The organism is Brevibacillus sp. GCM10020057 (assembly GCF_042683565.1).
Lineage (GTDB): Bacteria > Bacillota > Bacilli > Brevibacillales > Brevibacillaceae > Brevibacillus.
In genome coordinates this window covers 57,672-115,342 of the sequence record NZ_JBHUJW010000006.1, presented here as the reverse complement: position 1 = coordinate 115,342, position 57,671 = coordinate 57,672, and the positions used below count along the sequence as shown (strand labels likewise).

General features: G+C 55.1%; 41 protein-coding genes and 1 riboswitch (2 of these 42 cut by a window edge). Of the genes, 25 read left to right on the top strand and 16 right to left on the bottom strand.

Features of this window, described 5'->3' with window-relative positions; genetic code table 11:
• The 3 genes from ACFSO0_RS02290 to ACFSO0_RS02280 all read left to right on the top strand — a co-directional run.
• On the top strand, positions 1-539 hold the 3' portion of the coding sequence (locus tag ACFSO0_RS02290) for an LLM class flavin-dependent oxidoreductase (RefSeq protein ID WP_376875751.1). It extends 511 nt beyond the left edge of the window; the window shows 539 of its 1,050 coding nt (coding positions 512-1,050); the start codon falls outside the window, past its left edge; the stop codon is at positions 537-539.
• 299 nt (positions 540-838) lie between these two features.
• Positions 839-1,180: a zinc ribbon domain-containing protein YjdM gene (locus tag ACFSO0_RS02285; protein ID WP_376875748.1), complete on the top strand. Its 342-nt coding sequence runs from the start codon at positions 839-841 to the stop codon at positions 1,178-1,180.
• A gap of 1,126 nt (positions 1,181-2,306) precedes the next feature.
• Complete coding sequence (locus tag ACFSO0_RS02280; protein WP_376875745.1) at positions 2,307-4,505, top strand: DNA topoisomerase III; 2,199 nt, start codon at positions 2,307-2,309, stop codon at positions 4,503-4,505.
• Positions 4,506-4,530: 25 nt separating this feature from the next.
• Here ACFSO0_RS02280 and ACFSO0_RS02275 read toward each other — a convergent pair whose 3' ends face one another.
• The gene (locus ACFSO0_RS02275) at positions 4,531-6,255 is read right to left on the bottom strand and encodes a hypothetical protein (protein ID WP_376875742.1); all 1,725 of its coding nucleotides are present in this window, start codon (positions 6,253-6,255) and stop codon (positions 4,531-4,533) included.
• 335 nt (positions 6,256-6,590) lie between these two features.
• Between ACFSO0_RS02275 and ACFSO0_RS02270 the strand changes: the two genes are divergently transcribed.
• On the top strand, positions 6,591-7,244 hold the full coding sequence (locus ACFSO0_RS02270; protein ID WP_376875739.1) for a glycosyltransferase: 654 nt from the start codon (positions 6,591-6,593) through the stop codon (positions 7,242-7,244).
• Between the two features lie 126 nt (positions 7,245-7,370).
• Here the strand turns inward: ACFSO0_RS02270 and ACFSO0_RS02265 are convergent, their stop codons facing one another.
• From ACFSO0_RS02265 to efeO, 3 genes are read right to left on the bottom strand one after another with little or no spacing between them, the layout of a single operon-like run.
• Entirely contained in the window at positions 7,371-9,164 is a 1,794-nt protein-coding gene (locus ACFSO0_RS02265; RefSeq protein WP_376875736.1) for an FTR1 family iron permease, read from the bottom strand.
• 18 nt (positions 9,165-9,182) lie between these two features.
• Entirely contained in the window at positions 9,183-10,463 is a 1,281-nt protein-coding gene (gene efeB / locus ACFSO0_RS02260) for an iron uptake transporter deferrochelatase/peroxidase subunit (protein ID WP_376875733.1), read from the bottom strand.
• Between the two features lie 4 nt (positions 10,464-10,467).
• Entirely contained in the window at positions 10,468-11,376 is a 909-nt protein-coding gene (gene efeO / locus ACFSO0_RS02255; RefSeq protein WP_376875730.1) for an iron uptake system protein EfeO, read from the bottom strand.
• A 741-nt stretch (positions 11,377-12,117) separates the two neighbouring features.
• Here efeO and ACFSO0_RS02250 point away from each other — a divergent pair.
• The 3 genes from ACFSO0_RS02250 to ACFSO0_RS02240 all read left to right on the top strand — a co-directional run bounded on the left by ACFSO0_RS02250 (position 12,118) and on the right by ACFSO0_RS02240 (position 14,645).
• The gene (locus ACFSO0_RS02250) at positions 12,118-13,149 is read left to right on the top strand and encodes an MFS transporter (RefSeq protein WP_376875727.1); all 1,032 of its coding nucleotides are present in this window, start codon (positions 12,118-12,120) and stop codon (positions 13,147-13,149) included.
• Positions 13,142-13,369: a hypothetical protein gene (locus tag ACFSO0_RS02245; RefSeq protein ID WP_376875724.1), complete on the top strand. Its 228-nt coding sequence runs from the start codon at positions 13,142-13,144 to the stop codon at positions 13,367-13,369. The genes ACFSO0_RS02250 and ACFSO0_RS02245 overlap by 8 nt, the downstream gene beginning before the upstream one ends.
• A 169-nt stretch (positions 13,370-13,538) precedes the next feature.
• The gene (locus tag ACFSO0_RS02240; RefSeq protein WP_376875721.1) at positions 13,539-14,645 is read left to right on the top strand and encodes a nitric oxide synthase oxygenase; all 1,107 of its coding nucleotides are present in this window, start codon (positions 13,539-13,541) and stop codon (positions 14,643-14,645) included.
• 99 nt (positions 14,646-14,744) lie between these two features.
• Here ACFSO0_RS02240 and ACFSO0_RS02235 read toward each other — a convergent pair whose 3' ends face one another.
• Complete coding sequence (locus ACFSO0_RS02235) at positions 14,745-16,376, bottom strand: family 10 glycosylhydrolase (RefSeq protein WP_376875718.1); 1,632 nt, start codon at positions 16,374-16,376, stop codon at positions 14,745-14,747.
• 223 nt (positions 16,377-16,599) lie between these two features.
• On the opposite strand from ACFSO0_RS02235, the gene ACFSO0_RS02230 reads away from it, so the two are divergent.
• On the top strand, positions 16,600-17,547 hold the full coding sequence (locus tag ACFSO0_RS02230) for an esterase/lipase family protein (RefSeq protein ID WP_376875715.1): 948 nt from the start codon (positions 16,600-16,602) through the stop codon (positions 17,545-17,547).
• A 48-nt stretch (positions 17,548-17,595) separates the two neighbouring features.
• On the opposite strand, the gene ACFSO0_RS02225 is transcribed toward ACFSO0_RS02230, so the two are convergent.
• The 3 genes from ACFSO0_RS02225 to ACFSO0_RS02215 are packed head-to-tail and all read right to left on the bottom strand — an operon-like array spanning position 17,596 to position 20,426.
• Positions 17,596-19,329: an SH3 domain-containing protein gene (locus tag ACFSO0_RS02225; protein ID WP_376875712.1), complete on the bottom strand. Its 1,734-nt coding sequence runs from the start codon at positions 19,327-19,329 to the stop codon at positions 17,596-17,598.
• A 15-nt stretch (positions 19,330-19,344) separates the two neighbouring features.
• The gene (locus tag ACFSO0_RS02220; protein ID WP_376875709.1) at positions 19,345-20,280 is read right to left on the bottom strand and encodes a hypothetical protein; all 936 of its coding nucleotides are present in this window, start codon (positions 20,278-20,280) and stop codon (positions 19,345-19,347) included.
• Positions 20,277-20,426 carry a hypothetical protein gene (locus ACFSO0_RS02215; protein WP_376875706.1) on the bottom strand — a complete coding sequence of 50 codons (150 nt, stop codon included), beginning with the start codon at positions 20,424-20,426 and terminating at the stop codon, positions 20,277-20,279. The genes ACFSO0_RS02220 and ACFSO0_RS02215 overlap by 4 nt, the downstream gene beginning before the upstream one ends.
• A 189-nt stretch (positions 20,427-20,615) precedes the next feature.
• Between ACFSO0_RS02215 and ACFSO0_RS02210 the strand changes: the two genes are divergently transcribed.
• From ACFSO0_RS02210 to ACFSO0_RS02180, 7 genes are read left to right on the top strand one after another with little or no spacing between them, the layout of a single operon-like run.
• Positions 20,616-22,394, top strand: coding sequence for a vWA domain-containing protein (locus ACFSO0_RS02210; RefSeq protein WP_376875703.1), 1,779 nt, complete (start codon positions 20,616-20,618; stop codon positions 22,392-22,394).
• Positions 22,395-22,407: 13 nt separating this feature from the next.
• On the top strand, positions 22,408-25,797 hold the full coding sequence (locus ACFSO0_RS02205) for a tubulin-like doman-containing protein (protein ID WP_376875700.1): 3,390 nt from the start codon (positions 22,408-22,410) through the stop codon (positions 25,795-25,797).
• A 23-nt stretch (positions 25,798-25,820) separates the two neighbouring features.
• Positions 25,821-28,169: a hypothetical protein gene (locus ACFSO0_RS02200; protein WP_376875697.1), complete on the top strand. Its 2,349-nt coding sequence runs from the start codon at positions 25,821-25,823 to the stop codon at positions 28,167-28,169.
• A complete protein-coding gene (locus ACFSO0_RS02195) occupies positions 28,166-29,452 on the top strand; it encodes a vWA domain-containing protein (protein ID WP_376875694.1) in 1,287 nt (428 codons plus the stop codon). Before ACFSO0_RS02200 ends, ACFSO0_RS02195 begins: the two co-directional genes overlap by 4 nt.
• 19 nt (positions 29,453-29,471) lie before the next feature.
• Positions 29,472-30,107 carry a beta-mannanase gene (locus ACFSO0_RS02190; protein WP_376875691.1) on the top strand — a complete coding sequence of 212 codons (636 nt, stop codon included), beginning with the start codon at positions 29,472-29,474 and terminating at the stop codon, positions 30,105-30,107.
• A 12-nt stretch (positions 30,108-30,119) separates the two neighbouring features.
• Positions 30,120-31,385 carry a TRAFAC clade GTPase domain-containing protein gene (locus tag ACFSO0_RS02185; protein ID WP_376875688.1) on the top strand — a complete coding sequence of 422 codons (1,266 nt, stop codon included), beginning with the start codon at positions 30,120-30,122 and terminating at the stop codon, positions 31,383-31,385.
• Positions 31,385-33,838, top strand: a complete 2,454-nt coding sequence (locus tag ACFSO0_RS02180) for a GAP1-N2 domain-containing protein (protein WP_376875685.1) — start codon at positions 31,385-31,387, stop codon at positions 33,836-33,838. Before ACFSO0_RS02185 ends, ACFSO0_RS02180 begins: the two co-directional genes overlap by 1 nt.
• A gap of 329 nt (positions 33,839-34,167) precedes the next feature.
• Here the strand turns inward: ACFSO0_RS02180 and ACFSO0_RS02175 are convergent, their stop codons facing one another.
• Positions 34,168-34,758, bottom strand: a complete 591-nt coding sequence (locus ACFSO0_RS02175; RefSeq protein WP_376875682.1) for a cupin domain-containing protein — start codon at positions 34,756-34,758, stop codon at positions 34,168-34,170.
• Positions 34,759-34,889: 131 nt separating this feature from the next.
• Here ACFSO0_RS02175 and ACFSO0_RS02170 point away from each other — a divergent pair, with 131 nt between their 5' ends.
• Positions 34,890-40,877 carry an AAA family ATPase gene (locus tag ACFSO0_RS02170; RefSeq protein ID WP_376875679.1) on the top strand — a complete coding sequence of 1,996 codons (5,988 nt, stop codon included), beginning with the start codon at positions 34,890-34,892 and terminating at the stop codon, positions 40,875-40,877.
• Between the two features lie 8 nt (positions 40,878-40,885).
• On the opposite strand, the gene ACFSO0_RS02165 is transcribed toward ACFSO0_RS02170, so the two are convergent.
• Entirely contained in the window at positions 40,886-41,245 is a 360-nt protein-coding gene (locus ACFSO0_RS02165; protein WP_376875676.1) for a response regulator, read from the bottom strand.
• Positions 41,246-41,597: 352 nt separating this feature from the next.
• Between ACFSO0_RS02165 and ACFSO0_RS02160 the strand changes: the two genes are divergently transcribed.
• From ACFSO0_RS02160 to ACFSO0_RS02135, 6 genes are all read left to right on the top strand, one after another.
• Positions 41,598-43,094 carry a sigma-54 interaction domain-containing protein gene (locus tag ACFSO0_RS02160; protein ID WP_376875673.1) on the top strand — a complete coding sequence of 499 codons (1,497 nt, stop codon included), beginning with the start codon at positions 41,598-41,600 and terminating at the stop codon, positions 43,092-43,094.
• Between the two features lie 220 nt (positions 43,095-43,314).
• The gene (locus tag ACFSO0_RS02155; RefSeq protein ID WP_376875670.1) at positions 43,315-44,193 is read left to right on the top strand and encodes an ABC transporter substrate-binding protein; all 879 of its coding nucleotides are present in this window, start codon (positions 43,315-43,317) and stop codon (positions 44,191-44,193) included.
• An 87-nt stretch (positions 44,194-44,280) separates the two neighbouring features.
• Positions 44,281-44,979: an amino acid ABC transporter permease gene (locus ACFSO0_RS02150; protein ID WP_376875667.1), complete on the top strand. Its 699-nt coding sequence runs from the start codon at positions 44,281-44,283 to the stop codon at positions 44,977-44,979.
• A 4-nt stretch (positions 44,980-44,983) separates the two neighbouring features.
• A complete protein-coding gene (locus tag ACFSO0_RS02145; protein WP_376876080.1) occupies positions 44,984-45,724 on the top strand; it encodes an amino acid ABC transporter ATP-binding protein in 741 nt (246 codons plus the stop codon).
• A gap of 94 nt (positions 45,725-45,818) precedes the next feature.
• Positions 45,819-47,174: a 4-aminobutyrate--2-oxoglutarate transaminase gene (gene gabT / locus ACFSO0_RS02140; RefSeq protein ID WP_376875664.1), complete on the top strand. Its 1,356-nt coding sequence runs from the start codon at positions 45,819-45,821 to the stop codon at positions 47,172-47,174.
• Between the two features lie 14 nt (positions 47,175-47,188).
• Complete coding sequence (locus ACFSO0_RS02135) at positions 47,189-48,625, top strand: aldehyde dehydrogenase family protein (protein WP_376875661.1); 1,437 nt, start codon at positions 47,189-47,191, stop codon at positions 48,623-48,625.
• A 52-nt stretch (positions 48,626-48,677) separates the two neighbouring features.
• Here the strand turns inward: ACFSO0_RS02135 and ACFSO0_RS02130 are convergent, their stop codons facing one another.
• The 6 genes from ACFSO0_RS02130 to ACFSO0_RS02105 form a co-directional block, all read right to left on the bottom strand.
• Positions 48,678-48,977, bottom strand: coding sequence for a YxcD family protein (locus ACFSO0_RS02130; protein WP_376875658.1), 300 nt, complete (start codon positions 48,975-48,977; stop codon positions 48,678-48,680).
• Complete coding sequence (locus tag ACFSO0_RS02125; protein ID WP_376875655.1) at positions 48,965-49,408, bottom strand: hypothetical protein; 444 nt, start codon at positions 49,406-49,408, stop codon at positions 48,965-48,967. Before ACFSO0_RS02125 ends, ACFSO0_RS02130 begins: the two co-directional genes overlap by 13 nt.
• Positions 49,409-49,526: 118 nt before the next feature.
• Positions 49,527-50,903: an FAD-binding oxidoreductase gene (locus tag ACFSO0_RS02120; protein ID WP_376875652.1), complete on the bottom strand. Its 1,377-nt coding sequence runs from the start codon at positions 50,901-50,903 to the stop codon at positions 49,527-49,529.
• An 84-nt stretch (positions 50,904-50,987) separates the two neighbouring features.
• Positions 50,988-51,650, bottom strand: a complete 663-nt coding sequence (locus ACFSO0_RS02115) for a methionine ABC transporter permease (RefSeq protein ID WP_376875649.1) — start codon at positions 51,648-51,650, stop codon at positions 50,988-50,990.
• The gene (locus ACFSO0_RS02110; protein WP_376875646.1) at positions 51,650-52,687 is read right to left on the bottom strand and encodes a methionine ABC transporter ATP-binding protein; all 1,038 of its coding nucleotides are present in this window, start codon (positions 52,685-52,687) and stop codon (positions 51,650-51,652) included. The genes ACFSO0_RS02115 and ACFSO0_RS02110 overlap by 1 nt, the downstream gene beginning before the upstream one ends.
• A gap of 37 nt (positions 52,688-52,724) precedes the next feature.
• Positions 52,725-53,558 (bottom strand): MetQ/NlpA family ABC transporter substrate-binding protein, encoded by an 834-nt coding sequence (locus ACFSO0_RS02105; protein ID WP_376875643.1) that lies wholly within the window; start codon positions 53,556-53,558, stop codon positions 52,725-52,727.
• Between the two features lie 130 nt (positions 53,559-53,688).
• A riboswitch (SAM riboswitch) is annotated at positions 53,689-53,792 on the bottom strand.
• Between the two features lie 338 nt (positions 53,793-54,130).
• On the opposite strand from ACFSO0_RS02105, the gene ACFSO0_RS02100 reads away from it, so the two are divergent.
• From ACFSO0_RS02100 to fumC, 3 genes are all read left to right on the top strand, one after another.
• Complete coding sequence (locus ACFSO0_RS02100) at positions 54,131-55,492, top strand: MATE family efflux transporter (protein WP_376875640.1); 1,362 nt, start codon at positions 54,131-54,133, stop codon at positions 55,490-55,492.
• Positions 55,493-55,697: 205 nt separating this feature from the next.
• A complete protein-coding gene (locus tag ACFSO0_RS02095) occupies positions 55,698-56,375 on the top strand; it encodes an MgtC/SapB family protein (protein WP_376875637.1) in 678 nt (225 codons plus the stop codon).
• Between the two features lie 122 nt (positions 56,376-56,497).
• On the top strand, positions 56,498-57,671 hold the 5' portion of the coding sequence (gene fumC, locus ACFSO0_RS02090; RefSeq protein WP_376875634.1) for a class II fumarate hydratase. The gene runs 215 nt beyond the window's last position; 1,174 of the gene's 1,389 nt are visible here — the first part of the coding sequence; its start codon is at positions 56,498-56,500; the stop codon falls past the right edge of the window.

Genomic DNA, 57,671 nt, shown 5'->3' with positions numbered 1-57,671 from the left:
ACCCTTTGCCAGTGTGGATCGGCAGCGGCGGCAACCCGCAATCGGCCATTCGCGCCGGGCTGCTGGGACTGCCGCTCGTGCTCGCCATTATCGGGGGACGGCCCGTTCAGTTTGCGCCGATCGTAGAATTGTATAAGCGGGCGGCAGCGCAGGCCGGCCATGATCCGGCGAAGCTGACGGTCGCGTCTCATTCGCACGGCTTCATCGCAGAGGATACGCAGACCGCCGCCGACAAGTTTTTCCCGTCTACGCAATATGTCATGAATGTCCTGGGACGGGAGCGCGGCTGGGGGCATTACGACCGATCCACCTTCGATGCGGCGCGCAGCTTCGAGGGGGCCCTGTACGTAGGTGATCCGGAAACGGTCGCCCAAAAGATCATTCACCTGCGCAAACAGGTCGGGATCACGCGGTTCATGCTGCACGTACCGGTGGGAACCATGCCGCATGAGGACGTCATGAATGCGATTCGCTTGCTGGGGACGGAAGTGGCGCCGCGTGTGCGGGAGGAAGTCGCTGCCTGGGAGGCGAGCCAGTAGGCGGCCCGGCAGATGGCTCGGCAGTTCAGGCAGCAAGGGGTATTCCCCGGATGGGAGCAAGGTACTTAGGAGCATGTTGTTGACCATCCGTTCTTAAATGAATATACTCTTGTTCGAGGAGGCGACTCGCGATGCCGAGGGGCGCGTTTGTCCCGATTCTTTGAACAGGTGATCGACAGCGCGTTCGAGGACGGCACGGGGCAGCGCAATGGCTGCTTTATCGCCAATACGGTCATGGAGCCGGGAGTGAGCCGGGCATTCTGTGAGCTAAATAGAAAAGCAAAGGGGAGCATGAAGAAATGGCGAATCTGCCAAACTGCCCGAAATGTCATTCGGCATACACGTATGAAGACGGAAGCCTGCTTATTTGCCCGGAGTGCAGCTACGAATGGAGCTTGGATGCGGGGACGGACAGCGGCGAGGAGAAGAAGATCGTCAAAGACGCGAACGGCAATATTTTGAACGACGGTGATACCGTGACGATCATCAAAGACCTGAAAGTAAAAGGCAGCTCCTCGGTTTTGAAAATCGGCACACGGGTGAAAAATATCCGTCTGGTGGACGGCGATCACGACATCGATTGCAAGATTGACGGATTCGGCGCGATGAAGCTGAAGTCGGAGTTTGTGAAAAAAGTGTAAGCGAATGGGGATGTCCAATACGTCTCTAAAATAAAAAATGGGCGGAAAACCGATTAGGTTTCCGTCCATTTTTTGGCTCCCAAGTTTCTTTAAGTTGAAGGCAGTCTGGCGGATGCTCTCCACCTTCAGTAGATTGTGGGCCAAAGCCACAATCCCAAACGAAGCATGAACCTTATCCAGCCCACGCAATGAGAATAAAATAAGGTATTTTATATATTTTGGTTAGTTTCTTTTTTGAATTTCATTAATATAAATTTAAGGAAAATAGAAATGTGATAAAACAAAAGTGATGAACCAATGAAAAATACGAGAGTATATACGGTTCCGCTTTTTGTCATAAGAAACGGCGCTGCTACTATTATACCTGCAAGACTGTAAAAGATAATATTCAGAATATAAATCTGAACTTTTGCGTACTTAGATAATTTTTTAGTAACAAACTCTATTAAAAAAGATAGGGGAAGCCCTATTAAAAGTGATATTGGTATTGCATAAATGAAGTATATATTCATTAACTCAAAATACGAGAAATAGTACGTACCTTCTCTGTGCTCACTTATCGGCGTATACTCCATATATGCGATCAGCATACATAAAAATATTGGCGTTAACAGAGCAGACAAGAGTTTATTCAATATTCCTCATCTCCCAATACTTTATAATATATGGTATTAATATACATACAATAAAACAACTGGGATCAAAACCAACCCTCAATTTTTTAGCTCTTCACCGTAAAACGCGCTTGTTCTTCCTCTATCGCAGATTTTCGTGGTTATGTAGCCGGTTTGCACCCCGGTCTAATGCGAATCTTGAATCTCTCTAGTAGATTACGGATGCCGGGAAATGATAGCTCATCTTTGGTTACTGGATATTAAAATAAGCTGGGACCGTTAAGGATACTGTACAGAACTGGATGCGATGTATAAAAACCGAGTCTATATCTCGGTTTTTATACATTCATAGGAGGTGTACATTCGTGCTACAAAAAAGAATATAGCAGGAATAGCGGGTAGTGGGGCACATTGTAAAAACGCAACAATCACACTGAGTATGCCCTGAGCGCCTGTTTTTTGTTTAGAATAGAACTATTGGTTTCGTCAGATGGGTGGAAAGGGTGTCTTACATGAGCAAAACATTGGTGCTGGCGGAGAAACCGTCGGTAGGGCGGGACATTGCGCGCGTCCTGCACTGTCAGAAAAAAGGAAACGGATATTTGGAAGGCGATACCTATATCGTGACGTGGGCGCTGGGGCATCTCGTCACGCTGGCCGACCCCGAGGTATACGGGCAGCAATACAGCACGTGGAAAATCGAGGATTTGCCGATCATGCCGTCTCCCTTGAAGCTGGTCGTCATCCGGGAGAGCAACAGGCAGTTTCAGGCGGTGAAGCAGCAAATGCGGCGAAGCGATGTCAAGGAGATCGTGATTGCGACGGACGCCGGGCGCGAAGGAGAGCTGGTGGCGCGCTGGATCATCGAGATGGCGCAGGTGAACAAGCCGATCAAGCGGCTGTGGATCTCCTCGGTGACGGACAAGGCGATCCGGGAAGGCTTCCGCAACCTGAAGGACGGCAAAGCCTATGAAAGCCTGTACGCCTCCGCAGCGGCGCGGGCAGAAGCGGACTGGCTGGTCGGGATCAACGCTACCCGTGCGCTGACCTGCAAATACAATGCCCAGCTCTCTTGCGGGCGTGTCCAGACGCCGACGCTGGCGATCGTGGCGAAGCGGGAGGAAGAAATCCGCCAGTTTACGCCGAAGCCGTACTACGGATTGACGGCGACGGCAGAAGGAAACATCCGGCTGCAGTGGCAGGACCAGCAGACGAAGGACATCCGGACGTTCTCCCAGGAAAAAGCGGACCGGCTGCTGGCTGCGCTGAAGGCGGAGACGAGCGCCGAAGTGACCGATGTGGCCAAGACGCTGAAAAAGAGCTTTGCCCCGCAGCTGTACGACCTGACCGAGCTGCAGCGGGACGCCAACAGACTGTTCGGCTATTCGGCCAAGGAGACGCTCTCCATTATGCAAAGCCTCTACGAGCATCACAAGGCCGTGACCTATCCGCGGACCGACTCGCGCTACCTCTCGTCCGACATCGTGGAGACATTGCCGGATCGGGTCAAGGCAGTGCAGATGAAGCCATATGCGCCGTTTGCGGCAAAAATCTTGCGTGCGCCGATCAAAGCCAGCAAGTCGTTCGTCGATGACAGCAAGGTGTCCGACCACCACGCCATCATCCCGACGGAGCAGTCGATTCTGCTGTCGGATTTAAGCGACAAGGAACGGAAAATTTTCGATCTCATCGTGAAGCGTTTCCTCGCCGTCCTGTTCCCGGCCTTTGAATACGAGCAAATGACAGTCTACGCGAAGCTGGGCACCGAGACGTTCATCGCCAGAGGAAAAACGGTGCTCGCCAAAGGCTGGAAGGAAGTGTACGATCACGAGGCAGAGGACGAGGACGAGCGGGACGGCGTGGCGGAGCAGTTGCTGCCTGCTCTCGCCAAAGGAGATCGGCTGCGCATCAGCGCCGTCGCCCAGACCAGGGGAGAGACGAAGCCGCCGGAGCCGTTTACGGAAGCTACTCTCTTGAGCGCCATGGAAAACCCGGCGAAGTACATGGCAGGCGAAAACAAGGAGCTGATCAAAACAATCGGCGAGACGGGCGGGCTGGGCACGGTAGCGACTCGGGCGGACATCATCGAGAAGCTGTTCAACAGCTTTCTGTTCGAGAAGCGCGGCAAGCATATTTTCGTGACGGCCAAAGGCAAGCAACTGCTGGAGCTGGTTCCGGACGAAATGAAGTCGCCGACGCTGACCGCCCAGTGGGAGCAGAAGCTGGGGGCGATCGCCAAAGGAGCCCTTGGCAAGCAGGCGTTTATTCGCGAGATGAAAAACTACGCGAAAACGGTGGTCCAGCAGATCAAAAACAGCGAGCAGACCTTCCGCCACGACAACCTGACGCGCACCCGTTGTCCGGAATGCAACAAGTTTTTGCTGGAGGTAAACGGCAAGCGGGGCAAAATGCTGGTCTGCCAGGATCGCGCATGCGGCTATCGCAAAAGTCTCTTTAGGCAGACGAATGCCCGCTGCCCGCAATGCCACAAGCGCATGGAGCTGCACGGGCAGGGCGAGAAGCAGACCTTCGTGTGCGCCTGCGGACACCGGGAGAAGCTGTCGACTTTCCAGGAGAGACGGGAAAAGGAGAAGGGCAGCAAAATTTCCAAAAAGGAAGTAGCCAAGTATTTGAAAGGGCAGGAGAAGGAAGCGTCCGAGGGCCTGAACTCGGCACTCCGGGACGCGCTCGCCAAGCTCAAGCTCGACTGACGGCAGACAGACCCGATTGCGCTCATCACGCAGTCGGGTCTGTTTGTGTGCACGCATGGGCCAAATAGTATTGCCGGATTTCTTCCAGCGTTTTCTGTGAGGGCTGAATGAACTCCCGGTCCCAATCCTCCGGAGGCGAGTCGATGGAGATTCCCTTTTCCTGAAGCAGGCCAAACAGTTGCTGATCTGCCTGACTTGGAATCCACCACGTGTAAAGGGGGTTGGTCCTGTTGTGCAGCAGCGTATCGATGAAAAATTTCAGGTAGGATGCCACCGACAGTGTGCCGCAGTTCACCTTGTGTTCCGGCGCGGGGATCGGGTACTGCCTGGGATAGCGCAGCGGACCGTGGTTGATGGTGATACCGATGAAGCCGACGGGCGGGATGTTGTTTCCGTAGCCCGGGATCGTGAAGGGCAAGTCAGCGGCGAAATGGACGCGGATGATGACGGAATTGATAAATTGCTGCTCCAGCTCGTCTTCCTTATCCCAAAGGCCGATCTCACGGGCGACCTTGTCCCAGTAGATGATCGACGTATTGTGCCCCAGCCAGAAGGCGGAGGCCATCTGCTCGAACGTTTTTTCAAATGCCTCTCCTTCCCGGTTGAACGGGTTCAGCAGGTCGTACCACTTGAAGTAGCCGTGCGCTTGGCGCCAGTTTTGACCGATGGACAGAAAATCGATCAGGCGCTGAATCCGGGGCTCGGGACTGCTCTGTTTGCCCGCAAACAGATCGGCGGCTTCCAGAAGGTCGCTGGCGAAATTGCCGTTGACGAAATCCCAGTAGTTCATCTGGCCGACCTCGAACCGTTTGGCGCTGATGCGGTCGCTGTCCATCTCCCAGTCGACGAACGTAGTGACATCATTGCCAAAGTACAGCTCAAAAGGCAGGAGCTCTTCGAGGAAGCTGAAGTGATAAGGGCTGGCCTGTTGGAACCATCTTTTGATGTATTCCAGCCGCGATGCGGGCGGGATGATGCTTGCCCGCTGGCACAGCGCAGCCTCGTCGATGCGCGCTGCGGATTCGGGGACCCAAGCGGCAGATGCCGATACGTACGGTGCGGACGAGGAGAGGAATTCTGCGCCGTTCTCGTCGTTGTCGTACTGGATGATGAGATGTGACATGACGGTCTGTGCCTGCGAGGACGTGTGCAGCTGGTTCCACTGGTGGCTGGCGGGATCGCCTGTAGCTCCGATCACCGTGATGGGGCGGGTCGCTTCGCCGCAGAGATAGAGGACTCCCCCATCTTCTACGACGAGGCTGCTTGTTCCCCGAACATTGATGGTTGCCCCCGCTTCTACGGTCAGGCAGCTGCCTGCCGGAATCACGACGTCTTGCGGTCCGAGCAGATACGGGCTGTTGCTGGCGGACAGCGACAGGGAGCCGGCGATCGTTCCGGACAGGCGGGTGTACTTGTCGACGAACAGGTGGTAGGTGTGATCGGGGTCCGCATCAGGTCCGACGGTCAGCTTGATGAGATAGCGTCCGTCCTCGGCGGGAAAGAACGGCAAAATGAGCGGGGCATCGGGGACCCAAGCGGCGGCGGCGAGCCGTACTCCTCCCGAGTCATACACCTCGAGGCTGGATTCGTGGTGTGTCAGATTGTTGATGTGGATTTCGATCGCGTCCGATTTGGCGAGCGCGATCTCGTACCATTCTTGCTGCAAAGTTTCGTTGGGCGATGCTTTGACAATGCGCGTTTCCGTTGGCAGCGGGGCGGCAATCGAGGGGATATTCGCTGTGATCTTCATGGAAATCACCTATCAGGCCAATATTTTCGGGAAGTATGTATATTCAAAATATAGACGATAAAGGGAAAGATGTACAAGACTGGAAATTATCCCGAGACTGATTGCGGACATGTCTGGCTTTCGCCTTTGTCGGGAATGGGGTATGACGGGAGAATGGGAGAGAGACGTTCTGTTGAAGGAGATCGTATTTGAGCCAAAAAGGGACGCGTTGGCGTGATCCATTCCGAAATGAGATTAATGGGAAATTTGCCCGAACCAGGAATGGGAGTGTAAAAGACAGCAGACACTAACAGAGTCACCCAGCTGGATACCCATACCATCAAGGAGGAGCAAGTATGAGCGCAAATGTCAAAAAAATGTTGCTGCTGCTGATGTGTCTCGCTCTGTTCAGTTCTCCCATCGTACTGAAGGCGAAGGAAGGCAGCGGAGTGGTTCAGCAAACGGATTGTATCAGTCCTGCCGGGGTAAAGCTCAAGTTCGATATGCGGAGGCTGTGGTCGGATCACGTCACCTGGACCCGGAATTTCATCGTCAGCGCGGTCGGTGGGCAGCCTGACCAGAGCAAGGTGCTGGCGCGGCTGCTGCAAAACCAGACGGACATCGGCAACGCGATCAAGCCCTACTATGGAGAAGAAGCCGGCAATCAGCTGGCGAAGCTGCTGAAGGATCACATCCTCATTGCGGGGAAAATTTTGGAGGCTGCCAAAAGCGGGAACCAGACGGAACTTAAAAAGCAAAATACGGTTTGGTATCAAAATGCGGACAATATGGCCAACCTTCTCAGCGGCCTGAATACGAACTGGTCGCTGAACGAACTGCGCGATTTGTTACATAGGCACCTGCAGCTCGTTTCCGATGCGGTTACGACCCGAATCCAGAAAGACTGGGACGCAGACATTGCCGCTTATGACAAAGGAATCGATCATATCATGAAGCTGGCCGATGTACTCGCGGACGGCATCATCAAGCAGTTCCCCGACCGCTTCTGATACAGTGCGGTCACGAGAAAGGCATGGACGCGCTCCATGCCTGATGCGCCTGTTTACGGGGTTTTTGCATGAAAAAGCCGCCTTGCCCTTTAGTGAAATCAGGCAAGGCGGCTGTATTTCGTGCGATCAGGTAGTTTTCGGCAAAGGTCTGGGCGGCTGTTTGCCCGTGTGGCGCAAAAAGTTGACGAGGACGATGGCCAGAACGACCAGTTGCGGTACGGTCGTCTCCCAGTTTGCGTAAATGCCGAGATTCGGGATGTCCAGCAAGTAGTCCGAACTGTGCGCAGCCAGGCTGCCGGTGACCTGAAAAGCGTGAATGCTCGCACCGATGAACTTGAAAGCCATGTAGTAGAGCAAGAGGCTCGCGATCAGGAAGAATGGACGGATCGGGATGCGTGTGCTCAGCTTGATGATGGCAAAAGCGATGATCGCCAGTACGACGAGTGCGCCGGTGATGCCGAGAATCAGGTCGGTCATGCGGATGGAAGCGGCCATCCCCATGTAGAAAATGATCGTCTCCGCCCCTTCGCGGATGACAGCGAGAAAAGCGGTAAAGCCGAGCGACCACAAGGTGCCTTTGGCCAGCGAATCGCCGATCGCCCTTTCCACGAAGCGGTTCCAGGCTTGCAGATTGGATTGCTTGTGCAGCCAGGCGCCGATCGTCAACATGAACAGTACAGCGACGAGGCCGGTGACCCCTTCGATCGTCTCGCGGGAGCTGCCGGTCGACAGGTTGGAGAAGACGATGCCAAGCAGGATAGCGAGCAGGGCAGAGCCGACGATCCCGACTACGGCGCCGGACCAGATCCACTTGCGCTTGTCGGCGTTGCCCGAACGGTTCAGGAACGTCAGCAGGGAGACCATGATCAGAATGGCTTCGAGACCTTCGCGAAACAGCACCAGTCCGGCATCCCAGGCCGTGTAGGAGGACGAGGCGGCAAATGGCTGCAGTTCGGACTTCATCTCCGCAATGAAGGCGGCTGCCTTCTCCCAATCGGGCGGTGAGGACAAAATCAAGGTCGGCACAGACACCATCTTCGTCTCGATGCTGCTGTACGTCGCGGGCGATTTCGTCATGACCACGCCTTCTACCGATGGCCAGGTGGCGATGAAGGTATCCATTTTGTCGGCGGCGCTGTCAGCCTGTTTGTTTTGGATGTCGGCTGTCACCGAGTCCAGCAGGTCCAGCAGAGAAGCAATCGACGGCTGGTCTCCGGAGTCGGTGGAGAGAGCAGCATTGGCGGCTGCCTTCCCCGAGAGATAATCTTCTACAGCGTCAGTCAAATCCTGCAGCTTGGCTTTGCTTTTGACAGGCTCAGGCGGTTCGGTGTTCAGCGCGATCCGCGCCCCGCTGATTTTGACCTCCATTTTTCCGTACACCTGGACATTTTCTGCCCGAACGAGGCTCTCGGCTTTATACCAGCCGGCGACGAAGCTGTTGTACGCTTTTTTCGCTGCAGCGACGTCGCCTGCGTCTATTGCTTTCATGCTCTCTTTCAGGTGAGGCAGCAGCGCAGCCATTTGCTTGTGCGCTTTTTCCCCTGGCTGATTCGAGGCTTCCTTGGAAGAGACGTAACGGTCCGCCGCCTTGGCGAGCTGGGAAATGGCTGCCCGCGCCGCTTGCGGATCGGCATCGACAGAAGCGATGGCCTGCTGGGCCGAAGACAGGGCAGCGGTCAACGCCTGGGCTTCAGCCGAGGTGTCATCCTGGCCGTCCCAGATCGCTTTCATGCCGCTGATCGCCTTTTTCACTTCTTCCCAGTTTTGGTCTCCGCTGCTAATCAAGGCATCGCTGGAAAAGGCGATGATCTGCTTGAGCTGGTCTGCTTGCAGCGGAGCCGCGTTGACAGTTCCCAGATTCGCAGGGAGCAGCAGCAAGGCCAGACAGATGACGAGCAAGTAGCGATTCAAGATGTTCACTCCATCCCTCATTGGAAATTAAAATAGCGTGTCTCCGATATATCCGCCTTCGCTCGCTCCGGGGAGACAGGCGAAAATACCGCTTCCGACGTGGGTGATGTATTCGTTGAGCGCATCTGCGGCCGCCAGCTTTTGCTGCATCGGAATGAATTGCTTGCGCGGGTCGCGGTTAAAGCAGACAAACAGCAGCCCGGCATCCAGCTGTCCCGTTTTCAAATCCATGCCGCTGGAGTAGGAGTAGCCGCGACGCAAAATTTTCACTTTTCCTTCCATATGCGCCAGCGCCACATGGGAGTTGGCCGGGACGACCGGATTGCCGCTGCTGTCCTTGCGATCCAGCTCCAGATCATCGAACTCTCCGGATTTGCCGAGCGGAGCGCCTGTCTGACGGTGTCTGCCGAATGTGGCCTCCTGATCCTTCAGGTTCGAGCGGTCCCATACCTCAATGCGCATGCGGATTCTTCTCATAATCATATACGTACCGCCCGCCATCCAGGCCGGATTATCGGAGGCTTGCGCCCAGACGATCTCGTCCGGAGCAGAGCCGGTCATCGGGGGATTGTTCGTGCCGTCCTTGAAGCCCATCAGATTGCGCGGCGTCGAACCTGTCGGGTCGGCAGCACTCGTGCGCTGGAAGCCGTCTTGAAGCCAGCGCAGGACAGCCTTGCCGCGAGCGATTCGGGACAGGTTGCGGATCGCGTGGAACGCCACTTGCGGATCATTCGCGCAGACCTGGACGACAATATCGCCCCCAGACCATTCTTTGCGAATATCGTCGCCGTTGAAGTGGGGCAGGTCGACCAGCGGGGCAGGTCTCTTGCCTGCGAGGCCGAAGCGCTCATCAAAGAAGGAAGGACCGAGGCCAAACGTAATCGTCATTTTCATCGGAGCCAGCCCCATGCCCTCTCCCGTATCGACAGGGGGCATGAGCGGGTTGTCGCTCTCGTCATCGACATTTTTGCCTTCGGTCATCCGTGCAGCTGCAACGGTCCAGCTCTGAAAAAGTTTGCGCACGTCTGCGAGCGCCGTCGCTGTTACATCAAAAGCGCCCATGCAAATAAAGTCCTGCATAGGCGTAATGATCCCGGATTGGTGCTTTCCGTAAAAAGGGACGATCCCCTTGACAGCGTCTGAATCCACAGAAGCATCGACACTCGCGGCGGACGGTTGGGGCTGCATGAATGCACGCATGCCGCCCGCACCGACCAAAAGGCCAATACCGCCAACTCCCGCCAATTTCAGAGCGTCTCGACGTGTCAGTTTCTTGCTGGTAATATCTTCGAGACGTTTCGTATCCATCCGATTAACCCCCTACGATGGTTCCCATTTTGGAAAGTGGTTCTGCCAAGGCATCCAATGTCTGGCTCAGTTTTTTCACCTGGTCTTCCTTGATCTCTGTATAAAGGACGAAACCGTCGCCTTTGCGATAAGGAGCGAGTTCATCGTCCAGCGCTTTGAAGCGGCTTTCGATCTCGGCAGCCAGTGCAGCGTCTTTGGCTTCCACTGCCGATTTCAGCACTTTGAAGATTTCGTTCGCGCCTTCTACGTTGGCTGCGAAGTCGTACAGGTCGGTGTGGGAGTATCGTTCTTCCTCACCGGTCACTTTGCTGGTGGAGACTTCGTTCAACAGTTCGACTGCACCAGTGACGAGCATCGGAACGTCGATTTGCACGCTTTCGACTTTGACGCGCAGCTGTTTCACGTCTTGCAGCAGCTGATCGGCTACTTTATCCATGTCTTTCAGCGACTTGGTTTCCCACAGCGCTTTCTCGAGCTTGTGGTAGCCGCGCCATTCGTTGTCTGGAACATCGCCTTCGCGGGCGTCGATCCACGGGTCAAAATCTCCGAGCGATTCAGCGATTGGCTCGATTTTTTCAAAGTAAGCGCGAGCAGGAGCGTACAATTGCTTCGCTTTTTCCATGTCGCCTGCCTTGACCGCATTGGTGAAGGCCTCTGTCGCTTTGACAAACAGGTCGGTCTGCTCGATCACCCATTTTTGGTATTGTTCAATCGGAGCTTTCAGATCCGGTGTGGATGTACCTGCATCAGTAGAGGTCGAGGCGGCAGGTGCAGCTGTCTGGTTGTTAGCAGCAGGCTGTTCGGATTGAGCGGCTTCCGGCTTTTTCTCTGCGTCGCCGCTGCCGCATGCGGACAGCATCAGGGAAGAGCCCAGTACCACCGCGCTCAAAGGATAAACCCATTTCTTGTTCATACGAAAAACATCCCCTTATGATTTGTGATATAAGTGTTTGCTTATATGGCGAGAATAAAAATCATTATCAATTACTCAAAACTTACTCGTTTTTGCAACAGATTGCAATAGTTTTTCAAAAAAAGCGAACTGGTAGCAAATGGGAAATGCGCCGCCTATGTGATCGGGGTGGTCCTGAAAAAGAGGCCGCTTTTTCTATGCAAAACAGAGCATTTGAGCATGGCCACTCTAACTGTAATCCGGTAAAATTATAACCGATAACAATTATCATTTCCAACTAAATGTTAATTGATTGCGCGCTATTGAGTGAGGTGGCAGGGATTATCGGGTTGCTTTTTGGCTGGAAAAAGAAATAGATCGCATCCCAAAGATGATAGTCATCTTCGCCTCCCATTGACACCTCTTCCTCATACACGGTAAGATGGAGCTACATTTTGCACAGCCAAGGAGGTCTTTTCATGTTTATCGTACGCATGCGCTAAGCTGGCACGGATACATTTCCCACGATTTCGATGGGTTATTTGCCATGCTTACAAATTGCGCTTGCGTGATGAAACGTGAAAAGAGCACTGCATACCGGGTAGCCTTGGTGAGAACAAGGCTTGATTTTGGCGTGCTTCTATATGTGTGCAAGGACTAGGCATGGATGACCAACCCTCGGAAGGGACGTTATCCGTGCTTTTTTTGTGCTTTCCCAAGCAGATCAAAGTCACGAATGTCCACGAAGAGGAGCATGTATAGATGAAATCGCAAAGTCTTGATTGGAAACCAACCTTTTTTACGATCTTTGCAGGTCAGGCTTTTTCCTTGATTGGAAGTTCCGTTGTACAGTTTAGCATCGTGTGGTGGCTGACGCAGACGACAGGGTCCGCTGTCGTGTTGACGATGGCGTCGATGGCGGGGTTTTTGCCGCAATCGTTGATTGGGCCCTTCGCCGGTGCGTTGGTTGACCGCTGGAACCGGAAGCGGATCATGATCGCCTCCGATATGTTTGTTGCGGCGACGAGTCTGGGTCTTGCCGTATGGTTTTGGCTGGGAGAACCGCCGATCTGGGTGATTTATATGGTGCTCGGCCTGCGCTCCCTTGGTACGGCGTTTCACATGCCGTCGATGCAGGCGTCCATTCCTTTGATCGCCCCGCAGGATCAGCTGATGCGCGTGCAAGGATGGACGCAGCTGCTGTCTTCCGCGACGATCGTCGTCGGACCGATGCTGGGCGCGTTCATGCTGGCCGTGTTTGCGATGGAGCATGTGCTGCTGATCGATGTGATCGGAGCGATGGTTGCCAGCGCCGCTTTGCTGCTGGTGCACATTCCGCAGCCAGAGCGCCGGGCCGAGCAAGAGGAGGCAGCGAAGCCGGGAATGTGGAGCGAGCTGCGGGAGGGACTTCACGAGCTGGGCAAGTCAAAAGCCCTCGTCGTGATTACGGCGGCGATTGGATTGACGACCTTCGTGTATGTGCCCGTAGGAGCGTTATTTAATTTGCTGGTGCTGGATCATTTTCGCGGAGGCGCCTGGCATGCCGGAGTAGTCGAGTTTACGTTCGGCATCGGGATGATGATCGGCTCGGTTTTGTTCGGCAGCTGGGGGGGCGAAGCAAAGCCGCGTGCTGCTGATGGCAGGCGGCATCGCGGCGCTGGGTCTTGGTCTGGTGTTCTCGGGCCTCTTGCCGTCGTCAGGATTTGTCGTCTTTGTGCTGATAGCAGGCTTGATGGGTGTGACGGGTCCTCTGTTTGGCGGCCCCTTTGGCGTGATGCTCCAGACCATGATTGATCCGTCCGTCCTTGGCAGGGTCATGGCGATGGTCAACAGTCTCATGCTGATCGCGACCCCTGTCGGCCTGTTCGTAGCCGGTCCGATGGCAGAACTTTTGGGAGTGGCAAAGTGGTTTGTCATTTCCGGCGTGCTGATCGTGCTGGTAGGCATCGGCTTGTACTTCGTGCCAGCCGTGCGTCAGCTGCGGCGGGAGGAAGCGGCCGGGCAGAGCCGGTGATGATGCAAAGATTAGGAAGGTCAAAGCCGCCGAACTGGGGCTTTGGCCTTTTTCCCGCAGCTGGCGAAGCTTTCTGACAGAACTGTGACGTATGTGCTGCGCGATTGGTTTTTATGACAGCAAAAAATTATAATGAGGGCAACAACAATGAGTGTGAAAAGAGGGCGCTATGGAACGTCATGAATTGCTGGAAGCGGCTGAGCGCTTCATCCGCATGTGCTACGGCGAGCTGGAAAAAACACCGCAAGAGATGGAGCAGCGACTGTCGGAAGTGCGCGCGTCGATTGCTGAACAGGGAACCTATGAGCATACCACCGAGGAGCTGCGACACGGTGCCAAAATGGCGTGGCGGAACAGCAACCGTTGCATCGGGCGGTTTTTTTGGGAGACGCTGCATGTGTTTGACGCGCGCGAGGCAAAGACTGAGGAACAGATGGCCGAGGCGCTCCTTCGCCATATCGAGTACGCTTCCAATGGAGGGAGGATTCTTCCGACCATTACCGTGTTCGCCCCATACAAGGAGGGCGAGGAGACGCTGCGCATCTGGAACCACCAATTGATCCGTTACGCCGGGTACGAGACGGAAGACGGCATTTTGGGCGACCCGATTTCGGTGGAATTGACCAAGCTGTGCGAAAGCCTGGGCTGGAAGGGAGAAGGGACTCGCTTCGACGTCCTCCCCCTGGTCGTGCAGATCGGTGCGCGAAAGCCGCGGTTCTTTGAAATCCCCCGCGAGCTGGTGATCGAAGTGCCGATCGTGCATCCGGAAATCGCAGCCTTCGCCGACCTCCACTTGAAGTGGTACGGCGTCCCGATTGTCTCGAATATGCGACTGGAGATCGGCGGCATCGACTATTTGGCTGCTCCCTTCAACGGCTGGTACATGGGCACGGAAATCGGGGCGCGCAACTTCGCCGACCAGCAGCGCTACAACATGCTGCCGCGTGTGGCCCAGATCATGGGGCTGGACACGAGCCGGGAAGCGACGCTCTGGAAGGACAAGGCGCTGGTGGAGCTGAATGTGGCTGTGCTCCATTCGTTCAAGGAATGTGGCGTCACGATCGTCGACCACCATACGGCCAGCCAGCAGTTCCAGCTCTTTGAAGAACGGGAGAAGAAGCGGGGGCGTGCCGTAACCGGCGACTGGACGTGGCTGATTCCCCCGATTTCGCCTGCTGCTACGCACATTTTTCACAGCTCGTACGACAACAGGATGGAGTCGCCGAATTTCCACTACCAGGATAGTCCGGAATGGCCGAGCGTGACTGCCCTGTAGAACATCGAATGTAAAACGAAACGAAAAGGAAACCCCCGAGCCGGACAGCGATTGTTGCGCTGCTTCTGGCTCGGGGGTTATTTGGTGTGAGTCTGCAAGCTAACGGTTGTAGTAGCTGCTCAGTGCCTGAATCAGGCCCAGCGGGTTTTTGCGCAAATCTTTGGCGCTGAAGAAGACGCTGCCCTGCACCTCGGGATGCTGGGCGTTGTATTCGAGCTGGTTGATGATTTCCTGGGCGGATTGCCAGCCTGCCTCGGACGTCCCCAGCTTGTACGGGGAGTGGCCGATGTAGAGCTTGACGCCTGTTCCGCGGACTTCGTCGGACCACCATGTGACGAGCTTGTCGTACTGGGCGGGAGCGAACGAGAAGCTCCAGTAGATTTGCGGCATCACGTAGTCCATCCAGCCTTGTTTGATCCAGGTGCGCACGTCCGCGTACATGTTGTCGTAGGCAGTGACGCCTGCTTTCGTGTCCGAGCCGGTCGGGTCGACGGCCTTGTTGCGCCAGACGCCGAACGGGCTGATGCCGAATGCCACGCCAGGCTTGACGCTCTTGATCGATGCATTCAACTGCTGCACGAACTGGTTGATGTTGTCGCGCCGCCAGTCGGCTTTGCTTGCGATCTTTTTGCTGTTGTACGTCTTGTACGTCGCATCGTCGTTGAAGGTGCCGTTGGACGGATAGAAGTAATCATCGAGATGGACACCGTCGATGTCGTAGCGCTGGACGACCTCCATGATTTCCTTGATAATCTCCTGACGCGCCTGCGGGATGCCCGGATTGATGTACAGCTTGTCGCCGGAATTGACGATCCAGTCCGGATGGAGCTTGACGACGTGATTCGCCGCCAGTTGGTCGGTCTTGGCATCTGTATTGGCGCGGAACGGATTGAACCACGCGTGAAACTCCATGCCGCGTCTGTGCGTCTCGGCAATCATGAAGGCGAGCGGATCATACCCCGGGTTTTTGCCCTGGGTGCCGGTCAATACTTTGGACCACGGGACGAGATTGGACGGATACAGGGCGTCCGCAGATGGGCGGACCTGCACGAAGACGGTGTTCATGCCCATTCCTTGCAGCTCATCTAAAAGCTGCACGTATTCCTGCTGCTGCTTGGCGGCATTGCCGTAAGAGCCGGTGGACGGCCAGTCGAGATTGAATACGGTGGAAATCCATACGCCGCGCATCGAATGGTTGGTTGTAACAGGTACAGCCGGGACTGAAACGGGGTCAGGCTGCGGGCTGGTCAGGTCGCTCTCATTTTCAGCAGGCGAGTCGATGTCGATCGCTCCTGTCCGCAGCGTGATGGTGCGTGTCGCCTGTTCCCAGTCGACCTTGAGCCCGAGCTGTTCCGATACGAAGCGGAGCGGAACCATGACCCGCCCCTGCCTGTTTTCGGCCGAAGCATCGAGAGGGACGCTGCCCTCGTTGACCAATGCGTACGGCTGGTTGACCGTCATCGACAAAACGGTGTTTTCTTTCAGGATCGTGGCGGTCTGTTTGTCCTGATCCCAGTAGACTTCCGCGCCCAGACTTTCACTGATCACGCGCAGGGGAACCATGGTGACGTTTACTTGAGGCAGTATGTAGGGGGCGACATCGCTATTGATGCGTTGCCCGTCCAGATAGATGCTGATTTCAGGTGCCGCCTGCGCCTGTGCGGACAATCCCAGCGCGGGCATGCACAGCACGAGCATGAGCAAAAGCGTAAACCACTTGCGCAACTTCATTTTGCGAATCCTCCGACTAGGTTAGTTTTGCGTGCAAAGGTGAATTTTTCTAAACCGTTAGACGTTTATTATAGCGCTTTGTTTCGATAGAGGGAGAGGACGAATGGATCATTTTCATAGTTTTTCATGGTGCGGAGGGCGGCTGGGCGGAACCACCCAAGCCGCTCGGGAATAGGCAAGGAAGGAGGGTTTTTTCTGAAACCAGCAGAGAGAGGAAAGATTCATGGCGTACCTTCACATGCAAAAGACACCCGTCGTGTTTGTCCCTGGGCTGTTTGGATCGATGAGCGACCAGATCGTGCCGGGGACCGGAGACTGGAACTTCGGTCTGGCGAAAACCGCCTACGAGCCGCTGATCGCGATGCTGGAGGGCATGGGCTTTCGGATGGGAAAAGAGCTGTTCGTCGCGTTTTATGACTGGAGGCAGCCCGTTACCTATGCAGCGGAATCGCTCGTGCAGACGATCGCTTGGACGAAGCAGACGGCCGGGTCGGCTGGCGTGAACCTGATTTGCCACAGCATGGGGGGACTTGTGGCGCGGGCGTATGTGCAGGGCAGCTCCTATCAGGGAGACGTGGCGCAGATGATCATTTTGGCTACGCCTAATGCGGGATCGCCCGTCAGCTATTGCTACTGGGCAGGCGGCAAGCTGCCATCGTCCGTCTCGCCAACGAAAAACGTGGTGGAGCTGTACATGAACGTGTATTTGGCCTATCTGGAGCGCGGGCTTCCCCGCAACAAAATCGAGGCGATCCATCGGAACTTTCCCAGCCTGCTCGATCTTGTCCCGGCGCGCGCGTACGGCGATTACTTGCTGGAGCGCCGCGACGGGGTAGACATGTTCGTGCCGTACGAGTTCATGTTTGTGAAAAACCGCGTGCTGGATGAGCTGAACGGCCAGATGGGCGTGATTGCAGCGCGAGGGATTCCCGTCACACTGGTCGCAGGTATCGGCCAGAGCACGATTCGGTACTTGAAAACAGTCCCTTCCTCCTCCCCCGTGAAGTGGGTCGACGGGCGAGTGGTCGGAGCGATCCACAGCAAGATGGGGGACGGAAACGTGATGATGGAGAGCGTATTTGCGCTGGAAGGCGAAAAATACGTCGTCGAGGCCAACCACCTCGATATATTGACGAAAAGCGAGGCCATCTTGAAAGACAAGCTTCAGTAGCGAGGCAAAGGACGATCCCTTCGCCTGCCGCTGAAGCTTTTTATTTTCCTATGGTTCTGTTTGCGGAGCCTCGATCCAGCCTTCCTGGCCGTCGAACCGGATCTGGTACCAGCCGCTTAGCTCCGTGACGATCTGGGGCGAGCTGTCCAGCGAGATTTGTCCGATGATCGGATAGTCATGGCCAGGGCCTGTGTGTACGTCTGCCACAGGGGAATCAGACGCTGAGTCTCCCGGCCCGTCTGGGGAAGTGTCGGTGCCGCCGGGTTCTGGCGCAGTTTCTTTGTCTGGCAGCAGATCGGCGAGTTTTTCACTGTACACAAGTCCGTCTTCATCCAGCTGGAATACAGCCAGTTCTCTCTCGCCCTTGCCTGCGGCGTTCTTCACGATCGCTTGTGTCGCATTTTCGATAGAGAGGTCGTCTGCCTCCAGGGAGAATCGCATGTCCAGCGAGCGTTGCGCCAGCTGCGGAACCAGGCCCATGTACATATAGGCCCGTTCTTTGCCTGCTGTCTGGACGAGCAGGATGGGGTTATGCTCATCGTCCTGCAGTTCAGACAGCGTCAGCGTGAAATCCCCTGCCCCATCCAGAGCTTGCTCGAAAAAGACCGGGGTGTCGCTCTCCGGCAGCGCGGCGGCAAAGGAAATGCGCCGCTCTTTCTCATCCACCCCGATGGCATACACGTCGGCGCCCCAATGTCCGCTTCCCGTGAGCACGGTATCGAATCTTTTGTCGGGGTATTTTTGGCGGAGAAGACGGGCCGGATCGTCCTGCGTCCAACGCTTTTCCAGATCGGCCAAGAGGGTGGAGGTGTCCACCAGTCCGCCCAGCTCCTGGTACAAAGCGGCTGCTTGCGCAAAGCGATGCTTCCGGGTGTACTCGCTCGCCTGTTCGATCAGGCTTTCCAAATGGCGCTCGATCGTCGTCAGCACGGCTGAATCTGCTGGCAGCACGTCTTTGATTTCCCGGTACGCTTTCGCCAGGGCGGCAAAGCCGGACACGTCCTGCCGCTGGATGGCCTGGCGGATTTTCTTTTTCGCGTAGTCCTCGAGCTGCTGTTGCAGCCACTCGGCGGCGATCCCTTCGCTTTTGTATACAGCGATGCGCTGAGCGGTGCGGGAGATGACGTCTGGAAACGGGAGGGACGCAGCCTGTTTGCGCAGCTTCGCCGTTTCGTGCGGCTGAAAGAGCTCGTCCAGCTTTTGCTGCTTCTGTTTCTCGCCCCCGTAAAATTCGGCGGGAACGAGGACGAGCGTATGGATCAATGCCCGCTGCGCATCGTCCGGCGAGGTGGCAAACTGCTGCTTTGCCTGCCGAATCGCTTCTGCGTAGTAATCGCTCCAGCCCTTTTCCAGTTCGAGACGCGCCGAAATGCTTTGGAAAAAAATACCCGTTTGCGCGTCCCGGCGATTTTCGATCTCTTGCCGGAGCGATTGGTAGCGGCGATAGGTTTGCAGCACGCCATCCTCCTGCTTGCCGGCCATCGCGGATTTGGCCTGACGGGACAAGCTCTCCAGTTCTTGCCGGATGCCGGTCAGACCGGACATAAAGGTGTTCCATGCGTCATCCCCGTAGTCGATGCCTGCGTATTCGTTAGCGCGGGAAAAGGCCTCCTCTGCGGCGATCAGCTGATTTGCTTCGTAGTAGGCATGAGCCTGCTCATACAGCTCGATCTTTTGCAGGCTCCCCCCGATTTTCCAGGCAGCGGTGATCAGTGCAGCCGCGACTGCCATGAGCAAAAGATTGCGAAACCAGAGCGATTTTTGATAGGGAGAGATCGTCATGCTGCGCTCGCTCCTTTACAAGACACCGGCAAAGTCGGGGTCAAACCCATACTGCGTGTCTATCCGCTTTTTTGTCGCGGCGTACAATAGCTCCCAGCCTGCGCGGCGGTGGGTGCGGATCATTTTGGCGAGGCGCAGCAGCCGGTCTTTGGGAATGTAGTCGATGAACTCGACGAACAGATCCTGATACTGCTCGACGTACGGCTTCATGCGCAGAGCCGCGCCAAGGACCTGGCCGATGAGCTGCTCGCCGTTTTCCTGCAGCAGGATGTACGACTTGTACCGTCTGACGTATTCCAGCACCGACTTTTTCACGAGCGAAGGCTGGACCTTGACCACTTCGCGTAAATATGCGACGAAGTCTTTGTCGTACGTCGAGGGGACGAGCGTATCGAGCTCCAGCTCCATGTCTTTGCGCAAAATGAAGTGATTCAGAAACATAATCTTGCGAATCTTGATCGTGTCGGAGTCGATGAAATGCGCGATCTCGCGCGTCTTTTCATACGCCTCCTTGATGTTCCCGGCTTTGACTTCCAGGCCGACGTCCTCCAGATGGTGCACGAGGGCTTGCCTGATCGCGGCCTGCTCCTGCGTGAGATAGGACATAAATTGCGCGTCTCGTTCATAGGAGCCGTACTTTTTCTGGATCATGACAAACAGGCCGAGCAGCAGAAGGCCGACGCCGCAGGCCGCTGCCAGTTGCGCCGCTGTCTTCGCGCAGAGGACGGCGAGACAGACGAGCAGGGCCAGCAGCAAAAAGCGCGTCTGCACATACCGGCGCGTCACGGCTGCAGACAGCTTGCGGATCGGCTGGTACTCCCTGCCGCATTCCTCGCAATGCGTCTCCCACAGGACGTGATACGTATGGCAGTGCTTGCATGTCTGCAGGCGTTCAAAACGATAGGTGGTTTTGCGTGTCTTGCGGAACAGCACCCCGATTTTTTTCCTCATGGCCGTTCCCTCTTTTCATTCATCAAGGCGTGGAGATGCTGGTCGATGTCCTTTGCCGAAAGATTCCGCCGCTTCAACCGAAGCAGCCCGATGAACCGGATGCCGAGTAGGACAAAAGCACCAGTAAGCAGGAAGTAGGTTACCATCTTTTTCTCCTATGTTTAGATAGTGTCGAAATCTGTAACAAATAAACAAGTTGCATCGTATTACCTGATAGAGGCAATCATAACTGTCTTTCGGGAAGCTGTTGCCCCTGAATATAGTGGTAATAGTGTCATAGTCCCCCTTTTCTTGCAATAGTTCGCAAAAACTGTGCGTAGTGGAGGTTCCAAAGAATGATACGATTCAGCGTGCTGTGTCGATACGTGGCATGTACAGCGATGCTGCTGGTCGCCGTACTCGCGGGCACCCAACCAGGTTTTGCGCAAACCGGCGGAAGCAACATGGACGCCGTACTGGTTGTGGACGTCAGCAACTCCATGACCGAGAGCGACAAAAACAAAGTCAGCAACGAAGCGATGAAAATGTTCGTGGACATGACATCGATCCAGGGCAACAAGATCGGGGTCATCTCCTACACCGACAAGATCGAGCGGGAAAAGGCCCTGCTCGAAGTAAAGACAGAGCAGGACAAGAGCGACATCAAATCGTTCATCGACAGCCTGCAAAAAGGGGCGTACACGGATATTTCCGTCGGCGTCACCGAAGCCGTGAAAGTTCTCGATGCAGGTCATGACCCGGCCAACGCGCCGATCATCGTGCTTTTGGCAGATGGCAACAACTACCTGAGCGCGGGGGCTTCTGAGGCCCAGTCGGACAAACGGCTGCAGGAAGCAGTGCAGGCCGCGAAGAGCAAAGGCTATCCGATCTATACTATCGGCCTGAATGCGGACGGCAAGCTGAACCGGACGACGCTCCAGCAGATTGCTGCCGAGACGAACGGGAAATTTTTCGAGACGAGTACGGCGGACAAGCTGCCGCAGATTTTGAGCGAGATTTTCGCCAACCATCTGAAGCTGAAAGTCGTGCCGATCAAAAGCTTTACTTCCAACGGGCAAGTCCAGGAAGTGCCGATCGACATTCCGAATGCCAACGTTCTGGAGGCGAACATCTCGATCATGTCGCAAAAGTCGGTCGAGGTGAAGCTGTTCGATCCTTCTGGCAAGGAAGCAGCGATTCCGTCGGGCGACGTGCGTCTCTCCCGCTCGAGCGCGTACACGATGCTCAAGCTGGTGAAGCCGCAGCAGGGCAACTGGTCGCTGCAGGTAAAGGGCGTGCCCAAGGAAAAGATCGACATCAACATGATCTACAACTACGACCTGCAGCTGGAAATGGAGCCGGTCAAGAGCAAGACCTATCAGGCTGGTGACGAAGTGCCTGTCAAAGCAGCTTTGGTCAGCAACGGGCAAAAAGTGGACAGCCCTGACCTGTACAAGCAGATGAAAGGGACGCTCATCGTCACCGACAAGACGGACGGAAAAACGAGCGAGATGCCGCTTGCGAATACGGGCAGAGGTTTTGAAGGAACATTCAAGATTCCTGCCGACCATTCGTACGAGCTGAAAATCAAGGCAGAGGACACCAGCTTTTACCGCGAGACGCAGCCGCTCGCCGTCGACGCTTCATCTGGTGCAGGTGCGACTTCCAAAGGGCAAACAGCGACGGGATCAGATGTAGAGGAAAAACCGTTTCCGTGGCTGATGATCGCGGGCGGCGCGCTGATTCTGCTGATCGCAGCAGCGGGCGTTCTGTACGCGCTCGCGATCTGGCGCAAGGCGAACAAAGGCTTTGCGGGGCAGGTCGCGATCGAGATCGTGGACGAGGACACCGGAGACAAATCCAATCCGCAGTACAAAAAGCTGAGCGGCTTCAAAGGGAAGGTCAAGCTCCATCAGCTGCTGCAACTGGCACCGGAGTTTGCGGAGACCGATAAAGTCATCTTTCTGCCAGGCAAAAACGATACGCTGATCATCGAGAACCGCTCGAGCTGCCGGATCGAAAAGGGCGGCCGCGTGCTTGACATGAAAGGCGGCAAGGAACTGAAGAAAAACGACCGCATCAAAATATCACTGACCAGCGTCAACAAGTCCGTTTTTGTAGACTACATCGTCTAGGAGTGGATTCGATATGAAAGCAGTAGTGAGGGAACACATTCAACAGCTGGACGTATCGCTCGGCGGGGGAATCGTCAGCGACAAGATTCGGGTGGACACCATCGACAATCCGATGCTCGTGATCGGCATCGGCGGGACGGGCATCGATGCGCTGCTCCGCCTGAAGTATCAAGTAAACCGCCGCTTCAAGCTGCCGGTGGATCATCTGTCCAAAAAGCGCAAGGAAAAGCCCGACAACATCGAGTTCATCGCCTTCGAGACCAATGAACACGACCGCAACAAGAAGTACAAGGGCATCGGGCTGGACCCGGTCACCGAGTTCGTCCTGCTCTCCAACCCTGAAATCGGCGGCGTCCTGCAAAACCGCAGCATCCTGGAGCCGTACATAACCGATTGGCTGTCGCCGGAGCTGACCATCACCGACGGGATCAGCGGGGCGTCGGGCGTCAGACAGGCTGGCCGCCTGTTGTTGTTCACGAAAATCACGCAAGTCGTTCAGACGATCGAGAAAAAGATCAAAATGCTGTGCGAAGGCACCAACAAAAAGCTGACCGTCTTTCTGTTAAGCGGGCTTTCCGGCGGTACAGGCAGCGGCTGCTTCCTCGATATTGCCTACATCGTGCGGGGAATTTTGGAGCGCGACTTCGGCAGCGCCGGGGTGGACAAGGTCAACATCTTGGGCTACCTGTTTACGCCGGACGTGAACCTGTCCAACAAAAGCCTCAGCTCGCACACACGCGACTACATCATGAAAAACGGCTACGCGGCGCTCAAAGAGCTGGACTATTGGATGAATGCGGACGAGCGGGGCGAGCGCTTCCGTCAGCAGTACGGCAATGTGCTGACCGTGCAGTCGCCGATGCCGCCGTTCAACCTGTGCCATCTGATTTCGGCCACCAATCTGGAAGGCAAGGCGCTGGAAAACGCCTACGACTACTGCATGAACGTGACGGCGGAGAACATCACGAACTTCATGGCGAGCGAAGAAAAGCGCTCCGGCGAGGAGTTTGCGATCCACGACTACATCAGCAACATCCGCACGAACATCAATCAGATGCCGAAAGCGTACGCAGCCAACTACCAGTACAACGTCATCGGGGCATCGTCCGCGGTCCTGCCGATCGAAGAGATGACGACCTATCTGGCTTACCGCCTGTTCAAAAAGATGGAGAAGATGTTCACAGTCGCGCCGACGCAGGAGGACGCAGAGAAGTTCGCCCGCAAGCTCGGCATCGACATCGACTCGGTTTCCCGCAAGTTTGAAGAGCGTGTGCCGGAGCCGCTGCCCGGCTATGAAAACAGCGAGCGCATGAGCTACAGCAACGTCATCAGTCAGCAGGTCGTGAGCATCGACCACGAGCTGGAGCAAGGCTATCTGGCGAAGGCGCGGGAGCAGTACATCAAGGCCAAGAAGCAGCTGCCGGGCGAGCTGATCGCGGTATTCGGCGACATGATCAAACGGGTATTTCTGCATCCGCAGCAAGGGCCGTTCTACGCATCTCGCCTGATTTATTCGGACAAGGGCTTCTGCCTGCTGAAAATGATCCTGTCGTACGTCGAGAGCCTGAAGGCCAATCTGGAGAGCTTCCCGCGCGAGATCGAGGGTGCGCGCGAGACCGCCCGGGAAAAGCTCGGCGATGCCCGCAGCGCGTTCATTTCCAAGGAGAAAAAGAAAAACCTGTACATCGATGCCAAGATCAACGAATACCAGCTGCTGGCAGACCAGGAGAAGCTGGAGCAGATGATCGAGTTTTACGAAGAGCTGCATCGCCTCCTGAATGCGGAAAACAACCGGATCTACAGCGTGTTTACGGAAGTGCTGAACACGCTCAACCAGATCTTTGAAAAGAACGGCGACATCCTGATCAGCGGCAGCGAGGAAAGCGACCGCACCGGCAACAAGACGTACTACTGGAACATCGTAAACGTGCCGGACATCGCCAAGGTCATCGGAAACATTCTGGAGCAAAAGGATGCCGACGACCTGATCCGCGACTTCACGAGCGAGCTTCTGGAGCGCTCCGACCAGTGGGTGAAGGAGCAGGAGCTGGACATCATCAGCTCGATCTCGGACTTTTTGACGGAGAAATTCGGCGAGCTGATCACCAAGTCGATGGAGGATTTCCTGGTGATCAAGTACGGCCAGGACGAGACGCTGGACCGCATCGTGGAGCGCAAGATCGCCAGCAAGCTGGACGACGAGGCGATCCCGGTCTTCCACTTGAGCAACAATCTCGGCAACATGCACTTCCCATCCTGGGGATTTGTGTCGGTGCCGCTCAAAGCGCCGTCGATTCTGAAAGGGATCAAAAACTATCAGAATACAGCGATCAGCGGCTCCCGCTTCACGGTCAAAGAGAGCGAAGTGAAAAACCGCATTTTCTGGCTGAACACCAAAAACGGCATTCCGCTGTTCGTCTACACCCCGCTCAAGGTGTACGAGGAAAGCTACGAACGCACGATTCTGGAGCGCGAGGGCATCGGTCGCCACCTGGTGCAGACAGAAAAGAACAACTGGGCGTACCTGCCGTCGCCGATCCCTGAAAAATCGTGGGGCGACACGTACCAAAACGCCCGGATCAAGGCGTACAACGCTGGCGTCCGCCGTCTGTTCGACCGCGCGCTGGGATACGGCAGCATCCGCGAAAAGGGCAGCGACAGCAAGACCAGCAGCCGCTACGAGTGCATCATCACCGGACCGTTTGACCTGGCGTCGTATCTGCAATCGCGCGGGCTGCCAAAAGACAGCGCCCAGCTTAGCCCGGGAGAGATCAAGCGCGTCCTGACCGAGCTGAAGGGCTTCATGGAAAACGGGCTGGAGAGAGCCTTTACCCGCGACATTTTCGGCAGCATCAACGAGGAGATGGCGAAGGAAAACCTGATTCGCTACCCTGAGCTGATCCGTCTGGTTGAGGAAGAAGTGCGCAAATACGAGGAAATCGAGCGCAAGATTGCTGAACTGGAGAGAATTGTCAGTGCAATTCAGGGCGAAGAAGAGCTGATCACCCGCTTTATCGAAGCGCTGTACACCGGCACGATCTGCAAAAAGGGCGCGCTCTACGTGTACGACAAGGACGAAGAAGAGGAGACGTGGGACCCATTCCTCAACCTGATGAAGGTCAACAAGCATGTCGAGTACGCTCTATATGAACAATTCCGCGCCCTCGACGCCAAAAAGCGGGCAGTGCTGACTCGCAAGGCGGCCAGACGGAGCGATGCCTTGACCATGGCGGAGGATACGAGCGCGCTGCTGCAGAGCCTCGATGAGATCGCTGCCGCTTTCCAAGGGAACAAAAACGACCTGGAGTACGATCGCGACGAGTACGTGAACGGCGAGGAGCTATACCGTTTTTACAAAAAAGTATGGGCAAAAGTAAACGATATGCGCAAGACGCTGCAATAATGGACCGATAGGCGGGGAGAAGCATGAAGGATTTGATGGAAAGATTCGCAACCGAATACGCGAACGATTTGGAAGCGCAGCTGGATCGCGGGCACGGGCAGCGAAGCATTCAAAATCCCGTGCTGTTCCTCTTCGTCGGGGACAAGAGTTCGGAGGCGCTGCGCTCTGTCTGCGGGATCAACGCGCAGAAATGGCAAAACAGCCAAGGCGTTCTCTACGTGCACGTGTACTGTGAGGAGACGTGGGAGCATGCACAGGTGCGAAGCTTCCGCCTGCCTCCGCAAGATGACCAACGACAGACGGTGCGGGCAGGACTCTACAGTCGGCTGCTGGAGGATGAGTCGCGCATCGTGGAGCTGAACCGGTTCATGAAGCAGGTCAGCATCCGGGTCGCGGAGTCGTCCAGACTGTTTGCCTCCTGTCAGCAGGTCAACATCGCCGTGGTGACACGCGCAGATGATCCGGCCAACGTGCTGCTGCCGGAGCTGACCCTCTTGCTGAAAAGCTACTTGCAGGAAATGTTCAAGAACGTTTCAGCTGACCTGTACGTACTGCTGCAGGAAAAAAGCGGCGGCGATGGCTTCGGCTTTTCCTCTGCGCTCGGGGTGCAGTTTCTCGAGGAAGTCGACCAGTACCAGCGCAGCGACTACCGCTTCCGGGCCGACCTGATGGTGACGGAGGACGGAATCAGGCTGCCGGCGCTGGAGGAGCGCGGCCCGTTGTTCTCGCTCGCCTGGTTGCTCGGCGACAAGACGGAGCATGGGCTGTTTCTCAACGGCGGTCTGGCAGAAAACAACGAGCTGATCAGCAATCTGGTCCTTTTGAACAACAAGGACGCGGAGACGATGCACAGCGAGGGCAGCGAAGGCTACAACAAGCTGCAGTTTTTGCGCAGCATCGCGGTGGACAGCGGGAGAGCGGCTTTTGCGTCAGCCGGGCTTTCCAAGGTGAAGCGCCCGACGCACGCGATCGCCTTGACGGTGCTATCTGCGGTATTCGACCGTTACTGGCAGCGGCTGCAGGAAGGCGACTGCCTCCCGAAGACGAAGGCGCGGGAGATCCTCGGGCTTGCGGCTCGCGATCTTGCGCGAATCGTCAGCGCCGCGCTCCCCGACGAAGGGACCTTGGCGGAGATGAACGGCCTGATGACCTCGGGTGTCAGCTACAGCGAGCTGTGCGGCATGAGCCTAAGGGAAGCGGAGCTGGCGCTGTACGACGGCAGCAGCGAGAGCTTTTTTGATAGGCAGTTTGCTCAGCCGGCCGCGCTGCAGCTGGACAGCCTCATCGGCAGCCGCTCACTGGCTCACCTGATCGCGCAGGAGGTCCTGGATAACGACCGTTATGGTCTCTATGCGGCTTACCAGCTGACGGCGGAGATGGGCAATGGCGCGAATCTTCTCGATGAGCTGCGCACGGGGATCAGGGAGACGCAGAAGCAGCTGGAGCAGGCCAGAGCGGAGCTGGAGGACATCTATCGGCAGCGAGTCGATCAGCAGGAGGTGCGGGTTGGGGGATTTTTCACCCGGGACAGGGAACGCGTGAGGACGTTTGTCCGCCATCTGCTCGCCAAAGTGTACGGCAAAAAGACGGAAATTCTCGAGCGGGAGCTGACGCTGCGGCTGCTTCTGGACTGTGAGCGGCAGACAAAAGAGCTGCACAGGCGGCTTTATGAGCAGGTGGAGCAGCTGGAGGATTTGCAAAAGCAGCTGCGATCCATCGCCAGGACAAGCGTGCGGGAAGCGGCGGATTATCTGGGCCAGAACATGGATGTGTACTACGAGGGGGTCGTCGCGGATACGATCCGTTCCCTGGAGGAGCAGCGCGGCGACGGGTTTTATCTGGACGAGCGTCATCTCGGTGCTGGCTCGCTTCTGCTGCGGCACGGAGTGTCAGGCTTGCTCGAGCGGCTCTGCGCCTTTTGCCGCAATGAGATTTTGACTCGCTCGTCCTTTGCCCTGTCGTTCGAGGCGGAGCTGTTGGCGAGGGCAAACGTCGCGGCGGCTTACGACAACCGGACGGCCCTGACAGCGGAAGACTTGTTCCGCGACCTTTCCGCCGTACTGGAGGAGCGGGCAGCGGTGCACATCGAGGTCTTTCACTTTTTGCAAAAGCACCGGTACGAAGAGAAATACTGGTTTGCCGATCTGCACAACGACTTCGTCCGGTACGTCCTGCGCGAGGGGGAAGCACCGCGCACCTACAAGCAGGGCTGCATCCACGAAGCGCGCAAGAGCGGCATTGAAAAACTGAACCTGATGGGTGGATTTGGCCTGGAAGACTTGATGTATTACCGCAACAACAAGAAATACCATTCCTCCTACAGAGAAAACGGATACGTCTTTCACCGCCAAGGAAAGGTGGAATTGTCATGAGTCAACGAAAGCTAAGCCTGCTCATGATCGTGTGCAGCCTGATCGGCGGAGTGATCGGATTTGTCGTGGGGGAAGTGATTCTGTCCCAACTGTCCGCCGAGCTGCCGCAATGGCTCCTGATGGGCTTGTACTTCGGGCAATTCGCGCTGTTCGTCGGGCTGATGTGCCTCGTCGCCGAGATGATCTCTCCCCGCCTGAACGGCTCCGGCTGGAAGCAGCGGTACGTGGGGGCGTCGTGGAAGATGCTGGTGCCAAGCACGCTGGTCATGGTCGGAGCAGCAGCCATGCTGCTACAGCTGCTGTACGGCTTTTCCTATCAGCGGACCAGCAGCACGGACAACATCGTGATGCTGCTGGATACGTCTGACAGCATGAGACAGACCGACCCAAACAGCCAATTGTTTCAGGCGGCAGCCGACGTGGTTCGCAAAATGGACAGCAACATGCAAATTGCAGTCATTACCTTTCATAGTCGTACGGAAGTGCTCCAGCCGCTCGTCCAGCTGCGCGATCAGGGAACCCGGGATACGGTTATCGCCAAATTGCAAAACCACCCGGCTCCAGGCGGCGGCACCCAGATCGACAAGGCGCTGCAGGCCGGACTGGAACAGCTGCGGACGGCCGGACAGCTGAATCCAAGCAGCACCGTGGTGCTCATGTCCGACGGCTACAGCAATGTTGATCTGGTAACCGCGCTGGAGCCGTACAAGCAGGCAGGCGTCCGCATACAGACGGTAGGCATGAGCAAGGTGGACGCAGATGGGACGTACCTGTTGCAGCGGATTGCGGAGGAGACAGGCGGTACGTACTTTAACGTAGACCATGCCGATGAGCTGTCCGCGATCTTCGGGCAAATCTACGACATGAGCCGCCAGAACCGCAATCTGGTCAGCGAACGGACAGGCGCTGCGGCAGACAGCACGTATTTTGCCATCGTGCGGGTCGCAAGTGTGCTTTTGATCGGGGGATTACTGGGGCTGGCGCTCGGCCTGATCTTTGACAACCGCCATCTGGCGAAAAGCTTTACGATTGGCGGAGCCGTCGCGGGTGTTCTCGCCGGTTTGCTGCTGGAGTCGGCGCTCACCTCTGTGGACTGGATCGATTGGACCGTGCGGCTTATGGCATGTGCCCTGCTGGCTGTCGTGATGACGCTGTTCACCGCCGTCGTCCCTGTTTCTGCAGGCGGCGGCCAGACGTCTTTTGCCAGCAGGGTGCGCGGAAAGCGCTCAGGGGAGCGGTTGACGGAGTCCGGCAGCCGCGTTGGCAAACGTTTTGATCTGTAGAGTAGGAGCATGATGCGCCATGATCAAGTGGGAAGAGACAACGGAAATCTCCATCAAGGATGTCGTCTGCCAGCTGCAGGAGGGAGAGTACGTCCTCAACTGGCACTGGGCAGAAGGGATTCCGTGCGTATATATACACCGCTCCGTCTTTGGAGAGCCATTCGACGCCAGCCTAATCGATGAGTCCCGGCTGAAGCTGTACACGCGTGAGGAATACAAGGCGCACAAAGGCTTGCGGGAAAAAAGTGAGGGCATCGGGCGCTACACCTACCGTATTTTTCCGTGCCGGCTGGAAAACGGCAAGCCCGTCATGCTCGTGCCTGCGGGCGAGTCGCACATCGTCCACGTCCGCACGGGAAAGGCCAAGATCTATTACTCGTTCAAGCGGGAGCGTAGCTGGTTCAGCTCGTACCAGTCCTTGCAGATTCGCATTTTTGCCGAGATCCCGGTCCCGAGGGAGGTGCTCTGCTACGTCACAAAGGAAGGCTCGCCGCCTGCGCACAAGGACGACGGCACGCAGTACGCCTTTATCCGCGATTTGCAGCCGGGGGTCAATCTGCTGCCGCCGATCGAGATACGCAAGAAGGACGTCATCCGCCTCTTTTTTACGGACGGAAAAAAATACGGGGAATGGTACGAACTGATGCCCGAATAGGAGGGGAGCGCCATGCTGACCTTTTTGAAAAACATATTTGAAAAGAAACAGCCAGTAAAGGAACGGCTGCCTTTTTACGATATCGTCTGCCCGTACTGCTTCGCCAAGTACGCGCCTGACCAGGTCGTGTTTCGCGCGGCCCATCACCGCGAGGACGACGAGGACTACTCCTTGCAGGAGGACGAGCTGCTGAACCGCTACCGGGACAAGTTCGGGCTGGATGCTATCGACGAGCTGGAGGCCGTGATCGATCCGGAGACGATTCCCGAGGAAAGTCGTCTGTATGTGGACAACGTCCTGGTCGGGGTGACGGACCGCTACGGCGTCGTCTCCAAACGCAGGCTGTGCCCGAAGTGTCACAACGAGCTGCCGATCACGGCCGGGAAGGCGCCGAGCAACATCATCTCGATTGTCGGAGCGTCGCAGGTGGGCAAGTCCGTCTACATGACGTCGCTGATTCACACCTTGCAAAACTCGACGGCGAACCACTTCCATGCGGCGTGCATGCCGCTCAACGCCCAGATCAGCCGGAAGTTCCGGGAAAATTACGAGGCGCCGCTGTTCGAGCGCGGTCAGCTGCTCGATTCGACGCAAAAGGAGCGGCGTCAGGAGCCGTTCATCTTTCAGTTCATTTTCAAAGACAGCGACAAAGCTCCGCTGATCCTCGTCTTTTTCGATGTGGCAGGCGAGGGTATGGTCGATCGGGAGTATTTGGAGCTGTATGCGGCGCACGTGAAAAATTCGTCGGGCATTTTGTTCCTCGTCGATCCCCTGCAGATCAGGACGATCCGCGACCGGGTCATGCTGCGCGCAGGAGACCAGCCGGGAGAGTTCACCGCCCGCTACGACGAGCCGCGCGAAGTCGTCATCACGCTGTTTGAAAACTTCATCGGCTACCAGCAAGGAAGCAAGACGGATATCCCGACAGCGGTCGTCCTGACCAAGAGCGACATGCTGCACCTGATCAAGGAGGACGACGGCGAGTACATCAAATCCAACAGCAACGTCTTCCGCAATTACGTGCACAAAGAATTTTTGAACACGACGGAATTTGCGAACATCAACGGAGAGATCAGCCGCTTCATCGAAAAGGTGGATCGACCATTCAAGGACGCGCTGGAGGTCTACTTTACCAATACGGCCTACTTCGCCGTCTCCGCGCTGGGCAGCAACCCGGTCAACCAAAAGGTGAGCGGCGTCGTCACGCCGATCCGCGTCGATGAGCCGTTCATCTGGCTCATGCAGCAGCTGGACTACATCGAAGGGAGGGAGCGATAGTGAGCCGTCAGCCCATCATGCAGCAGTATTACACCCGCGGGCGACAAGGCATTTTTCGTTCCAATGAAGGCTACGATACGGTCGCCAAATCGCCGCGGCTGGACAACGCCTTCATCAAGAAGACGCTCCATCCTTTTTGCGCCTACGATGCGCCGCGCCAGCTGCAAGAGCGGGGAGAAAGCAATCTGAAGCGCTACCCGGAGGCATTTGTCTGTTTTCGGGCGGAAACGGGCGAGCTGGTCGTCGGGCGCAGCGTATTCGTCGGAGCCGACTTTACGGGACAGCGCAACACGTTTTTCAGCCACAACTACGTCATCCCTGCGCAGCGGCGCGATGAGTTTGTCAAAGACCCGGCCAGACTGTTCGGACTGAATGCTTTTGCCGATTATCATGACGATGCGGCGGGCAAGGAGCTGCCCGAGCTGGACGAGCTGCCCTTTCAGGTAGACGGCACCCCGGAACGCAGGCGATGGCTGGACAGCATCGGCATCGACGAGCAGGTCTTCCGGCAGCTGCTCTATGCTGTGATGACGTCGCTGTCGACCAGGCGCAAGGTCTACATCAGTTTGCCGGGAGAACCGGCAGACGCTTCCTACGATGCCCGCAAGCTGCTTGAGATTTTGTACAGCTGCCTGCCGTATGAGATGCGCAGGCATTTTGGCTTTCTCACCTACAGCAGCGAGCCGCAGAGCAAGAAGCACATTCACGTCATGTTCGTGGAGAAAGGCAGCATCCGGGCAGGGGCGCAAATTACGGAAAAGGACTTCCTGTTCGACTTGGCAAACGGACGCATCCCCCAAGCCGATGCTCTGGAGGGGAAGCACGTCTACCTCGATTACGCCTGGGAGCATGTGGACGAGCCGCGACTGCTCGCTCAGTTCCACGATTTTTGCGAGGAAGTGCTGGCGGGTGCCGATACAGACATGCAGCTGCGGCTGTCTGCGTGCTATGAGCTGTGTACCCTGTATGGCATCGAGAGCGGAAACATGGCGGCCTGGGTGCAAAACCGCGCAGGCATCTGGCAGGTGCTCCAGCACTATTTGAACCAGGTGCAGCTGCAGGACAAGACCCGGCTGCTTCGCTTGCGGGATACTCTGTTTCGGGCGGAAGCGAAGTCGCTCGCGGTGAAAAGGCTGCCCGACAGCGAGACGATCAGGCAAATGCTGGGTGCATACCGTGCCGTTTCGGGAGAGCGCGTATCCGGCGAGCTCGTCACCCATCTGATGAAGCTCCTGCTGCAAGCAAAGGCGGCGCAGCAGAGCGCTTACGCCGCCGACGTGTACCGGCAACTGGCGGAGTGGCCGGAGCTGTTTGCCTATTTCATGCGCAGCGTGCTCGGCTGCAAGGAGCTGGTCAAGCCGCTGTTTGAAGACTATCTGGCCGAGCGGCTGGCGTCTTTTTCGCAGATGGACCAGGTGCTGCAGGAATTCGTTTTCTGGTCCAGGACGGCTCCGCCTGCCCTGCACAATCCGTTCTTCCTGGCCGCTGCGCGGGAAAAGATGCTCCGTCTCTTCGCCTGCGAACAGCATCCGCTGCAGGCCGTTCTGCACATCCACGATTTCTTTATGAGACAGGACGGCTTTGATCGGTATGCAGGCGAGCTGCTGGACGAGCTGGACAAGTCTTTGCTGGGGCAGCTCGCTCTGGACGCCTTGGCGTGGAGCGACTTCGGCAAGATCATGAACCTCCTGGAGGATAAGCCGCAGACGTTCTTTGGCGGGCTGAACCTGGAGAGCAGGCAGAAGCTGGAGTACATCGCCCAGATGGCTGCTTTGGCAGACAGCCGGGAGGTGCCACTGCCCGAGCCGTTTTTCCGCCAGTGGGATGAGCGGGAGACGGCGTTCCTGCAAAAGCTGATCACAGGCCTGCTGGAGCATCCGCTCGAGCCGGACAGCTTCCCGCTCGTCGCTCTCGCTTTTTATCGGACCGGGCAGAAGAGGCAGGATTCCTTTGCCTATGCCGACATGCTGCGGTTTGTCGGCGAGAGCGGCGGCGATGAAGCGGTCTATGCCTTCGTTTTGTGGAGCATGACGCAGCGCATGTTTTTCACGGCCAAATCCATCTCGCCTGGTTACCGTCAGGTGCTCAAATCCTTTTTGCTCGAAAACAATGGGAGACGTCTGCGCGACAAGGCGTGGAAAAAGCGCTGGCTGGCGGTGCGGCATGCCGATTTCCGCAAGCTGCTGGACGAGGTGCGCAGCGAGACCGCCAGTCCCTTGCTGAAGCTGTTTCGGAAAAGGTCGACAGCAATGGTAAGCATCTTCCTGCTGCTCGCGGCAGGGGCTGTGGCGAGTTTTTTCCTGCTGGCACCTGACTCGAAGGCCGATCTGCCCGTTTCCCCAACTGGAGCAGAGACGGCGAGACAGCCTCTGCCAGCCGAAGCGGTCAAATTCGTCCCGGCGTATCAGCTGATGCTGGAGCCGCAGATTCGCCCGGTCAACACTGCGCGGTAGTCGGGACAAGGACGGCTGCTTCCCGCATCACAGTTGTTGTAAAAAACTTCAATTTCTAGCTTGTCTGAGGAGCCTTTCATCTGATACGATGGGGAGCGTGTGGCATCCTGGCGTGGAAAACAGTCAGGGTGCTTTTCCTTGTACAGATGAAGAATCGACATCCATGCGACTAAGCGATCATTCTGCCCTTTGGGTGCAATGGCTTCGGATAGCAAAGTTTTCGGCTGCACTCAAGTTTTTCTCATGATGGAATAGTTCTTGCAAGTGGAGTAGTTCTTGTTTGCGGAGTAGTTCTTGCTGAAGGTGCAATTCTTGATGAGGAGGAGGGATTATCCGGAAATACGCTGATCTTGGTGGGAAGGAATGTAGTACTTGTACAATGATTTGTCAGCGCCGGTCCAGGCAGCGAGCCTGGCGAGCAAGCCGAAAATCCCCTTTTGCCAGGAAATCGGCAGGTATGGGAGATAAAAGGCGCCCATTTGAAAGAGGGTGCCAAGCAGCAAGATGTTTTTGGGTAAATACTGCTTCAGAAACGGCATGTAAAAGCTCCGTCCATCCGTATCCAGACCGTAGCCGCAGCGGACGAACGCCTCGAATTGTCCCGCCGGCCGGATCTCGACGTTGAAGCTGACCGTTTCCTTGGTGTTGTTTTGGAAGCAGTGGTGCTTGTCCAGTGGAACGACCGCCTTGTCCCCCTTTTGCAGGATGATCGTTTTTCCGTCGACCGTCAGCTCTAATTTTCCGCTGACACCTTCAAAGGTTTCCACAAGTTCAGTATGATAATGCAAGAAGATTCCAATGTTGGGTGGAAGGTCGGTTCGGAATAACAGGTACTCTCCATTCGTCTCCTCGGTCGTCTTGAGAAAAGTGACAGTCTCCCCGTTGTGAGGATTTCCAACAGTACGGCTTAAATTGGACATAGGCAGTCCCTCCCGATTCATGATTTTGATGATTGGCAATTTGTGTCAGAATATAGTTTCAATATAGATGATTCCAAAACAATCAACAATATTTTATTAGCAAAGGCCTATCAAAATGGAGTGAAAGAAGAATGAGCGGCAAGCTGTCAGTTCCTGGGTACAGGAATGTGGAATTCGTCTCAAATCATGTAAATTCGGGCATCTATCGCGGAATCAGAAGCGTGGATAATCTTCCGGTCATCATCAGGACGGCACAAAAGGGAATCCCCCGCAGCGACTCGATCTGGAAGCTGAAACACGAATACCGGCTGCTGGAATCGATCCGTTCGGAAGCGGTCGAATCCGTGGTGGAGCTTGTTCATAATGATCGGGAGACTCTGCTCATTACAGAAGATTTTGGCGGCTTGCCGCTCTCCAGCCTGCTGAAAATGCGCCAGTTGTCGTTGAAAGAGATTCTTTCGATCGCACTTTCCTTGGCCAAATGCATAAGAGCGATCCACCAGTACCGGGTCGTCCACAAAGACATCAATCCTGCGAACATATTGGTTCGTCCCGGCAGCCTGGACGTCAAGCTCACCAATTTCGGCCTGGCTACCCGTCTCTATCAGGAATACCAGAGCGCGATGAATCCAAAAGAGTGGCAAGGGAACTTGCGCTACATTTCACCGGAACAAACCGGGAGGATGAATCGGACAGTCGATTGCCGTTCGGATATTTACTCGTTTGGAATCACTGTTTATGAGATGCTCACAGGAAAGCCCCCTTTCCTCTTCGCGGACGCGCTGGAACTCGTGCATGCCCATATGGCCAGAAAGCCCGTTTCTCCCAGCCAGAGTCACCCTTCTATTCCAATCGTGCTATCTGATCTTGTGATGAAGTGCCTTTCCAAAAACGCGGAAGATCGCTATTGGAGCAGTTCCGGACTCATTTACGATCTGCAGCTTTGCCTGACGCAGTTGCAGGAAGATGGCGGTATTCCACTGTTTCCGTTGGGTACGCAGGACCGCACCGACCAACTGCACATTTCGGAAAAGCTGTACGGCCGGGAGCCGGAACTGGCGCTGCTGAGCGAATCGTTCGAGCAGATCTGCGACGGGGCCACGCGCCTGGTAATGCTGAGCGGAAATGCAGGCGTGGGCAAGTCGGCCTTGGTTCAGGAGGCGCAAAAGACCTTTCTGCAAGGGCGGGGGCGCTTTATATCCGGGAAGTTCGATCAGTACAAGCAGAACGTGCCCTATTCCGCCATTTTGCTGGCGTTTCAGGACTTGATTCGGCAAATTTTGGCGGGTAATGAGCGGGAGCTGCACATGTGGCGGGAAACGATCACGGAAGAGCTGCAGGGATTGGGACAGGTCATTGTCGACGTGATGCCGCAGCTGGAAATGGTCATCGGCAAGCAGCCGGATGTGCCGGAGCTGCCCGCGACAGAGGCGAAGAACCGGTTTCAGATGGTCATGCAACGTTTTGTGCGCATTTGGGCCAAGCCGGAGCACCCGCTCGTCCTGTTCCTCGACGATTTGCAGTGGGCGGACCCTTCATCCCTGTTTCTGATTCAGGAAATGATCGGGGACCTGCAGGAGAACCACTTCTTATTGCTCTGCTCCTACCGGGAAAGCGTAAGCAGCCCGCTCAATCCGCTCTTGACGGCACTGATCGAGCAGGGGAGCCGGCACCAGATTTTGCGCCAGCTGTCCCTGCATCCGCTGAAGGCGGGAGAGGTGGCCGAGCTGCTGGCTGACTCCTTTCAGGCAGAACTGCAGAAGGTGCAGCCGCTGGCGTCCATCGTGCACAAAAAAACGGCGGGCAACCCGTTCTATACCCGTCAGTTCGTGAAATCCCTGTACAATAAAGGCTTGCTGAAATACGAAGCGGACAAAGGCGGCTGGACGTGGCAGCTGGAGGACATCGACAAGCTGTGGGCGGCGGAAAATGTAGCCGATTTCTTGGTCGAACGGATTCGGCTCTTGCCGATGCTGACCCAAAAGCTGCTGGCGTACGCGGCATGCCTGGGCAACCACTTTTATTTGCACATGGTGGCACGCGCGCGTAACCAGAAAGAATCGGAAGCGATCCGCCACCTCTGGCCGGCCGTGGAAGAAGGGCTGCTGTATCCATTGGCAGGCGACAGCTACCTGGCGTATGCGGCGCTGGAGGAGGATGATGCCGCCATACATGCGAAAATCAACTTCACCTTCCTGCACGATCGCATTCATCAGGCGGCTTATTCCCTGCTGTCCGAAGTCGAACGGAAAAGGGTACACCTGAAGCTGGGTAGACGGATGCAGGAGTTTTCCGATTCCTTCGAGTCACCGCTTCTGTTTGAAGTGTGCAACCACATGTATTTGGGAGCAGATCTGATCGAGGACCAGACGGAAAGAATCCAGGTGGCACACTGTCATTTGCTCGCGGGCCAGAGGGCCAGGCTGTCGACAGCCTTTGACGCGGCCCTGAAATTTTTCCGACAGGGGACCGAGGTGCTGCGGGAAGAAGGATGGGAAGCGGATCGCCAACTGGCGGTGGAGTTGTACACGAGGAGGGCGGAAGCGGAGTATTTGTGCGGCAACTTCGATACGGCGGAATCGCTGTTTGCGCTCGTCAAGCAGTACGCCAGAACGAATGCCGAGCAGGTGCGGATTCTGGAAATCCAGGTGCACATGTACACCAGCCTCGCGAAATTTCCCCTTGTCGTCGAGATTGCCAACCAGGCCCTGCAACTGCTCGGCGTCCACATTCCGGCCAAGCCAGGGAAGCTGGACATTCTCAAGGAGATGTGGCAGATCAAGCGAAGCCTCAAGGGGCGCAAAGCAGACGAACTGCTCTACATCCCCCAAATGCCGGATGAAAGTTACCGGCTGGCCATGAACATCATCAGCTATGCAGGGCCTTCCTCTTACTATGTCGACATGAACTGGTTTGCCCTGACTATCCTGCGCGTGCTCCATCTGTCGCTTGTGCACGGCAACGATGCGGCTTCAGCTAACGGCTATACCGGATACGGGATCGTGCAGGCAACACGGTTCGGCAATTATCAGGAAGGGTATGAATACGGCTTGCTGGCTTGCAGCGTCGCCGACAGCTTTCACGATCCCATGGCGATGAGCAAGGCGTACGGGGCCTTTGCCGTTATGATTAACCATTGGCGCGAGCATGCCAAAACCAACATTCCGCTGCTGAAAAAGGCGATCCAGCACGGCCTGGAGAGCGGGGGCAACATCTACGTCGCCTACAATGCGCACGCCCTGCTGGAGGCGATGCTGTTCTGCGGCTCGCCGATCGAGGAACTTCATCAGCAGATCGGGCAGTATGCCGACCTGATCCGCCAACTCAAGGTGGTGGATCACGACGACCGCCTCTTGCTTTTGAAACAGGCTTTGCATGGTCTGACGGCAGTGCAGCCTGACGACCATACGGCGTTTTGCGCGGAAGGCTTCGATGAGGGAGCGTACGTCAAAGCATTGCTGGCGGAAGGCACCAACTACAAGCGCTACATGTATCACTACTACAAATCGATGGTGTGCCTGCTGTACGGCCGCTTTAGGGAAGCTGCGGAATTGACAACCGAGGCCGAGCAGTGGATGGAGACGGTCAGCGGACAGCTGCTGGTCTGCGAGCACCTTTTTATCCAGACGCTCGCGCTCACAGGGCTGTACCTGGACGCCGGACGGTCCGACAGGCGCAAGTTTGAGAAAAAGATCAAAAAGAACCTGAAGCAGATGAAGCGCTGGGCCGACCACTGCGCGGAAAACTTCCAGCACCGCTACCTGCTGATGCAGGCGGAGTGGATGCGCGTCAACGGCAATGCCCAGGCGGCGACAGCCTATTACGAGCAGGCCATTTCGTCCGCCAAGAAAAACGGCTTTTTGCAAAACGAAGCGCTCGGCTATGAGCTGGCGGCCCGACACTTTCTCCACCTGGGCATGAACACCATCGCCAGAGTCTACATGTCCGAGGCCCACCTTGCCTACATGGAGTGGGGCGCAATCGCCAAAGCCAAGCAATTGGAGGTGCGGTACCCCGTCCTTCTGGAGCAGCATGACAACCACTCAGGGAGCGCAGAAATGGCAGTGGCAGCCCCTGACATGGTGGACTTCATGACGGTCATCAAGGCTTCCCAGATGATCGCCAGCGAAATCAAGCTGGACAGACTGCTCGACACCATGCTGCGCACTGTCATGAGCAATGCGGGCGCACAGCGGGGCTTTATCATCCTGAAAAAAGAGAGCGAGTGGTTCATCGAAGCCGCCGGGAGCATCGACGAAGACATTGAAATCTTGCAGTCGCTGCCGTACGAGCAAGGCAGCCTGCTGTCTGTCGCAACGGTGAATTATGTCATGCGCACCGAAGAGATGCTGGTGCTCCACGAAGCCTACGTCGAGGCCGTGTTTTTCAAGGACCCGTACATTGCGAAAAACATGCCGAAGTCGATTCTGTGCGCGCCGCTGTGGCAGCAAGGAAAAATGGTCGGCGTGGTCTATCTGGAAAACAACGAGTCCACCCACGTGTTTAACAAGGAGCGGACGGAACTGCTGCGTCTGCTGTTCTCGCAAATCGCCACCTTCATTGAAAACGCCCGGCTGTACCATCAGCTGGAGCAGTGGAACCACTCGCTGGAGCGGATCGTCGCCGAACGCACCGACGAAATCAAGACGTTGCTGCGAGCCAACAAAAACTTGCTGGACAACGCCGGACAAGGATTCCTGTCGTTTGGCAGCAACCTGCGCATTCATTCCGAGTACAGCCGCGAGTGTGTCCGCATCTTCGGCAAGGAGCTGGCTGATTTGTCCGTCGCGGAACTGCTGTATCCAGACAACAAGGAAGACCAGGCCTTCATCGAATCGCTGCTGCAAAAGTATTTCGGGCTGGAAAACCAGGCCCAGCGCGAGCTGTACCTCAGCTTGTTCCCGACGGAGCTCACGGTGAACAAGCTGCCGCTGAAAGTGGAGTGCAAGCAGATCAACGATGAGCGAGGAGAAAATTCCGAAGGGCTGATGCTCATTTTGACAGACTTGAGCGAACAGCGGGAATTGGAGAGCAAGATGGAGCAGGAATGGCAGTGCCTGAAAATGGCCGTGTCGGTGGCGATCGGGCATGAGCTGTTCCGGACCGTCCTGCAGAGCTTTACCTCCTTTGTGACGGCCGGGTGGAAGGACATCTGGGCAGACAAGGGCGAGCACGCACAAAGGCTGTACCAGCTGATCTACCGGCTGCACCAGTTCAAGGGCGACTTCAGCCAGTTTTATTTGATCCACACCCCGGCCGAGCTGCACGAACTGGAGTCCCGGCTGGCAGCTTTGGCCAGACAGGCAGCAGACGATGTTGATCTGGAGAGCGAGATCCGGAGCGGAATCGATTCGATTTGCTCAGCCATCAGGCTTGACCTGGACGTGATGACGCAACAGCTGGGCAAAGACTTCCTGGAGACGAACGAGCAGAAGGTTTCGTTCCCGGCGGATCGCTGGAGCGCCTTTTCCGAGCAATTGGCTGCGTTTTTGCGGAAGGAGGGACACAGCCAGCTGCTGAAATCGTTCGAGCAGCTGTACAACCGCCCGATTACAGAGCTGTTGTCACGCTACGACGACTATGTGACGAAAATGTCTGCCCGTCTCAAGAAGCAGGTGTATCCCTTGCAGATCGAAGCAGAAGACATCTGGGTCAATCCGGAGCGATTCGCTGGCTTCATCAACAGCTTGATTCACGTATTCAGCAATGCGCTGGATCACGGGATCGAGCAGGAGGAGGAGCGTCTGGCGCAAAACAAGGCGAGATGGGGCACTATCCGCTGCCAGGTGAAGCGGGAGGGAGACATGCTGCGCATGACCATCTCCGACGATGGCAAAGGAGTCGATCTCGATCGGCTTAAAAGAGTGGGGCTGGAAAAGGGCTGGGATGACAAATGGAGCGACCAGGAATGGCTCGAAACCGTGTTCGCAGAGAATGTCAGCACAAAGAGCGGGAATGTCAGCGAATGGTCGGGCAGAGGAGTCGGCTTGTCGATCGTCAAGCGGGAGGTAGAGCGGCTGGGTGGAACCGTGAAAATCAACACGAGCAAAGGGAGAGGTACGCGCTTCCAGTTCCTCATTCCGCTGGAAGAACAGGAGAGCTGCTTGCAGCACACATAAAAAAAGGCCTAGACCAAGGCGCTTTCGATGGCAACAAGCAGCTTCTCCTCGTTGATCGGCTTGATGATGTAATGAATGGCACCTGCTTTGAGGGCTTCAAAGACGAGCTGCTTCAGGCCGTGGGTGCTCACGATGATGATTTTCGCCTCCGGAAATCGGCTCCGGATCATCTGGACGGCCTCGATTCCGTTCATGTCGGGCATGTTGATGTCCATCGTGACCAAATCCGGCTGGTAGATCATGTATTTCTGAAAAGCATCGCTCCCACGGGTTGCTTCCGCAATTACCTGATGGCCAGCTCGCTCCAGTATTACCTTCAAATATTCTCGAACAACGATGGAGTCATCAGCAATAAGTATACGAGCCATAAACCCTCCTGAAGTTTCTCTAGTCGCTAAGCAGGATTCATATACTTAACAATAACACTGTCAGGAAAATCGTAGCAAGTGGATTCTGGGACGAAAGAGCTGCAAGCTGGCACCGCGAGCGAGAGGGGGCCGGCTTGTTTGCGTTGACCAGGCTGCGTTTGTTGCCGGAAGGCCCGGTAAAGCGGCTTTTCCGCAATTTCACGCTGCCTGAATCATGGCGATAAAAAATAATTTTCCGTATAATTCCGATTATATTTTTATAAAAATACAAAGTGGTTTGGCTAGGCTGCGTATATAATCAGGCTATATAGCAGAGAGAATTGGTGAACCCGAGAAAAGGGGGCATGCTGGCATGGGCAAGAAAAAAGATGACTATCAGGCTTTGCAAGAGAAGCTGCGAGAACTGGAAGTGATATTTGAAGCTTCCCACGATGAGATTTTTGTGGCGGACGCGCAGGGAAATACGATCCGCGTGAATCCGGCTTGTGAACGTCATTACGGACTGCAAGGGATCGAGCTGGTCGGCAGAAATGTGTACGATCTGGAAAGGGAAGGGCTCTTTTACCCTTCCGCGACGATTGCAGTGCTGGAGAACAAGCGGCCAGTCACTTTGGTACAGTCAACCTCTACCGGCAGACGGCTGATTGTAACCGCCAATCCGGTCTTTGACGAATCGGGTAATCTGTCGCGGGTCGTCTCCACATCAGTAGATATTACGGAGATTATCTTGTTGAAGCGGCAGATAGAAGAAATGGAAAAAGCGATTGCGGAATACGACGAGAAGTTGAAGTATTTTCGCAGTATGACCTACGACAAACAGGGGCCGCTTATAGCCAAAAGCAAAGCTATGGTCAACGCATTGGAGCTGCTGGAGCGGGTTGCGAATGTGGATACCATTGTGCTGTTTCTCGGGGAGTCGGGAGCGGGGAAATCGGAAATTGCCCGCTGGCTGCATGACATCGGCAGACGCAAGGACGGCCCGTTCGTTGAGGTGAACTGCAGCGCGATTCCTCCACAATTGTTTGAATCGGAGCTGTTTGGATATGAGCGAGGCTCTTTTTCAGGCGCGCTTTCCACAGGAAAGATCGGGCTGATTGAATCAGCGCAAAAGGGGACTCTCTTCCTGGATGAGATCGGTGAACTGCCGTTGGAATTGCAAACCAAGCTGCTGCAGGTAATTCAGAAAAAAACCGTGATGCGGATTGGCGGCCGCACTGCCAAACAGGTAGATGTCCGCTTTTTGGCCGCGACCAACCAAGACCTTGAGCAGATGGTCAAAAAGGGCACTTTCCGACAAGATTTGTACTACCGGCTCAATGTGATCCCTGTGAAAGTCCCCCCGTTGAGAGAGCGTCCGGAAGATTTGGTCGAGATGATTTTTGTCTTTCTGGAGCGTACTAACAAAAAATACGGCACAAACAAAATGTTCTCTTCCCGCGCAATCGATCAGCTGCTCTCCTACCATTGGCCGGGGAACATTCGCGAATTGGAAAACGTGATTGAACGCTTGGTGATTACCGCTTCCGACAGCGTGATTCATCTGGAGGATCTCTCGGGAGTATTGGAAATATCCGCTGCAGCGGAGGGACAAGCACATTCCAAGGCCAATGCCATTGATTATCTGGATATGCTCGTGAAAAATCAGGAACTGGGGCTAAAAGAAATGGTGGAGATTTTCGAGAGGGACATCATTCAGCAGTTGATGCAAAGCTATGGTTCCACCCGAAAGGTAGCCAAGCGGCTTGCGACCAGCCAAAGCTCGATCAGCCGCAAATATCAGCAACGCTTGAATGTGTCGCGGAAAAACTTTCCGAAGAACAAGGAGCAGGAGGGTTCGATTCAACAATGAATCACTTGCGCATTTTGATTCAAATTTGAATCGATAATTGACGGAAAATATGCAAAAATGAATCGCCACTTATTTCTGATTGTGGACAACCTGAATTTTTACCGAATGTTCGGAAAGTTATTTACATTTTTTGTAAATTTTCCTAACATATATGCTTGGCATAAGTATTGCATTTAGATTATTGCGTATAGTTCAACAACAAATTAAGGGGGTAATTCGTTTGAGAAAGAAAGCTCGCAAAATGGTGACAGTTTTTCTTACTGCCTTGTTGTCGGTTTTGGTGTTCGTTACTGGATGCGGAAATCAGGATGCAGCCACCACTACTTCCCAGCCAGCAGGACAGGCAAGCTCAACGGATTCAAAAGCCGGTGGCACGCTGGCAAAACTAAGAGAAAAAGGTGTACTCGTAGTAGGATCGTCCAACGACACTCCGTTTGCATTCATTGATAAGGACAGCAAAGCCTTCGTTGGGATCGATGCAGAAATCATTACGGAAATCGCCAAACGCCTGGGGATTCCAAAAGTGGAAATGAAAGAAGTCAAATTTGAAAATTTGCTTGTTGAACTGAATAACTACAACATCGATATGGTAACAGACGGCATGTATATCAAGCCGGAGCGCGAAAAAATCGCTGCATTTACCAACCCGTGGTACAAAGAAGCGGAAGCGCTGATCGTCCGCAATGACTCGGATATTAAAGGAATTGACGATCTGAAAGACAAAGTGGTCGGCGGCCAAAAAGGAACAACTTTCCTCGAATATGTTCAAGAGTTGAAATCGCAAGGAAAAATCAAGGATGTCAAAATCTTTGGGGCGCAAACCGAACTGCTTCTCGCCCTGAACACGAAAAAGATCGATGCAGTCATTTCCGACAGTGCAACATCGGCCTACACGATCAAGCATGACCCTTCTCTCTCCATCAAGCTGGTTTCCCCGTACAAGTCCAAGTATGACGGGCTGGTGGGGGCTGCAGTCCGCAAAGAAGACAAAGAACTGCTGGATGCCATCAACGCCGAACTGGACAAGCTGAAGAAAGAAGGCTTCGTCCTGGAAGTTTTGAAAAAATACGGTCTGAACGAAGATAACGTGGTCCAATAAATGGAGCGACGATCCAGTACAAGGGAGCTTCGATTTTGATCGAGGCTTCCTTGTCCCTTATTTCCTATGATGAGGTGGTACGGCTTTATGAACAATCTGGATTTCGGTACAGCTTTTAGAGAATTGACGCCGTCTCTGCTTGATGCCCTTTGGCTTGTTGTCAGCTTATCGCTTGTTTCCTACGCATTGGCGCTCGTGGTTGGCATGTTGATCGCGCTGGGGAGACTGTCCCAAAACAAGGTGCTGGGCACGCTCTTGACCGGACTGCTCGAATTGGTCAGAGGAACCCCGCTGCTCGTGCAGTTGCTCTACGTCTATTACGTTTTGCCAGAAATCATCAGCCGGATCGGCATGCTCTGGATTCCTGACTATCGGGTCAATATCGGTGCTTTTACAGCGGGGGTCCTGGCTCTTGGACTCAATTACGGCTGCTATATGTCGGAGGTATTTCGCTCCTCCATCCTGGCTATTGACAAAGGTCAGAAGGAAGCAGCTTTGGCATTAGGATACACAAGCAGGCAGGCTATGTTTCATATTGTCATTCCGCAATCTTTTCAAATCTCGATTCCGCCGCTGGGCAACTATTTCATTATGATGATCAAGGACACATCGCTTTGCGCCTTCATTACCCTGGGTGAAATTATTTTGACGACACAAGCGTATGCGTCACAAACTTTCTTGACCATCGAATCGTACACATTAGCGGCCTTGATTTACCTGGTGGTCAGCTTCCCGCTTGGGCGAGGAGTTCGAGCATTGGAAAGGAGGATGAGCCGTCATGTCTAACGTGATGATCACTGTGGAAGCATTGCGTAAATCATTTGGGGATAAAGAGATTATAAAAGGGATTGACATGAAGGTGAACCGCGGCGAAAAAGTCGTCATCATCGGTCCGTCCGGGTCGGGAAAATCAACGTTTTTGCGCTGCCTGAACTATCTGGAGATCCCCACCTCGGGAAGCGTGATGATCGAGTCGCACAAGTTTGACGATCCTACGAAAAAAATGAACGAAAAGCACATCGCATCCATTCGTGCCGAGGTAGGCATGGTGTTTCAGCGATTTAATCTGTTCCCGAATAAAACGGCGATTCAGAATGTAATGGCAGCATTGATTACCATACGCAAAATGGATAAAGAACAGGCGCAAAAGCTGGCAGAGAAGTATTTGCACAAGGTGGGACTTGGCGAGCGGATGCATCACTACCCGAGTCAATTATCCGGCGGACAGCAACAGCGGGTGGCAATTGCCAGGGCCTTGGCTATGCAGCCCAAAGTCATGCTGTTTGACGAAGCGACCTCTGCGCTGGACCCGGAACTGGTCGGCGAGGTATTACAGGTCATTCGCGAGCTGGCCGAGGAAGGCATGACGATGATTCTGGTAACGCACGAGATGAAGTTTGCTCGTGAGGTAGCTGATCGCGTGATTTTTATGGACGGGGGCGTCATCGTGGAAGAAGGCACGCCAGAAGAAGTGTTTGTCCATCCGAAGCATCCGCGTACCCGTGCTTTCCTGCAAAAGGTTGAACATTAATTGGCACAAAATTTGCTATACAAATGGTTTGTAATGTTGAAAGGTAACAGAATCAGTGTGCGCAACAGGTAAACATCAAAAAGGAGCGATCAAGATGGGCTATTCATTTGCGAATGTGAAAACGGCACTGCCGGGACCGAAAGCGAAAGCTCTGCTGGAAAAGCGTCAAACATACGTGCCAAAAGGAGTCAGTAACGGGATTCCTACCTTTATTGACCATGCCAGTGGTGCTCTGCTTACGGATGTGGACGGAAACACTTTCATCGACTTTGCGGGTGCCATCGGGACAATTAACGTAGGCCATTGCAATCCGGATGTGGTTGCCGCCTTGCATGACCAAATCGATAAGTACATCCACCCTGGCTTTAACGTTATGATGTACGACTCCTATATCGAACTGGCAGAACGGCTGTCCAAGCTGGCCCCGGGGGATCACGACAAGCAAGCGATCTTCTTTAACAGCGGTGCCGAAGCGGTTGAGAACGCAGTGAAGATCGCCCGCAAATACACCAAGCGGCAAGGTGTTGTCGTCTTTTCGCGCGGGTACCACGGCCGCACCCTCATGACGATGACGATGACAAGCAAAGTTCGTCCGTACAAGTTTGAATTCGGGCCGTTCGCTCCGGAAGTGTACAAAGCGCCTTATCCGTACGAATACCGTCGCCCGGAAGGCATGAGTCAGGAAGCTTACGATGATTATGTGCTGAATGAATTCAAAACGTTCCTCGTTGGCGATGTCGCACCGGAGACGATCGCAGCGGTTGTTATGGAGCCTGTACAAGGCGAGGGAGGATTCATCGTTCCTTCCAAAAAATTCGTGCAAGGGGTCGCGCAACTTTGCAAGGAACATGGCATCGTGTTTGTAGCAGATGAAATTCAAACCGGTTTTTGCCGTACAGGAAAATATTTTGCGATTGAACATTTTGATGTTGTGCCTGACTTGATTACCGTCTCCAAATCAATGGCAGCGGGGGTTCCCATCAGTGGCGTGATTGGGCGGAAGGAAATCATGAATGTGGCGAATCCAGGCGAACTGGGCGGTACCTATTCCGGATGTCCGTTGGGCTGCCGTTCCGGATTGGCCGTGCTGGAAACGATCGAAAAACATGGCTTGAATGAGCGAGGCGCAGCCATTGGCCAAAAAGTCATGGAGCGTTTTCACCAGTTCAAGGAAAAATTCGATGTGGTTGGTGATGTGCGCGGACTGGGAGCGATGTGCGCCATCGAATTCGTGAAGGACCGTACGACGAAAGAACCGAACAAGGAAATTGTCAGCGCGATTATTCAGGAAGCGAACAGCCGTGGATTGATTTTGCTTAGCGCAGGACTCTTCAGCAATGTCATTCGCGTGCTGATGCCGCTGGTGATTACGGATGAGCAATTGGAAGAGGGCCTTACTATTTTGGAAGAGTCGATTGTAGCGCAAACCGCGTCACTGCAACCAAAATAAAGGAGACCCGATCCATGAAAACCATCATTCCGAAAAAACCTTTGTACCTGGGCGGTGCCTATGTCGAGGCATCGTCCTATAAGGAGCTCCGCTCTCCGCATACTGGAGAAGTGATCGCCGAAATTGCAGAAGGAACTCGCGAACATATGCAGCAGGCGATTGCTTATGCATCAGAAGCTGAAAAAGTGATGGCGGCTCTTCCGGCGCACAAGCGGGCCAATATTTTGCAAACTGTTTCGCGGCTGCTGCAGGAAAAGCGGGAGGAAGCGGCCCGTATTCTCACGCTGGAAGCGGCCAAACCGATTACCGTCGCGCGCGGGGAAATTGCCCGGACAATTGAAACTTACCAGTTTGCTGCAGATGAAGCTCGCCGCTTGCATGGCGAGACCATTCCGATGGACGCTTCGGCAATGGGGGAAAACCGGATCGCTTATACGGTTCGCAAACCGGTGGGGATCGTGGGCGCCATCACTCCATTCAATTTCCCGTTTAACCTGGTGGCTCATAAGCTGGGGCCGGCAATCGCAGCGGGCAATCCGGTCATTCTGAAACCGGCCGAACAGACTCCGCTCTCCGCGTTTTTCATCGCAGACTTGTTCGCCCAGGCCGGTTTGCCTGCGGGAGCGCTGCAGGTCATCACCGGCAATGGAAGCGAAGTTGGCGATGAGTTGGTACGGGATGACCGGGTGAAGCTGATTACCTTTACAGGCAGCCCGGAGGTTGGCAAATTGATTCGCCGGAACGCCGGCTTAAAACGCGTAACTCTTGAGCTTGGTTCCAATTCGGCTCTGATTGTCGACGAAGGTGTGGAAATCGAACGCATCATCAAACGGACGGTTACGGGCGCCTTTACCTTCATGGGGCAGGTTTGCATTTCCCTGCAGCGGATTTTTGTCCATCGCTCCCTTTATACGGATTTCGTAGATCGTTTTGTCGCAGAGACGGAGCTGCTGCGTGTAGGGGACCCGGCTGATGAAACGACCGATATTGCTGCATTGATCACACTTGGCGATGTGAAGCGGATTGGCGAATGGATCGAGGAAGCGAAGCGGGAAGGAGCACGCGTTTTGACGGGCGGCATTGAAGGTCGGATCGTGAAGCCGACAGTCATCGTAGACGCTGCGCCACATACCCGCGTTTGTTGTCAGGAAACGTTCGCCCCTGTTGTAGTCATTACGCCTTTTGATACGTTTGATGAAGCAATCAACGAGGTGAACAATTCCCGCTACGGTTTGCAGGCGGGGGTCTATACCAATAAGATGGAACATGCTTTTGAAGCGGCAGATCGTCTGGAGGTAGGCGGAGTGATGATTAATGACTTCCCGACTTTCCGGGTTGACCATATGCCGTACGGCGGCCTGAAAGAAAGCGGCGTTGGCCGCGAAGGGGTTAAATACGCTACAGAAGAGATGACCGAGCTGAAGCTTGTCTGCTTTAACCGGAATCGGTGAGAAATCAAACAGCCCATTCTTCTTCATCGCGAAGAGGAGTGGGCTGTTTGTTTTAGCTTTGACAGGTGACGTAGGCGAGAATTCCTTCCTCGTCGTCCAGCACCAGTTCGATGCCGGCGGAGTACGGATTGCGCTGCAACTGTGTCTCCAGGTAGTAGCGAATGGCTTCGATCAGGTTGAGCTCGATAAAGACTTGCTTTCTGCCGAGCGAATAGACTTCGGCAGAGAAGCCGTACTCCTCGTCCCACATCAGCTCGACTTCGACCTGTTGCGGCTGAATCTGCTTTTTGCTTGCGACGTGCAGGCAAATGGCGTTCACCAGCTCTTGTTCATCGAACGTTATCTTTTCCATGCGTTCAGTTCCTGCTTCTTCTGGCGTTGCGTTTTGAAGTAAACAACGATTTTCCGAATCAGCACGATCACGGCTACGATGGCGAGCATGTTGATCAGGAAGCCGAAGATCGCGCCCAGTGCGCCCATGTTGCCGAACAATCCGCCGAACAGCATGCCGGCCAGTCCGCCGACCAGCAGACCTTTCATGAAGCCGCCGGATTTGCTTGGCGCAGCAGTAGACGGCGTGCTTGCCGGATTGGTCGTGCTTTTATTCGTAGAAGCATTTACATTGGAATCGCCTTTGGTCGGCGTTTGCGTATTCGCAGGATTCGTTGTGGTGCTAAACGATTTCTTACCGGACTTGTAGCCTTTTGCGTCAGCGTGGTCGATATATCCGCCGGAAGCGAATAGCAGTGTTACCGCAACTAGAAGCATGAGCAGTTTTTTCATGGAATGCGAGCAGCCCCTCTCAATGATATGACACTATGGATATAAGTGTACACGAATATGTTGGCGATTTCCACCAAACATTGCGTGAACAATCTGGAAGTCCGAGCAGGGGGAAGGGTCAGCCCAGGATTTTGCCCGGGTTGAGGATGTGGTTCGGATCGAACTGCTGCTTGATCAGCCTCATCCACGGGAGCGTATCCGGGTGCTCTTTTTGCAAGTATTTCTTCTTGCCGATGCCGATGCCGTGCTCGCCGGTGCACGTGCCGCCTTTTTGCAGGGCGTATTCGACGATCTTGGCATTGACCTGTTCGGCGAGCTGCACTTCCGTCGGGTCCTGCTTGTTGAACATGAGCGTCGAGTGGAAGTTGCCGTCACCGACGTGCCCAAGGACGCCGCCGGCAAGGCCGCTCTGGTCGATCACTTCCCGCGCGTACACGACCGCTTCAGTCAGCTCCGAGAGCGGCAGGCAGACGTCCGTGAGCATCATTTCCTTGCCGGGAAAGCCGTGCTTGAAGGCGTAGGCGAGGTTGTGGCGCGCTTCCCACAGCTTGGTTCTTTTTTTGGAATCGGTCTCTACCAAAAAGTCGACGCAGCCGTTTTCGGCAAGCAGCTCCTGGGCGAAGTCGACGTCATGAGCCAGCCCGGCTTCGTTCCCGTGAAATTCGAGAAACAGGGTAGGCTGCTCCAAATAGTCCGTCTCGCTATGCAGATTGACCTGGCGAATCGAGGCACTGTCGACCAGCTCGACGCGGGCAATGGCAATCCCGGCGGCGAGCAGGGACATCGCTCCGTCTACAGCCGCCTTCACGGAAGGAAAAGTAGCGCGTCCGGCGATGACCGTCTCGGGAATGCCGTACACCTTGAGCGTGATTTCTGTGAAGACGCCGAGCGTGCCTTCCGAGCCGACGAACAGGCTTGTCAGATGGTAGCCGGAAGATGATTTCGCGGAAAGCCCTCCGGTGCGGATGATCGAACCGTCCGCCATGACGACTTCGAGGTCGCGCACCTGGCTGCGCATGATGCCGTAACGGACGCTGGTCGTGCCGCTCGCGTTTGTCGCGGTCATGCCCCCGATGGTTGCGTCAGCACCCGGATCGACAGAGAAAAACAGGCCGTGCTTTTTCAGCGCCGCATTGAGCTGGGTCCGGGTGACGCCGGGCTGGACGCGCACGAGGAAGTCTTCCGGTCGCACCTCGACGATCTGGTTCATTTGCCGAAAATCAAGGGGAATCCCGCCATGAAGCGGAATGCAATGCCCTTCCAGACTGGAGCCTGCGCCAAAGGGAACGACAGGCACATGGTGTTCATTGGCGTATTTCAGGATGGCGGACACTTCTTCCCGGGATGCGGGAAAAACAACGACGTCGGGGAGTACCGGCGTATGGTGGGACTCGTCCTTGCTATGCTGGTGCAGCATCGTTTCGTTCGCGGTGGCGCGGTCGTCAGCGGTCAGTTTTTTCAAATCTTCAAGCAAAGTGTGAGGGATACGGCTCATCTACAATTACCTCCCGAGTTTCTGGCTATTACAAAACGACAGCAGACGAACCTCTGACCAGGTCACAGTCAGAGGTTCGCATGATTAGGCGCTCTTTTTCAGTTTTCGCGCCGCCCAGTTGCCGAGCGATTGGATCAGTTGGACCAGGACGACGAGGATGACGACGGTGATGACCATGACTTCGATGTCCCATTGCTGGTAGCCGTAGCGGAGGGCGAGGTCACCCAGACCGCCTGCCCCGACTGCGCCCGCCATCGCAGTCGCGCCGATCAGACCGATGGTGGCGATCGTCAGGCAGAGCGCGATGCCGGGACGCGCCTCACGAAGCATGATGCGGAAGATGATCTGCGTCCGGGAAGCGCCCATCGCCTGGTACGCTTCGATCACGCCGCGGTCCACGTCGTGCAGTGCCGTCTCCATCAGGCGGGAGATGTACGGTGCCGTGTAGACGATAAGCGGGACGATGGCGCCCTCGATCCCGATGGACGTGCCGACGACCAGCTCCGTGAACGGAATGATCGCGACCATCAGGATGATGAAGGGCAGCGAGCGCACGATGTTGATTACGGTGTTTAACGTGTGGTAAATCCACTTGTTCGGAAACAAATGATTGCTTTGCGTAATCACGAGCAGGATTCCAAGGGGAATGCCGATCAACGTGGCGATCACCAGGGAAATGCCCACCATAATGACGGTTTCTTCCAACGATTGTCCAAACACCGGGATCATTTCTGTCAAGCGATCCATTAGCGGCTTTCCCCCTCTCGTGTCACGATCTCTACGTTGTAGACGGATTCGCGTAAAAATTCGATGCCTGCCGTCACGTCTTTTTCTTCGCCGGAAATGTGTACGAGCAAAATGCCGAGCGCCGTTCCTTTAATGGAAGTAATCGATCCGTACAACAGGTTGGTGCTGACCGGAAAGCGCGCGGACAAGGTGCCAAGGACGGGATCGAGCGCGGCATCCCCGCGAAAAGCGACGCGGAGGATGTGGTTGACAGGCCCGGTCTGTTTGATGCGGGACAAAATTTCATCCGGCACATTGTCGTCAAAAATCGTCTTGATGAAATTGCGGGTAGTCGGCTGCTGCGGATTGCTGAAAATATCGAGCACGCTTCCCTGTTCGATGACCACACCGTTTTCCATGATGGCTACGTGATCGCAGATTTTTTTGATGACCTGCATCTCGTGCGTAATCAGCACGATGGTCAAGTTGAATTTCCGGTTGATGTCGAGCAGAAGCTCCAGGATGGAATCCGTGGTCTGCGGGTCGAGAGCGGATGTGGCTTCGTCGCACAAGAGAATCTCCGGGTCCGTAGCGAGTGCGCGGGCGATGCCGACGCGCTGCTTTTGGCCGCCAGACAGCTGGGACGGATAGGAATGCGCCTTGTCCGCGAGACCAACCAGACGCAGCAGATCTTCTACCTTTTTCTTGATGACATCTTTGGGCACCCGGTTCATTCGCAAAATCTCTGCCACGTTGTCAAAGACGTTATAGGAGGACAAGAGGTTAAAATGCTGAAAGATAATCCCGATTTTTTTGCGGGCAATGCGCAATTCTTTTTCTTTCAGTGCAAGCATATCCTGGCCGTTCACGACGACGGAACCGCTGGTCGGCTTTTCGAGCAGGTTGATCGTGCGGAGCAGGGTGCTTTTCCCCGCTCCGCTAAAGCCGATCACGCCGAAAATCTGGCCTCTTTCCACGTTCAGTGTCACGCCCTTCAAGGCTTGCACCTGCTTGTTTCCCACCGTATACGACTTATGGATGTTGGTTAGCTGTATCATCTCTCCAGTCTCCTTGTTGTTCGATAATGAGTGTTGCTTACCAGGATGGGAGCACAGCTCCTTCAAAATGTTCGTTGATGAATTTCTTCACTTCTTCGGAACGGTAGATCTCAACCAGTTTTTTCAGAGCCGGATTGTCTTTGTTCGCTTCATTGGCAGCAATGACGTTGACGTACGGAGAATCGGAAGTTTCAGAGAAAATCGCGTCTTTCTTCGGAGAATAGCCCGCTTCCATCGCAAAGTTGGTGTTGATGCTCGCTACTTCCACGTTGTTCAGGGAGCGCGCCAGGAATGCCGCTTCCAGTTCCTTGAATTCCAGTTTTTTCGGGTTTTCCACGATGTCGAGCGGTGTTGCGTTGTCTTTGACGCCGTCTTTGAGCTTGATCAGTCCGGCAGCCTGATACAGCAGCAGAGCGCGAGCGCGGTTGGTCGGGTCGTTTTGGATGCCGACTACGCCGCCTTCCGGAATCTCATCCACTTTTTTGTGCTTGGTAGAGTAGAGCCCCATCGGGAAGGTTACGGTTTTGCCAATCTCGACAATTTTGGTTTTGTGGTCCTGATTGAATTTGTCCAGGAACGGAATCGTCTGGAAGCTGTTCGCATCCAGATTGCCCTTATCGAGAGCCTGATTGGGCTGCACGTAGTCGTTGAAGACGACTACCTGTACGTCGAGTCCTTGCGCTTTTGCCACTTCCTTGACCTTGTTCAGGATTTCTTCGTGCGGTCCGGCAGTGACCCCGACCTTGATCGTTGTCTGTTCAGCAGCCGCGCCGCCATTTGCAGCAGGGGCCGCTTCCTGTTTGCCGCCGCAAGCTGTCAACAGGGAGGCTGCAAGCAAGATGGAGCTAAGTAGAAGACCTGTTTTTTTCATGATGGTTTCTCTCCTTTTTTGTCTGATGAGTTTTTATATTTTGAAAAATAAAAACCGACAGGACCAAAACAAAAGACCTCTTCCGGAAGAAGAGGTCGCAGACTGCCTGGTCGAGCAGTCTCGGAATCCTCTCTTATCTTCCGGGGATTCTCCCGCTGGATTTGGCACCATATCTGCTGCAGACAGGTTGCCGAGGCTTCACAGGGCCAGTCCCTCCGCCTCTCTCTATAAGAGATCAGGATATGCAGTTGAAAAATTCAAATTCCGATTTGAATAGTTGGATTATAACTCGCTTTTTTCATACTGTCAAATGCAATTCGTGTGATTTCGTTGATACAAAAAGTAATTGGTGATTGAACCAAAATACGCATGCGCTCTTGAGAGTGTGTCCGAAGGGTGGCAGGTGCCGGACAAAGCCGGCGTTGCGGTTTTTAAGTGCAGGAGCGGGGCGGTGGTGGTCCTCCGGTCGATTGTCCGGCTGGGAAATACTCCTTTTGCGTAAAGGACTCGCTGTTTGTTATAATACTATTTCGTATGTTTACAAAATCATACAGAGCGAGGAAATACAGAAAATGAACGAAACCTTTTCGATTAAGGAAAAATGGCGGCAATTTCTGGGTGTCTTGCTGCCGATCCTGATCTCTCAAATTGCTCTTTTTTCGATGACGTTTTTCGATACGATCATGTCCGGACACGCCAGCCCGGTTGATCTGGCGGGAGTGGCGATCGGAGCGAGCCTGTGGGCTCCGGTGCAAGCCGGTTTGACAGGCATTTTAATGGCGGTGACGCCGCTGGTGGCGCAAATGGTGGGGGCGAATCGGCGGGAGCAGGTTCCGTTTACCGTCGTCCAGGCGTTTTACGTGGCAATCGCCATTGCCGTCGGTGTCATCGTGCTTGGGGGGCTTGCGCTCAATCCGGTGCTGCGCATGATGGAACTGGAGCCGAGCGTACACGAAATTGCCCGCGAATTCCTGCACGCCATCGCAATCGGTGTCGTGCCCCTGTTCCTCTATACAGTCATTCGCTGCTTTATCGACGCACTCGGAGAGACGCGTGTCACGATGTTCATCACGCTGTTTTCGCTTCCGATCAACGTATTGCTGAACTATGTGCTCATCTTCGGCAACTTCGGGTTTCCACGTCTGGGCGGAGTCGGCGCAGGCTACGCTTCTGCCATCACGTACTGGTGCATCCTCGCGATCAGCCTGTTCGTCGTCGGTCGGGTGCAGCCGTTTGTGGAGTACGGACTGCTGACGAAGCTGTACCGCATCTCCTTGTCTGCCTGGAAGGAGCTGCTCAAGCTGGGGCTGCCGATCGGGTTTTCGATATTTTTTGAAGTCAGCATTTTCGCTGCCGTGACCTTGCTCATGAGCGAGTACAACACCGTCACGATTGCCGCGCACCAGGCCGCTTTGAACTTCGCATCGTTTATTTACATGGTGCCGCTTAGCATTTCGATGGCACTGACGATTCTGGTCGGCTTCGAGGTGGGGGCAAGCCGCTTCAAGGATGCCCGCCAATACAGCTATTTGGGAATCGGAACCGCCATTTCGCTGGCGCTCTTGTTCGGGATCGGGCTCCTGTTTTTCAACGAGCAGGTGGCTGGCTTCTACACGACGGACGAGGCGGTGCTGCGTCTCACCCGGCAGTTTCTGATGTACTCCATCCTGTTCCTGATCTCCGATGCGATCGCCGCTCCGATCCAGGGGGTGCTTCGCGGTTACAAGGATGTGACCACGACCTTTATCGTGGCGCTCGTGTCGTACTGGGTGATCGGATTGCCGCTCGGCTATGTGCTGGCGCAGTATACGTCTCTTGCAGCCTTTGGTTATTGGATCGGGCTGATTACCGGCCTTGCTGCTGGGGCGATTTTCCTCTTTGGGCGATTGCTGCGGTTGCAAAAGCGGTTGATTGGCGGAAAGAGCGCTGTGTAAATGGCGCTTGGCTGCCTCTCTGGCGGAAATTCCTGCATCGGGCTGGGATTTCCGCTTTTTTGCATGGAGTGGAAGTGCCGCGTTTACAATAGTTGTGAACAAAGAAAAAATATGTTCCAATTTTCCAGGAGGAGCGTATATACTTTCTATATTAGATTGTGGGAGAAAAGCTGACATGTCGTGAACGGTTGGGAGGAGAACTTGGATGACGTACGTTTTTCTCATGAAGCTCGGAATTGCACTCTTTTTAGGATTGTTGATCGGTATGGACAGGCAGCTGAAGCACAAGCCCCTTGGGGTGAAGACGAGCATGGTCATTTCTGTCGCCAGCTGCCTGATTACGATTGTTTCTATCGAATCCGTTCATCGCTTTTCCTTGCCCGGACACACGAACATGGACCCTCTGCGCCTGGCTGCGCAAATTGTCAGCGGGGTCGGTTTTCTCGGAGCCGGTGTCATTTTGCGGCGAAGCAATGACGTCATCTCCGGCTTGACGACCGCTTCGATGGTGTGGGCAGCGTCTGGTCTGGGCATTGCGGTCGGTGCGGGTTATTATTTTGAAGCGGTCACGGCTACCATCCTGATTATTTTGGCGATCAATCTGTTTCCCTGGATTCTGCGATGGATCGGGCCGAGTTCGCTCCGTCAGCGTGATTTGTCGATCAAGATCGTCGTTGACGGGACCGGGGATTTGGACGACGTTTTCAGGCAGATCAAGCATTTGAATTTGCAGATCAAACGGGTCAAGGTAAGGGATGTCGATAGCGGACAGCAAAAGCTGGAGATGATGATCATCGCATCCGAAGACACGTACACAACCGATATATACAGCTCTCTCAAGACGGTGGATCATGTGGTATCCGTCGAGGTCGAAAGCCGTTGAGATACAGGACCTGCGCCACTTTGCGGAAAGAGCGCAGGTCTTTTTTTGTTTTCATTATCCCTCTTTTTGGGAGAAAGTGGGTATGATAGGAGGTAGGTTTTCGATAAAAAGGAGGGTTCGAGATGGAATATCGGATTGAGAAAGATACCCTGGGTGAAATACAGGTGCCTGCAGATAAGTTGTGGGGGGCGCAAACGCAGCGCAGCTTCCAGAACTTCAAAATCGGCGGGGAGAAAATGCCGCTCGAAGTGATCCGCATGTTTGCGATCCTGAAGCGCAGCGCCGCCGCAGTAAACCGGAAGCTGGGCAAGCTCGACGCGGACAAGGCGGAAGCGATTATCACCGCAGCAGATGAAATCATCGCGGGCAAGTGGGACGAACACTTTCCTCTCGTCGTCTGGCAGACGGGCAGCGGCACCCAGTCCAACATGAACGTCAACGAAGTCATCGCCCACCGCGCCAACCAGCTGCTGGAGCAAAAGGGCAGCTCTGCGCGCATCCACGCCAACGATGACGTCAACAAATCGCAAAGCTCCAACGACACGTTCCCGACAGCGATGCACATGGCCGCACTAGCAGCGATAGAAGACCTCGTCCTGCCGGCAGTGGCAGCCCTCAAGCAAACGCTCCAAAAGAAAAGCGAAGCGTTCATGGACATTATCAAAATCGGCCGGACGCACCTGCAGGATGCGACCCCGTTGACGCTGGGGCAGGAGATCAGCGGCTGGGTACAAATGCTGGCCAAAAGCGAAAAAATGATTGCGGAGAGCACGGAGCATCTGCGTGAGCTGGCAATCGGCGGGACAGCGGTCGGTACGGGAATCAACGCTCACCCGCGCTTCGGGGAAATGGTCGCAGAGGAGATCAGCCGCGTCACGAACAAAAAATTTCTCACCGCCGCCAACAAATTTCACGCCCTGACCAGCCACGACGAGCTGGTGCACGTCCACGGCGCCTTGAAGGCTTTGGCGGCTGACCTGATGAAGATCGCCAATGATGTGAGATGGCTGGCGAGCGGACCTCGCTGCGGCATCGGGGAAATCACGATCCCTGCCAATGAGCCGGGCAGCTCGATCATGCCGGGCAAAGTCAACCCGACGCAAAGCGAAGCGATGACGATGGTCGTCTGTCAGGTCATGGGCAACGATGCCGCGATCGGCTTCGCCGCAAGCCAGGGCAACTTCGAGCTGAACGTGTTTAAGCCTGTGATTATCTACAACTTCCTGCAGTCCGCGAAGCTTTTGTCCGACGCGATGCACTCCTTTAACGACCATTGCGCTGTCGGAATCGAGCCGA

Coding starts and splice junctions, on each gene's coding strand:
- efeO (WP_376875730.1), bottom strand. CDS start 11,376: ATGAACAAGAAATGGGTTTATCCTTTGAGCGCGGTGGTACTGGGCTCT.
- ACFSO0_RS02115 (WP_376875649.1), bottom strand. CDS start 51,650: ATGGATCGCTTGACAGAAATGATCCCGGTGTTTGGACAATCGTTGGAA.
- ACFSO0_RS02135 (WP_376875661.1), top strand. CDS start 47,189: ATGAAAACCATCATTCCGAAAAAACCTTTGTACCTGGGCGGTGCCTAT.
- ACFSO0_RS02195 (WP_376875694.1), top strand. CDS start 28,166: ATGAGTCAACGAAAGCTAAGCCTGCTCATGATCGTGTGCAGCCTGATC.
- ACFSO0_RS02100 (WP_376875640.1), top strand. CDS start 54,131: ATGAACGAAACCTTTTCGATTAAGGAAAAATGGCGGCAATTTCTGGGT.
- efeB (WP_376875733.1), bottom strand. CDS start 10,463: ATGGATACGAAACGTCTCGAAGATATTACCAGCAAGAAACTGACACGT.
- ACFSO0_RS02190 (WP_376875691.1), top strand. CDS start 29,472: ATGATCAAGTGGGAAGAGACAACGGAAATCTCCATCAAGGATGTCGTC.
- ACFSO0_RS02145 (WP_376876080.1), top strand. CDS start 44,984: ATGATCACTGTGGAAGCATTGCGTAAATCATTTGGGGATAAAGAGATT.
- ACFSO0_RS02160 (WP_376875673.1), top strand. CDS start 41,598: ATGGGCAAGAAAAAAGATGACTATCAGGCTTTGCAAGAGAAGCTGCGA.
- ACFSO0_RS02185 (WP_376875688.1), top strand. CDS start 30,120: ATGCTGACCTTTTTGAAAAACATATTTGAAAAGAAACAGCCAGTAAAG.
- ACFSO0_RS02105 (WP_376875643.1), bottom strand. CDS start 53,558: ATGAAAAAAACAGGTCTTCTACTTAGCTCCATCTTGCTTGCAGCCTCC.
- ACFSO0_RS02205 (WP_376875700.1), top strand. CDS start 22,408: ATGAAAGCAGTAGTGAGGGAACACATTCAACAGCTGGACGTATCGCTC.
- ACFSO0_RS02095 (WP_376875637.1), top strand. CDS start 55,698: ATGACGTACGTTTTTCTCATGAAGCTCGGAATTGCACTCTTTTTAGGA.
- ACFSO0_RS02240 (WP_376875721.1), top strand. CDS start 13,539: ATGGAACGTCATGAATTGCTGGAAGCGGCTGAGCGCTTCATCCGCATG.
- ACFSO0_RS02270 (WP_376875739.1), top strand. CDS start 6,591: ATGAGCGCAAATGTCAAAAAAATGTTGCTGCTGCTGATGTGTCTCGCT.
- ACFSO0_RS02225 (WP_376875712.1), bottom strand. CDS start 19,329: ATGACGATCTCTCCCTATCAAAAATCGCTCTGGTTTCGCAATCTTTTG.
- ACFSO0_RS02280 (WP_376875745.1), top strand. CDS start 2,307: ATGAGCAAAACATTGGTGCTGGCGGAGAAACCGTCGGTAGGGCGGGAC.
- ACFSO0_RS02235 (WP_376875718.1), bottom strand. CDS start 16,376: ATGAAGTTGCGCAAGTGGTTTACGCTTTTGCTCATGCTCGTGCTGTGC.
- ACFSO0_RS02165 (WP_376875676.1), bottom strand. CDS start 41,245: ATGGCTCGTATACTTATTGCTGATGACTCCATCGTTGTTCGAGAATAT.
- ACFSO0_RS02245 (WP_376875724.1), top strand. CDS start 13,142: ATGATTGATCCGTCCGTCCTTGGCAGGGTCATGGCGATGGTCAACAGT.
- ACFSO0_RS02285 (WP_376875748.1), top strand. CDS start 839: ATGGCGAATCTGCCAAACTGCCCGAAATGTCATTCGGCATACACGTAT.
- ACFSO0_RS02230 (WP_376875715.1), top strand. CDS start 16,600: ATGGCGTACCTTCACATGCAAAAGACACCCGTCGTGTTTGTCCCTGGG.
- ACFSO0_RS02215 (WP_376875706.1), bottom strand. CDS start 20,426: ATGGTAACCTACTTCCTGCTTACTGGTGCTTTTGTCCTACTCGGCATC.
- ACFSO0_RS02200 (WP_376875697.1), top strand. CDS start 25,821: ATGAAGGATTTGATGGAAAGATTCGCAACCGAATACGCGAACGATTTG.
- ACFSO0_RS02120 (WP_376875652.1), bottom strand. CDS start 50,903: ATGAGCCGTATCCCTCACACTTTGCTTGAAGATTTGAAAAAACTGACC.
- ACFSO0_RS02250 (WP_376875727.1), top strand. CDS start 12,118: ATGAAATCGCAAAGTCTTGATTGGAAACCAACCTTTTTTACGATCTTT.
- ACFSO0_RS02150 (WP_376875667.1), top strand. CDS start 44,281: ATGAACAATCTGGATTTCGGTACAGCTTTTAGAGAATTGACGCCGTCT.
- ACFSO0_RS02275 (WP_376875742.1), bottom strand. CDS start 6,255: ATGAAGATCACAGCGAATATCCCCTCGATTGCCGCCCCGCTGCCAACG.
- ACFSO0_RS02210 (WP_376875703.1), top strand. CDS start 20,616: ATGATACGATTCAGCGTGCTGTGTCGATACGTGGCATGTACAGCGATG.
- ACFSO0_RS02130 (WP_376875658.1), bottom strand. CDS start 48,977: ATGGAAAAGATAACGTTCGATGAACAAGAGCTGGTGAACGCCATTTGC.
- ACFSO0_RS02170 (WP_376875679.1), top strand. CDS start 34,890: ATGAGCGGCAAGCTGTCAGTTCCTGGGTACAGGAATGTGGAATTCGTC.
- ACFSO0_RS02110 (WP_376875646.1), bottom strand. CDS start 52,687: ATGATACAGCTAACCAACATCCATAAGTCGTATACGGTGGGAAACAAG.
- ACFSO0_RS02125 (WP_376875655.1), bottom strand. CDS start 49,408: ATGAAAAAACTGCTCATGCTTCTAGTTGCGGTAACACTGCTATTCGCT.
- gabT (WP_376875664.1), top strand. CDS start 45,819: ATGGGCTATTCATTTGCGAATGTGAAAACGGCACTGCCGGGACCGAAA.
- ACFSO0_RS02220 (WP_376875709.1), bottom strand. CDS start 20,280: ATGAGGAAAAAAATCGGGGTGCTGTTCCGCAAGACACGCAAAACCACC.
- ACFSO0_RS02175 (WP_376875682.1), bottom strand. CDS start 34,758: ATGTCCAATTTAAGCCGTACTGTTGGAAATCCTCACAACGGGGAGACT.